Annotated in this window: 57 protein-coding genes (2 of these 57 running past the window's edge); 24 read left to right on the plus strand and 33 right to left on the minus strand. The window is 68.5% G+C overall.

Annotation, left to right across the window (positions count from 1 at the left end; translation table 11 throughout):
- The 7 genes from ACQPYH_RS32690 to ACQPYH_RS32720 form a co-directional block, all read left to right on the plus strand.
- Positions 1–483: the final stretch of a precorrin-3B synthase gene (locus ACQPYH_RS32690; RefSeq protein ID WP_432879280.1), read on the plus strand. It extends 696 nt beyond the left edge of the window; 483 of the gene's 1,179 nt are visible here — the last part of the coding sequence; its start codon lies beyond the left edge, outside the window; it ends in the stop codon at positions 481–483.
- The gene (locus ACQPYH_RS32695) at positions 480–1,109 is read left to right on the plus strand and encodes a precorrin-8X methylmutase (RefSeq protein ID WP_432879283.1); all 630 of its coding nucleotides are present in this window, start codon (positions 480–482) and stop codon (positions 1,107–1,109) included. Before ACQPYH_RS32690 ends, ACQPYH_RS32695 begins: the two co-directional genes overlap by 4 nt.
- Positions 1,109–2,635 (plus strand): precorrin-2 C(20)-methyltransferase, encoded by a 1,527-nt coding sequence (locus tag ACQPYH_RS32700; protein WP_432879285.1) that lies wholly within the window; start codon positions 1,109–1,111, stop codon positions 2,633–2,635. Before ACQPYH_RS32695 ends, ACQPYH_RS32700 begins: the two co-directional genes overlap by 1 nt.
- Positions 2,636–2,714: 79 nt before the next feature.
- On the plus strand, positions 2,715–3,416 hold the full coding sequence (locus ACQPYH_RS32705; protein ID WP_432879287.1) for a hypothetical protein: 702 nt from the start codon (positions 2,715–2,717) through the stop codon (positions 3,414–3,416).
- A gap of 60 nt (positions 3,417–3,476) precedes the next feature.
- The gene (locus tag ACQPYH_RS32710; protein ID WP_432879289.1) at positions 3,477–4,118 is read left to right on the plus strand and encodes a hypothetical protein; all 642 of its coding nucleotides are present in this window, start codon (positions 3,477–3,479) and stop codon (positions 4,116–4,118) included.
- A gap of 88 nt (positions 4,119–4,206) precedes the next feature.
- Positions 4,207–4,881, plus strand: a complete 675-nt coding sequence (locus ACQPYH_RS32715; protein ID WP_432879292.1) for an SDR family NAD(P)-dependent oxidoreductase — start codon at positions 4,207–4,209, stop codon at positions 4,879–4,881.
- 8 nt (positions 4,882–4,889) lie between these two features.
- Positions 4,890–5,372, plus strand: a complete 483-nt coding sequence (locus tag ACQPYH_RS32720) for a 2,4'-dihydroxyacetophenone dioxygenase family protein (protein WP_432879294.1) — start codon at positions 4,890–4,892, stop codon at positions 5,370–5,372.
- Here ACQPYH_RS32720 and ACQPYH_RS32725 read toward each other — a convergent pair.
- Entirely contained in the window at positions 5,362–6,237 is an 876-nt protein-coding gene (locus ACQPYH_RS32725; RefSeq protein WP_432879297.1) for a LysR family transcriptional regulator, read from the minus strand. The two genes, ACQPYH_RS32720 and ACQPYH_RS32725, sit on opposite strands and share 11 nt — an antisense overlap.
- Here ACQPYH_RS32725 and ACQPYH_RS32730 point away from each other — a divergent pair.
- Positions 6,236–7,342 (plus strand): FAD-dependent oxidoreductase, encoded by a 1,107-nt coding sequence (locus ACQPYH_RS32730; protein WP_432879300.1) that lies wholly within the window; start codon positions 6,236–6,238, stop codon positions 7,340–7,342. The two genes, ACQPYH_RS32725 and ACQPYH_RS32730, sit on opposite strands and share 2 nt — an antisense overlap.
- Here the strand turns inward: ACQPYH_RS32730 and ACQPYH_RS32735 are convergent.
- The 5 genes from ACQPYH_RS32735 to ACQPYH_RS32755 all read right to left on the minus strand — a co-directional run bounded on the left by ACQPYH_RS32735 (position 7,339) and on the right by ACQPYH_RS32755 (position 12,173).
- A complete protein-coding gene (locus ACQPYH_RS32735) occupies positions 7,339–7,833 on the minus strand; it encodes a hypothetical protein (RefSeq protein ID WP_432879302.1) in 495 nt (164 codons plus the stop codon). The two genes, ACQPYH_RS32730 and ACQPYH_RS32735, sit on opposite strands and share 4 nt — an antisense overlap.
- Positions 7,834–7,928: 95 nt before the next feature.
- Positions 7,929–9,332: a PLP-dependent aminotransferase family protein gene (locus ACQPYH_RS32740; RefSeq protein ID WP_432879305.1), complete on the minus strand. Its 1,404-nt coding sequence runs from the start codon at positions 9,330–9,332 to the stop codon at positions 7,929–7,931.
- Positions 9,333–9,353: 21 nt separating this feature from the next.
- Positions 9,354–10,517, minus strand: coding sequence for an MFS transporter (locus ACQPYH_RS32745; RefSeq protein ID WP_432879307.1), 1,164 nt, complete (start codon positions 10,515–10,517; stop codon positions 9,354–9,356).
- Between the two features lie 118 nt (positions 10,518–10,635).
- The gene (locus tag ACQPYH_RS32750; protein WP_432879310.1) at positions 10,636–11,691 is read right to left on the minus strand and encodes a DUF5937 family protein; all 1,056 of its coding nucleotides are present in this window, start codon (positions 11,689–11,691) and stop codon (positions 10,636–10,638) included.
- A gap of 8 nt (positions 11,692–11,699) precedes the next feature.
- Positions 11,700–12,173, minus strand: a complete 474-nt coding sequence (locus ACQPYH_RS32755) for a GyrI-like domain-containing protein (RefSeq protein WP_432879313.1) — start codon at positions 12,171–12,173, stop codon at positions 11,700–11,702.
- Positions 12,174–12,256: 83 nt separating this feature from the next.
- Between ACQPYH_RS32755 and ACQPYH_RS32760 the strand changes: the two genes are divergently transcribed.
- Positions 12,257–13,537 carry a glycoside hydrolase domain-containing protein gene (locus ACQPYH_RS32760; RefSeq protein WP_432879316.1) on the plus strand — a complete coding sequence of 427 codons (1,281 nt, stop codon included), beginning with the start codon at positions 12,257–12,259 and terminating at the stop codon, positions 13,535–13,537.
- Between the two features lie 3 nt (positions 13,538–13,540).
- On the opposite strand, the gene ACQPYH_RS32765 is transcribed toward ACQPYH_RS32760, so the two are convergent.
- Positions 13,541–13,918: a cupin domain-containing protein gene (locus ACQPYH_RS32765; RefSeq protein ID WP_432879319.1), complete on the minus strand. Its 378-nt coding sequence runs from the start codon at positions 13,916–13,918 to the stop codon at positions 13,541–13,543.
- A gap of 50 nt (positions 13,919–13,968) precedes the next feature.
- Here ACQPYH_RS32765 and ACQPYH_RS32770 point away from each other — a divergent pair, with 50 nt between their 5' ends.
- Positions 13,969–14,433, plus strand: coding sequence for a MarR family winged helix-turn-helix transcriptional regulator (locus ACQPYH_RS32770; protein ID WP_432879322.1), 465 nt, complete (start codon positions 13,969–13,971; stop codon positions 14,431–14,433).
- Here ACQPYH_RS32770 and ACQPYH_RS32775 read toward each other — a convergent pair.
- The 3 genes from ACQPYH_RS32775 to ACQPYH_RS32785 all read right to left on the minus strand — a co-directional run bounded on the left by ACQPYH_RS32775 (position 14,430) and on the right by ACQPYH_RS32785 (position 19,509).
- Positions 14,430–15,701: a serine hydrolase domain-containing protein gene (locus ACQPYH_RS32775; RefSeq protein WP_432879325.1), complete on the minus strand. Its 1,272-nt coding sequence runs from the start codon at positions 15,699–15,701 to the stop codon at positions 14,430–14,432. The genes ACQPYH_RS32770 and ACQPYH_RS32775 overlap by 4 nt on opposite strands.
- 84 nt (positions 15,702–15,785) lie before the next feature.
- A complete protein-coding gene (locus ACQPYH_RS32780) occupies positions 15,786–18,599 on the minus strand; it encodes a DEAD/DEAH box helicase (protein ID WP_432879327.1) in 2,814 nt (937 codons plus the stop codon).
- Between the two features lie 10 nt (positions 18,600–18,609).
- Positions 18,610–19,509 (minus strand): alpha/beta hydrolase, encoded by a 900-nt coding sequence (locus ACQPYH_RS32785; protein WP_432879330.1) that lies wholly within the window; start codon positions 19,507–19,509, stop codon positions 18,610–18,612.
- A gap of 71 nt (positions 19,510–19,580) precedes the next feature.
- Between ACQPYH_RS32785 and ACQPYH_RS32790 the strand changes: the two genes are divergently transcribed.
- A complete protein-coding gene (locus ACQPYH_RS32790) occupies positions 19,581–20,045 on the plus strand; it encodes a MarR family winged helix-turn-helix transcriptional regulator (RefSeq protein WP_432879333.1) in 465 nt (154 codons plus the stop codon).
- Positions 20,046–20,105: 60 nt separating this feature from the next.
- Here the strand turns inward: ACQPYH_RS32790 and ACQPYH_RS32795 are convergent, their stop codons facing one another.
- From ACQPYH_RS32795 to ACQPYH_RS32815, 5 genes are all read right to left on the minus strand, one after another.
- Complete coding sequence (locus ACQPYH_RS32795; RefSeq protein WP_432879335.1) at positions 20,106–20,930, minus strand: chitosanase; 825 nt, start codon at positions 20,928–20,930, stop codon at positions 20,106–20,108.
- 115 nt (positions 20,931–21,045) lie between these two features.
- The gene (locus ACQPYH_RS32800) at positions 21,046–21,918 is read right to left on the minus strand and encodes a diacylglycerol/lipid kinase family protein (protein WP_432879338.1); all 873 of its coding nucleotides are present in this window, start codon (positions 21,916–21,918) and stop codon (positions 21,046–21,048) included.
- Positions 21,918–22,736 carry a twin-arginine translocase subunit TatC gene (gene tatC, locus ACQPYH_RS32805; protein WP_432894541.1) on the minus strand — a complete coding sequence of 273 codons (819 nt, stop codon included), beginning with the start codon at positions 22,734–22,736 and terminating at the stop codon, positions 21,918–21,920. Before tatC ends, ACQPYH_RS32800 begins: the two co-directional genes overlap by 1 nt.
- Positions 22,737–22,758: 22 nt before the next feature.
- Positions 22,759–23,049, minus strand: coding sequence for a twin-arginine translocase TatA/TatE family subunit (locus ACQPYH_RS32810; RefSeq protein WP_130439214.1), 291 nt, complete (start codon positions 23,047–23,049; stop codon positions 22,759–22,761).
- 57 nt (positions 23,050–23,106) lie between these two features.
- Complete coding sequence (locus ACQPYH_RS32815) at positions 23,107–23,298, minus strand: hypothetical protein (RefSeq protein ID WP_432879341.1); 192 nt, start codon at positions 23,296–23,298, stop codon at positions 23,107–23,109.
- A gap of 164 nt (positions 23,299–23,462) precedes the next feature.
- On the opposite strand from ACQPYH_RS32815, the gene ACQPYH_RS32820 reads away from it, so the two are divergent.
- Entirely contained in the window at positions 23,463–24,653 is a 1,191-nt protein-coding gene (locus ACQPYH_RS32820) for a winged helix DNA-binding domain-containing protein (RefSeq protein ID WP_432879344.1), read from the plus strand.
- On the opposite strand, the gene ACQPYH_RS32825 is transcribed toward ACQPYH_RS32820, so the two are convergent.
- A complete protein-coding gene (locus tag ACQPYH_RS32825; RefSeq protein ID WP_432879346.1) occupies positions 24,650–25,621 on the minus strand; it encodes a helix-turn-helix transcriptional regulator in 972 nt (323 codons plus the stop codon). The two genes, ACQPYH_RS32820 and ACQPYH_RS32825, sit on opposite strands and share 4 nt — an antisense overlap.
- Positions 25,618–26,574, minus strand: coding sequence for a helix-turn-helix transcriptional regulator (locus tag ACQPYH_RS32830; RefSeq protein ID WP_432879349.1), 957 nt, complete (start codon positions 26,572–26,574; stop codon positions 25,618–25,620). Before ACQPYH_RS32830 ends, ACQPYH_RS32825 begins: the two co-directional genes overlap by 4 nt.
- 98 nt (positions 26,575–26,672) lie before the next feature.
- On the opposite strand from ACQPYH_RS32830, the gene ACQPYH_RS32835 reads away from it, so the two are divergent.
- A complete protein-coding gene (locus ACQPYH_RS32835) occupies positions 26,673–27,773 on the plus strand; it encodes a DUF3866 family protein (protein ID WP_350861235.1) in 1,101 nt (366 codons plus the stop codon).
- A gap of 31 nt (positions 27,774–27,804) precedes the next feature.
- The gene (locus ACQPYH_RS32840) at positions 27,805–28,269 is read left to right on the plus strand and encodes a hypothetical protein (protein WP_432879352.1); all 465 of its coding nucleotides are present in this window, start codon (positions 27,805–27,807) and stop codon (positions 28,267–28,269) included.
- Between the two features lie 31 nt (positions 28,270–28,300).
- Here ACQPYH_RS32840 and ACQPYH_RS32845 read toward each other — a convergent pair whose 3' ends face one another.
- The 3 genes from ACQPYH_RS32845 to pafA form a co-directional block, all read right to left on the minus strand.
- On the minus strand, positions 28,301–29,272 hold the full coding sequence (locus ACQPYH_RS32845; RefSeq protein WP_432879355.1) for an FKBP-type peptidyl-prolyl cis-trans isomerase: 972 nt from the start codon (positions 29,270–29,272) through the stop codon (positions 28,301–28,303).
- Between the two features lie 142 nt (positions 29,273–29,414).
- On the minus strand, positions 29,415–30,701 hold the full coding sequence (locus ACQPYH_RS32850; protein ID WP_432879357.1) for a GNAT family N-acetyltransferase: 1,287 nt from the start codon (positions 30,699–30,701) through the stop codon (positions 29,415–29,417).
- A gap of 51 nt (positions 30,702–30,752) precedes the next feature.
- The gene (gene pafA, locus ACQPYH_RS32855; protein ID WP_130439232.1) at positions 30,753–32,114 is read right to left on the minus strand and encodes a Pup--protein ligase; all 1,362 of its coding nucleotides are present in this window, start codon (positions 32,112–32,114) and stop codon (positions 30,753–30,755) included.
- Between the two features lie 143 nt (positions 32,115–32,257).
- Between pafA and ACQPYH_RS32860 the strand changes: the two genes are divergently transcribed.
- Genes ACQPYH_RS32860 through ACQPYH_RS32885 form a run of 6 tightly spaced genes read left to right on the plus strand, consistent with a single transcriptional unit; the run spans position 32,258 to position 37,547 of the window.
- Entirely contained in the window at positions 32,258–33,181 is a 924-nt protein-coding gene (locus tag ACQPYH_RS32860; protein WP_432879360.1) for a hypothetical protein, read from the plus strand.
- Between the two features lie 3 nt (positions 33,182–33,184).
- Positions 33,185–34,129, plus strand: coding sequence for a hypothetical protein (locus ACQPYH_RS32865; protein WP_432879362.1), 945 nt, complete (start codon positions 33,185–33,187; stop codon positions 34,127–34,129).
- 6 nt (positions 34,130–34,135) lie between these two features.
- A complete protein-coding gene (locus tag ACQPYH_RS32870; RefSeq protein WP_432879365.1) occupies positions 34,136–35,050 on the plus strand; it encodes a hypothetical protein in 915 nt (304 codons plus the stop codon).
- 40 nt (positions 35,051–35,090) lie between these two features.
- Positions 35,091–35,759 carry a response regulator transcription factor gene (locus tag ACQPYH_RS32875; RefSeq protein WP_432879368.1) on the plus strand — a complete coding sequence of 223 codons (669 nt, stop codon included), beginning with the start codon at positions 35,091–35,093 and terminating at the stop codon, positions 35,757–35,759.
- Positions 35,756–37,144, plus strand: coding sequence for a CHASE3 domain-containing protein (locus tag ACQPYH_RS32880; protein ID WP_432879370.1), 1,389 nt, complete (start codon positions 35,756–35,758; stop codon positions 37,142–37,144). The genes ACQPYH_RS32875 and ACQPYH_RS32880 overlap by 4 nt, the downstream gene beginning before the upstream one ends.
- A 49-nt stretch (positions 37,145–37,193) precedes the next feature.
- On the plus strand, positions 37,194–37,547 hold the full coding sequence (locus tag ACQPYH_RS32885; RefSeq protein WP_432879372.1) for a response regulator: 354 nt from the start codon (positions 37,194–37,196) through the stop codon (positions 37,545–37,547).
- Here the strand turns inward: ACQPYH_RS32885 and ACQPYH_RS32890 are convergent.
- Genes ACQPYH_RS32890 through ACQPYH_RS32900 form a run of 3 tightly spaced genes read right to left on the minus strand, consistent with a single transcriptional unit; the run spans position 37,544 to position 40,640 of the window.
- Positions 37,544–38,821, minus strand: a complete 1,278-nt coding sequence (locus tag ACQPYH_RS32890) for a sugar ABC transporter permease (RefSeq protein WP_432879375.1) — start codon at positions 38,819–38,821, stop codon at positions 37,544–37,546. The two genes, ACQPYH_RS32885 and ACQPYH_RS32890, sit on opposite strands and share 4 nt — an antisense overlap.
- The gene (locus ACQPYH_RS32895; RefSeq protein WP_432879378.1) at positions 38,818–39,591 is read right to left on the minus strand and encodes an ATP-binding cassette domain-containing protein; all 774 of its coding nucleotides are present in this window, start codon (positions 39,589–39,591) and stop codon (positions 38,818–38,820) included. Before ACQPYH_RS32895 ends, ACQPYH_RS32890 begins: the two co-directional genes overlap by 4 nt.
- On the minus strand, positions 39,588–40,640 hold the full coding sequence (locus ACQPYH_RS32900; protein ID WP_432879380.1) for a sugar ABC transporter substrate-binding protein: 1,053 nt from the start codon (positions 40,638–40,640) through the stop codon (positions 39,588–39,590). The genes ACQPYH_RS32895 and ACQPYH_RS32900 overlap by 4 nt, the downstream gene beginning before the upstream one ends.
- 240 nt (positions 40,641–40,880) lie before the next feature.
- On the opposite strand from ACQPYH_RS32900, the gene ACQPYH_RS32905 reads away from it, so the two are divergent.
- Positions 40,881–42,527, plus strand: a complete 1,647-nt coding sequence (locus ACQPYH_RS32905) for an APC family permease (RefSeq protein ID WP_432879382.1) — start codon at positions 40,881–40,883, stop codon at positions 42,525–42,527.
- Between the two features lie 111 nt (positions 42,528–42,638).
- Here ACQPYH_RS32905 and ACQPYH_RS32910 read toward each other — a convergent pair whose 3' ends face one another.
- The 7 genes from ACQPYH_RS32910 to ald form a co-directional block, all read right to left on the minus strand.
- On the minus strand, positions 42,639–43,373 hold the full coding sequence (locus ACQPYH_RS32910) for a pseudouridine synthase (protein ID WP_130439250.1): 735 nt from the start codon (positions 43,371–43,373) through the stop codon (positions 42,639–42,641).
- The gene (gene scpB, locus ACQPYH_RS32915) at positions 43,363–45,354 is read right to left on the minus strand and encodes an SMC-Scp complex subunit ScpB (RefSeq protein WP_432879384.1); all 1,992 of its coding nucleotides are present in this window, start codon (positions 45,352–45,354) and stop codon (positions 43,363–43,365) included. Before scpB ends, ACQPYH_RS32910 begins: the two co-directional genes overlap by 11 nt.
- Positions 45,351–46,361, minus strand: coding sequence for a segregation and condensation protein A (locus ACQPYH_RS32920; protein ID WP_432879386.1), 1,011 nt, complete (start codon positions 46,359–46,361; stop codon positions 45,351–45,353). Before ACQPYH_RS32920 ends, scpB begins: the two co-directional genes overlap by 4 nt.
- Positions 46,362–46,363: 2 nt before the next feature.
- Positions 46,364–46,756 (minus strand): hypothetical protein, encoded by a 393-nt coding sequence (locus ACQPYH_RS32925; RefSeq protein WP_432879389.1) that lies wholly within the window; start codon positions 46,754–46,756, stop codon positions 46,364–46,366.
- Positions 46,741–47,811 carry a ParA family protein gene (locus ACQPYH_RS32930; protein ID WP_432879391.1) on the minus strand — a complete coding sequence of 357 codons (1,071 nt, stop codon included), beginning with the start codon at positions 47,809–47,811 and terminating at the stop codon, positions 46,741–46,743. The genes ACQPYH_RS32925 and ACQPYH_RS32930 overlap by 16 nt, the downstream gene beginning before the upstream one ends.
- A gap of 201 nt (positions 47,812–48,012) precedes the next feature.
- Positions 48,013–48,900, minus strand: a complete 888-nt coding sequence (locus ACQPYH_RS32935; protein WP_432879393.1) for a site-specific tyrosine recombinase XerD — start codon at positions 48,898–48,900, stop codon at positions 48,013–48,015.
- 41 nt (positions 48,901–48,941) lie between these two features.
- Positions 48,942–50,057, minus strand: coding sequence for an alanine dehydrogenase (gene ald, locus ACQPYH_RS32940; protein WP_432879396.1), 1,116 nt, complete (start codon positions 50,055–50,057; stop codon positions 48,942–48,944).
- Positions 50,058–50,414: 357 nt separating this feature from the next.
- Between ald and ACQPYH_RS32945 the strand changes: the two genes are divergently transcribed.
- Both ACQPYH_RS32945 and ACQPYH_RS32950 read left to right on the plus strand, forming a co-directional pair.
- The gene (locus tag ACQPYH_RS32945; protein ID WP_432879399.1) at positions 50,415–51,245 is read left to right on the plus strand and encodes an LLM class F420-dependent oxidoreductase; all 831 of its coding nucleotides are present in this window, start codon (positions 50,415–50,417) and stop codon (positions 51,243–51,245) included.
- An 80-nt stretch (positions 51,246–51,325) separates the two neighbouring features.
- Positions 51,326–52,021, plus strand: a complete 696-nt coding sequence (locus tag ACQPYH_RS32950) for a DUF4386 family protein (RefSeq protein WP_432879401.1) — start codon at positions 51,326–51,328, stop codon at positions 52,019–52,021.
- Between the two features lie 42 nt (positions 52,022–52,063).
- Here the strand turns inward: ACQPYH_RS32950 and ACQPYH_RS32955 are convergent, their stop codons facing one another.
- Positions 52,064–52,498, minus strand: a complete 435-nt coding sequence (locus ACQPYH_RS32955) for a cupin domain-containing protein (protein ID WP_432879402.1) — start codon at positions 52,496–52,498, stop codon at positions 52,064–52,066.
- Between ACQPYH_RS32955 and ACQPYH_RS32960 the strand changes: the two genes are divergently transcribed.
- Complete coding sequence (locus ACQPYH_RS32960; RefSeq protein WP_432879404.1) at positions 52,497–53,087, plus strand: hypothetical protein; 591 nt, start codon at positions 52,497–52,499, stop codon at positions 53,085–53,087. The two genes, ACQPYH_RS32955 and ACQPYH_RS32960, sit on opposite strands and share 2 nt — an antisense overlap.
- On the opposite strand, the gene ACQPYH_RS32965 is transcribed toward ACQPYH_RS32960, so the two are convergent.
- Both ACQPYH_RS32965 and ACQPYH_RS32970 read right to left on the minus strand, forming a co-directional pair.
- On the minus strand, positions 53,088–53,813 hold the full coding sequence (locus tag ACQPYH_RS32965) for a peptidylprolyl isomerase (protein WP_432879407.1): 726 nt from the start codon (positions 53,811–53,813) through the stop codon (positions 53,088–53,090).
- Positions 53,814–53,826: 13 nt separating this feature from the next.
- A protein-coding gene (locus ACQPYH_RS32970) for a GH92 family glycosyl hydrolase (RefSeq protein ID WP_432879409.1) crosses the window boundary here: on the minus strand, positions 53,827–55,485 show its 3' portion. It continues 1,740 nt past the right edge of the window; only the last 1,659 of its 3,399 coding nucleotides appear in the window; the start codon falls outside the window, past its right edge; its stop codon occupies positions 53,827–53,829.

Here is a 55,485-nt window from a genome sequence, read left to right on the forward strand (position 1 = left end):
GTGCACGGCACGGCGCTGGTCGTGACAGTCCCCCTGGGAAGCCTCACCCAAGCCCAGGCAGCTGCACTGGTCGGCGCGGCGGGTGGGGTGCGGGTTACGCCTTGGCGGTCTGTGGTGGTGTCGGCGACAGCGACCGGGCTGGAAGACGTCGGGCTGATCACCACACCGGACTCGGTCTGGGAGGGTGTGACTGCCTGTGCCGGGAAGCCTGGGTGTGCGAAGGCGCTGGCGGATGTCCGCGCGGACGCAACCCGCACGCTGACCGCGCAGGCGGCAGGCACGGCGCAAGCAGCAGGCACGGCGCAAGCGGTAGGCGCGGTGGGCGGCGGAGGTGCTGGCTTGTTGCCGGGTGTCGCTGGTGGGTGGCGCGGGCGGCGGGTGCATTGGGCTGGGTGTGGGCGGCGGTGCGGGAAGCCGAGCGGTGGGTTTGTGGATGTGGTTGCGGTGGGCGATGGCTACTTGGTGGATGGGGAACGGGTGTGAGTTTCGAGTACGTGCGGGACGGTGCGGAGATCTATCGGCGATCGTTTGCGACGATCCGGGGCGAGGCGGCGCTGGATGGGTTGCCGGCGGACGTGGCGCAGGTCGCCGTGCGGATGATTCATGCGTGTGGGATGACCGACCTGGTTGCCGACCTCGCCTGGTCGCCCAACGTCGTGAAGAACGCGCGGGCTGCGCTGCAGGCTGGTGCACCGATTCTGTGTGACGCGCAGATGGTTGCCGCCGGCATCACCCGGCGGCGGTTGCCCGCGGACAACGAGGTGATCTGCACGTTGCAGGATCCGCGGACGGTCGGGCTCGCGCAGGACCTGGGTACGACGCGGAGCGCGGCGGCGGTCGAGCTGTGGGGCGACCACCTGCAAGGCGCGGTTGTTGCTATCGGCAACGCTCCGACGACGTTGTTCCATCTGCTCAACCGGCTCGCCGCAGGCGGCCCGCGGCCGGCGGCGATCCTCGGCATCCCGGTCGGCTTCATCGGCGCGGCCGAGTCGAAGGACGCCCTGGCGGCGAACGAGCTCGGCCTCGAGTACCTGGTCGTCCGCGGCCGCCGCGGCGGTAGCGCGATCACCGCGGCCGCCGTCAACGCGATCGCCAGCGAGGAGGAGTGATGACCGGCAGACTCTGGGGTGTTGGACTTGGCCCGGGTGATCCCGAACTGGTGACGGTCAAGGCGGCCAGGCTGATCGGCGCTGCCGACGTGATCGCGTTTCACAGCGCCCGCCACGGGCGGAGCATCGCCCGCGGGGTAGCCGCGCCGTACCTGACGGCTAACCAGATCGAGGAGCACCTCGTCTACCCGCTCACCACCGAGACGACGGACCACCCCGGCGGCTACCAGGGTGCGATGGACGACTTCTACGCCGATTGCGCCGCTCGCCTCGCCGCGCATCTCGACGCCGGCCGCGACGTCGTCGTACTCGCGGAAGGCGATCCGCTCTTCTACGGGTCGTACATGCACATGCACAAACGCCTCGCCGACCGCTACCCGTGCGAGGTCGTCCCGGGTGTGACGTCCGTGAGCGCGGCAGCCGCAGTACTCGGGCGACCGCTCTGTGAGCGCGACGAGATCCTCACCGTCCTCCCCGGCACCCTCCCGCCGGACGTGCTGGCCGAACGCCTGAGAGAAACCGACGCAGCGGCCGTGATGAAGCTCGGCCGGACCTTCGCGAACGTCCGCGAGGCCTTCGAGTTGGCCGGACGGGCAGACGAGGCCTGGTACGTCGAACGCGCCACCACCGACGCCCAGCGCATAGCCCCGCTCAACGAGGTCGACCCGGACGACGTCCCGTACTTCTCCCTCGCCCTCCTCCCCAGCCCCATCAACAACACCTTCACTCCCCCGACAACCAAGACCGCGACCGAAGGCTCAGTGACGGTCGTCGGCCTGGGACCAGCCGGACCGGAGTGGATGACCCCAGAGGTCCGCGCGGCGATAGCGAGCGCCGACGACGTCATCGGCTACACCACGTACATCGACCGCCTCCCCGACCGCGCCCGGCAGCGCAAGCACGGGTCCGACAACCGCGTCGAGTCCGAGCGGGCCGCCTTCGCGCTCGACCTCGCCCGCAAGGGCTCCAACGTCGTTGTGGTCTCGTCCGGCGACCCCGGCGTGTTCGCGATGGCCAGTGCGGTCACGGAGGTCGCGTCGGAGCCGGAGTACGCCGATATCGCCGTACGCGTGCTGCCCGGGATGACCGCCGCCCAGGCGGTAGCCAGCCGGGTCGGCGCACCGCTCGGGCACGACTACTGCGTCCTGTCGCTCTCGGACCGGCTCAAGCCGTGGGACGTGATCGCCCAGCGCCTGACCGCGGCGGCCGCGGCGGATCTGGCGATCGCGATCTACAACCCCGCTTCGAAGTCCCGCACCTGGCAGGTGGCGGCGACGCGCGATCTCCTGCTCGAGCACCGCTCCCCCGGTACGCCGGTCGTGGTCGGGCGGGACGTCGGCGGTCCGGAGGAAGCGATCATCGTCACAACACTGGCGGAACTCGACGCGCAGAGTGTTGACATGCGGTGCCTGCTCCTGATCGGCTCGTCACAGACCCGCATGGTGCCCCGCCCCGACGGCCCGCTGGTCTTCACCCCACGTCGCTACCCCGCGACGGTGAGTGAGGACACCCCAGGAGCCGGTTAAATCCGCTCCGCGGCTGTGTCAGGCGGAACTCGGACGGGTAGGACCCGCGCGGAAGCCGACCAGTGAGGAGCCAGCGGACATGAGTCAGCAGTACCCCGGCGACGGCAACGCAGGCAGCACCGCCACAATCGCCACACCCGTCGGCGACGACACCACGACGCAGCGGTACGAAGAGGCTCGGGCCGCGGCCAGCCGGGCGATGAGCACGATCACGATCCCTAAGCCGCCGGGAGCGGGCCCCGCGGAGCCGGACGTCGCGCCGGAGCTGCTGTCGTATCGCGGGTTCAAGTTCGGCGCGGCGTTCTTCGGCTGGCTGATCGCGATCTCGATGTCGGTCCTGCTGCTGGCAGCCGTGTCCGCGGCCGCGCTCGGTACCGCCGAGGTCCTCGACTACACCACCGGCGACGCGAAGGCCCAGCCCGGCGCGGCGTTGATCACGGCGGCAGCGGTGTCGACGTTCATGCTGATGATCGCCTTCTACACCGGCGGGTACGTCGCCGGCCGGCTGGCGCGCTTCGACGGCGGACGGCAGGGCTTCGGGGTGTGGACGATCGCAGTGGTGGTCGCGGTGCTCGCCGGAGGCACCGGCTGGGTGCTCGACAACCAGTACGACCTGATCGGCAAGATCAACTGGCCGGATGTGGCGCTGAGCGACAACACCCTCCTGCTGGGCAGCATCGCCGCCACGGCCGCGCTGCTGATCCTGACGCTGCTGATGGCGATCCTGGGCGGCAAGAACGGCCGGCGCTACCACGACCGGATCGACGAACTGCTGACCTAGAGGGTTTCGCTGCTGGGTACCGGACGGCTGCACGGGGCTGTCTGGTGAGGAGAGACTGCTATGACCCAGCAGCATCAGGAAGACACACGGATCGATCCGTCGGAGACGTACGACGACGATCGAACCACGTCCGAGCGAACCACTACGCCCGATCGAACCACTACACCCGACCGGAGCACGCTGCCGGCAAAGGATCGGGTCGACCCGTCGTACCGCGGATTCAAGGGCGGCGCGGCCTTCTTCGGCTGGATCGTCGCGATCGGGCTGATCGCGCTGCTCACCGGGATCGTCGGCGCACTCGCGGCCGCCGCCGACTACGCCCTCACGATCGACTGGAACAACTCCGCCGGCACGATCGGGATCGCCTCCGCGGCCGTCCTGCTGGCGATCCTGGCGATCGCCTACTACAACGGCGGGTACGTCGCCGGACGGCTGGCGCGCTTCGACGGCGCCCGGCAGGGGTTCGGTGTCTGGATGATCGGCGTCGTGGTGACGGCGGTCGTCGCGGGGCTCGCGGCGCTGGCCGGTTCGCAGTACGACGTACTGGACCGGGTAGACCTGCCGTCGGTGCCGATCGATGACCGCACGCTGACGACCGGCGGAGTGGTCGTGATGATCGCGGCTGTGGTGATCACGCTGCTGGCAGCGCTGATCGGGAGCATGGCCGGACAGCGGTACCACAAGCGGATCGATGTGAGCTGACAAGCGCTGACCCGGACGGCGGATGGACCCGATCCGCCGTCCGGCTCACGCTTGCCCAGCCGAGCTCCGGACGGCCAGGATGCGAGGTATGACACGCACCGCGCTCGTCGTCGGCGGCACCAGCGGCATCGGCGCCGCCACAGCCCGCCGCCTCGCAGCGGACGGCCTGCACGTCATCGCCGCCGGCCTCGGGGCGAGCCCGACGGAGGTAGAGGTCGATCTGCGGCAACCGGGTGAGCTGGAGGCGTTGATCAGCTCGCTCGGGTCGCTCCACGTGCTGGTCAATGCGGCCGGCATCATCCGCCGCGGCGACGAGCACCAGCCTGACGTGTTCCGCGAGGTCGTGGAGATCAACCTGACCGGCGCGATGCGAGCCTGCGAGGCCGCGCACAGCCTGCTCGCCGCGAGCAGCGGGTGCATCGTCAACGTCGCCTCGATGCTCAGCTACTTCGGCGGCCCGCTCGTCCCCGCGTACAGCGCCTCCAAGGGCGGGATCGTCCAGCTGACCAAGTCCCTCGCCGTCGCCTGGGCTGCCGACGGCATCCGGGTGAACGCAGTCGCCCCCGGCTGGATCGCCACCGACCTGACCGCCGCGCTGCAGGCTGACCCGGTCGCCTCCGAACGGATCCTGTCCCGTACGCCGATGGCCCGCTGGGGCACCCCCGATGAGGTCGCCGGCGTGATCGCCTTCCTGTCCGGCCCCGACGCGGGCTTCGTCACCGGCACCGTCGTACCCGTCGACGGCGGCTACCTGAGCATGTAGGAGACCCGATGATCCCCGTATCCGCAGGAGTGCCGGCCGAGATCGCAGTACAGGCGGTCCCCGACGACGACCGGCTCTGGGTGCAGCAGGCGCCGGGCGTGTGGTTCCGGCCGTTGATGCTGAACACGGTCACCGGCCAGTGGTGCAATCTGCTCAAGGTCACCCGGGCCGGCATCGTCTCCCGGCACCGCCACCCCAGCGCCGTCTTCGGCTACGTGATCAAGGGCAAGTGGCAGTACGACGAACACGGCTGGGTCGCCGACACGGGCTCGTTCGTCTACGAGCCGCCCGGCGAGATCCACACCCTGCGCGTACCCGAGGACTGCACCGAGATGATCACGTTCTTCAACATCTCCGGCGCGATGATCTACGTCGACGAAGCCGGGAACCAGATCGGCTACGAGGACACCTTCACCAAGATCCAGCTCTGCCGCGACCACTACGGCGCCAACGGCCTCGGCGCGGACTACGTGGACCAGTTCATCCGCTGACCGCTCGGACCGCCTCGATCACCTTGGCCAGCGAGGGCGAGTGCCCGCGATCGCCGCGGGTGAACAGGCCGACCTGACGGTCCACCCCGGCGTCGTGAATCGGGACCAGCTTCACGCCGTCGAGGTTCGCGGTGGTGACCGCCAACTGATTGGTCACGCCAACGCCGAGCCCGTGGCGGACAAGGGACAGCAGCGTCTGCGGCTGGTTGGTGCGGAACGCGGACTCGGGGTTGAGCCCCGCCGACGCGAACGCCAGGTGAGACTCGAACTGCCGTGGCCCATCCGCCTCACCGATCGAGATGAGCGGGAGCTCGGCCAGCTGTGCGAGGCTCACTGACTCGGCGTCGGCGAGCGCGTGCTTGGCCGGGAAGACGGCGGTGAGCGGTTCGCGCCAGAGCACCTCGTGGACGAGGGACTCATCGGTCACCAACGGGTGCACCGGCCGGATCGCGAGATCGATGTCGCCGCGGAGCAGCGCACTCTCGAGGTCGATGCTGGGTCCCTCGACGAGCAGGAGCCGGATGCTGTCCGGCAAGCGGCGTACGACGCGGGGGAAGAGCCAGGCGGCTGCGCTCGGGTAGGCGCCGAAGCGGACCTCTCCCCCGCCGTTCAGGCTCTGGAGGTTGCGCAGGATCTCCTCGGCGCGCGGCAGCAGCGCGCGGCCCTCCGGGGTCAGGCTGGTCGGATGAGTGCGGTCGAAGAGTTGTACGCCGAGTGCACGCTCGAGCTCGGCGACGTGCTCGCTGATCCGCGACTGACCGCGGTACACCGCCTTGCCGGCCGCGGAGAACCCGCCGTACCGCGCGACCGCGACGAAGCTCACGATCCAGTCCATCCGGAAGCTGTACGCCGCGTTCAGGTCCATGCGCGTCACGGTAGCCGGGAAGACGCGGGCCAGGGGCAGCGTTGACCACAGTGTGCTCGAGGTAGCGGTGATCGGTGCGGGACAGGCGGGGCTGTCGGCGGCGTACCACTTGGTGCGGCTCGGATTCACGCCATACGACGAGGTTGTCGTACTCGACCGGAATCCGGCGCCCGGCGGCGCCTGGCAGCACCGGTGGGACTCGCTGACGATGCACGACGTGCACGGGATCGCGAATCTGCCTGGCGTACCGGTGCCGCCCAGCTCTGACTCTGAGCGGGCGAATGCCTTCGTCCCGGAGTACTTCGCGGACTACGAGAAGCGTTTCGACCTGCCGGTGGTGCGGCCGGTGGCGGTCGAGAGCGTCCGGGAGATCGGCGACGGGTTCGAGCTGCAGACTTCGGCGGGGTTGTACTCCGCGGCCGCGTTGGTGAATGCGACCGGAACGTGGGACCGGCCGTTCATCCCGTGGTATCCGGGGATCGAGACGTTCAAGGGCCGGCAGCTGCACACCGCGGACTATGCGGGCGCTGCTGAGCTGGCTGGGCAGCATGTCCTGGTGGTTGGCGGTGGCGCGTCGGCGGTGCAATTGCTGGCGGAGATCTCTGCTGTTGCGACCACGACGTGGGTGACGCGGCGGCCGCCGGAGTGGCGGACGGGTGACGACTTCACGCCGGAGTACGGGCGACAGGTGGTCGCTCGGGTCGAGGAGCGGGTACGCGCGGGGCTGCCGCCGCGGAGCGTGGTGAGCGTGACCGGCCTGCACTTGCGTTCGCAAGAACAGGCCGCTTGGGACCGTGGCGTCTACACCCGCCACCCGATGTTCACGCGCATCACGCCCGACGGCGTGGAGTGGGCAGATGGTCGTAGCGAACACGTCGACACCATCCTCTGGGCGACCGGCTTCCGCGCCGACCTCGCCCACCTGGCCCCACTCCACCTCCGCGAGTCCTCCGGCGGGATCCGCATGAACGGCACAGCCACCGCTGCAGACCCGCGGATCCACCTGGTCGGCTATGGCCCCTCCGCCAGCACCATCGGCGCCAACCGAGCCGGCTTCACCGCCGCCCGCGCCCTGCGGGACCTGCTCAAATCGCAGGCCGCTTAGCCACGTGGGCGACAGACCTCGCCCTGGATCGTGGTGACGAAGTGGTCGGTCTCCCAGTGCTGGTTGAGGTAGCTGTAGCCGGTGGCGTTCTCGTAGCGGCCGGTGCCGCCGGTGAACTCCTGGGTGCCGCCGGCGTGGCCTGTGCCGGTGGTCGTGTTGACGTTGCCGATGCTGGTTTCCAGCGCCGTCAAGGTCGAGCCGTCGCCGAAGGTGTAGGTGATCGTCCCGCTCACCGGCCGGTAGCCGGGCGCGGTCGGCGGTGCCTCGCCCCGCGAGCCGAGGATGAAGACGCTGGTGCCGTCGAAGCCGTGCCGGCCGCGGAACGTACCGGCCACGCAGACCTGGGTCGGCGGCGGGCAGCCCACGTCGACGACCTTGTCGGAGATGGTCGCGTCGAGCTGGTCGCAGCGCGGGTGCGCGTTGGCGACGGACGAGCCGGCGACCACGCCGACACTGGCGAGGGCAACCGCGGCGATGCGCAGGGTTCTCATCGGTCCTCCTGTGGTGAGTGTCCGCGGCAGCCTAGGAACGGACGCGGTCTAGTGGAGGTGCCGGTTCGCGACGTACTGCGCCAGTCCAATCTCGATCAGATAACGCGGCGCAGCGCAGCCAGCGCGGCCGGGATGCGGTCGGTCGCGATCGCGCCGTACCCGAAGACGAAGCCGTTCGGGCCGGGGCCATCGATCCCCCAGCGTGAGACGGTCCCGAGGTTCACGCCCTCCGCGAGAGCGCGCGCGGCGAGCGTCGTGTCGGATGGCTGCCCGGGCGTGAGCAGGGCGGCCATGTGCGTGCCGCCGCTGGACTCGATCGGCTCGAGCAGCCCGTCGAACTGATCGCGCAGGGTGCTGATCAGCAGGTGGTGCCGGCGCTCGTAGGCGCCGCGCATCCTGCGGATGTGGCGCGCCAGGTCCCCGTTCTCGACGAAGTCGGCGAGCGCGGCCTGCACGTGCCCGGCGGTGCCGTAGTCGGCGACGAACTTCGCCCGCCGCGCGGCCTCGGCCAGGACCGCCGGGATGCCGAGGAACCCGACCCGCAGCGCCGGCAGCAAGGTCTTGGAGAACGACCCGACGTACAGCACGCGTCCCTCCGTGTCGATCGCGTGCAACGGCGTCAGCGGACGCCCGCTGAACCGGAACTCCGAGTCGTAGTCGTCCTCGACGACCGCCGCGTCGTGGCGCGCAGCCCACGCGAGCAACGCCGTACGGCGTGAGTCGGACATCGGCATACCGAGCGGGAACTGATGCGACGGCGTCACGTACACCAACCGCGTCCCGGCCGGGATCCGGTCGACCACCAGCCCCTCACCGTCGACCGGCACCCCGACGACATGCGCGCCGTGGGCAACGAATCCGCGATAGGCAGGCAGATAACCGGGGTCCTCGACGGCCACGGTGTCGCCCGGCTCGAGCAGGACGCGTGCGGCGATATCGAACGCCTGCTGCGCTCCGGTCGTGATCACGAGCTGCTCGGGCGCGAGCGTCACGCCGCGACTCACGACCAGATGCCGGGCGAGCGCAGTACGCAACTGGGCCGAGCCTGCCGGATCGGTGTAGCTGACATCGGTCCGGGTCCGCAGTTGATCGTTGAGCAACGCCCGCCACCGCGCGAACGGGAACTCCGCCCGCGTGGGAACCCCGGGCGCGAAGTCGAACTCGGCATCCGGCCTGGTGAGATCGGGTACTGCGAGCTGCGCGGAACTCCAGATCTCGCGAGGCTGCAGCCGCGACGCGGGCGGGGCGGTCGACGCCTGGCCGCGCTGACCGGTGACGACCGTCCCAACTCCGGCGCGAGCACGGATCAACCCGTGCGCGGCAAGCCGTTCGTACGCCGCAACCACCGTCGCGCGCGACACCGACAACCGGTCAGCCAGCTCCCGCGAGGAAGGCAGCACGGTTCCGGCCGGCAGTACGTCGGCGCCGATCCGCTCGGACAGCTGCGCGTAGATCTGCTCGGCGAGCCCGCCCTTCCCCAACTGCAGATGCAGATCCATGCGGGCATTCTCGCCAACAGATCAGCTCACCACGAGGGCCTGTTCCTGAGTGTTGGCGCTGTGGCCGGCGACCACGCCAGGGATCAGGAGGCCCGCGATCAGGAAGAGGGCACCGACGAGGAGCCAGCCCGGCCAGCCCCACGAGATCGCGACTGTGGTGAGGAGCAGAGGCGCGACGAGGTCGCCGAGTTGGCGGCCCATGGCGTACGCGCCCTGGTACTGCCCCTGCGCACCGGCTGGCGCGAGCTCGAAGCTGATCCCCCAACCGCCTGCCGACTGGAGCATCTCGCCGAGGACGTGGATCAGCGCGGCGACGATCAGCAGGCCGACGGTCACCACGCCGGACGTCGCATCGGTGACTGCCAGCACCACGCAGGCGCCGGCCAGCAGCAGTCCGGCGCGGCGGCCGGCCCGGGCTGCGCCGGAGAGAGTTTCGGTGCCGCGGGCGACCCGGACCTGCAGCAGGATCACCGCGACCGAGTTGATCACCAGTAGGACCGAGATCATCCACCGCGGCGCGTCTGTCGCCGTTGCCACCCAGAGCGGGATACCGACCTGCGCCAGCGCGGCATGCATCGTCAGTACGCCGTCCAGCGCCACGAACACCAGGAACCGCCGGTCTGCCAGCGCAGTCAACCCCGACGGCCCACTGGCCCGCGGCACCTTGTCCACCTTGGGCATGCCGAAGCGGACCAGTCCGGCGGTGACCAGGTACGTCGCTGCGTTCGCGAGCAGCGCGATCACGTAGACCTCCCGCCGGTCGACCGCGAGGACGATCCCGGCCAGCCCCATGCCGACGCCCATGCCGACGTTCGTCGCGACCCGCAGGATCGCCCGGGTCCGCACCCGCTGGTCGGCCGGCGAGAGTCCCGCGATCAGCGCACCCTTGGCGCCGCGCTGGCCGGAGTCCGCGATCGCAGTCACCGCGGCGACCACGACGTACGGGACGAACGAACGGACCTGGGTGAGCGCGGTCATCGTGAGGGCCTGGAGCAGCAGGAATCCGACGTACGCACGGTTCGGGCCGAGGCGATCGGCGACCACACCGAGCGGGGTGCTGGTCACCAGGCCGACCAGTGCGGCCACGGTCAGCCCGACGCCGACGTGCCCGAGGGACAGGCCGGCTGCCCTGGTGAGGTAGAGGGCGCCGACGGCCGCGTAGACGCCGTTCCCGAGCGTGTTCACCAACGTAGCCAGGACCAGCCGACGCACTGCAGGCGGAAGAGAAGTCACATGCTCAGCCAAAGCCCACGGGCCGGGTCGGGGCGGTGAATTGACGGATCCCGTCAGTCCAACCGCGGTCTCAGCGCATGATCAGGGTCAGCAGGTCGGTGCCGAGGGTGGTCAGGGCGTGGTTGTCGAGGCGGTAGGCGACGAAACGGCCTTGGCGTTCGGCGGTGACCAGACCGGCTCTCGTCAGAGCTCTGAGGTGGCGGGTGACCTGCGTGGGATGCAGACCCCACAGAGCGGCGATCTCACCGGCTGTGCGGGGTTCGCTGGCGACTGCTCGGCAGACCTGTAGGCGGTCCGGTGACGCGAGGGCGTCCAGCCGGGCGCGGATGAGCTGAGCGGTCGGTACGGCGGCACTCCGGCCGGCCACGGGATAGATGATCGTGATCGGCTCGCCGGGGATCTCGCCCACGAACAGATGCGGCGCGATGTAGTTGCTCGGGACAAGCAACAGACTGCGGGTGCTGATGTCGATCCGCTTGCTCTGCACCTTCTGTACGACGAGGCTGTCCGCGTCGCGGAGGTCGATCGAGCCGTCCAGCGAGCACAGCATCGCTCCGGCTCCGTCGCGGATCGCCAGGTCGCGGTCGTGCCGGCCGCGGGCAGCCAGCTCGTCGCGTGACGCCGCCCAGACGTCAGCGAACCACTCCTGCCAGCAGGCATCCAGTAGGTCCACAAAGCGCCGTACCGGATCTGCAGGAGACGTGACGAGTGACTCGACCAGTGCGGCCACCGCACGGCCCCGGCTGCGAGCCCAGTGCAGTACGGCGTCTGTGTCGACGGACCGGCTGCTCAACGGGCGACCACGCAACGGCCGGACCAGCTCGGCGGCCACCTCCTCCGGCGGACGCGACCGCAGCGCAGCCAGCTCATCCGACCACGACGGCATGCCAGTAGCAGCTGTCGTCGCGAAGAAGCGTGCGCGGACCGCCCGCACCGTCCAGGCCCACTGCTCCAGCTCAGAACGCAGCTCAGCCGACAACGGCACGGACGCCGCCCACTCGACCCGGTTGTGGTGAGTGGGCTCAGCCAGCACGTGCAGTGCGCAGCCCAACTCGATCAACGGCGACGCCACATGCCGAATCCGCTCCGGCTCAAGCCTGCTGACGCCTGCCAGGACAGTCGGCACTCAGTCCTTCAGTCCTTCAGCTTGAACTGGAGGTCGGTGTCCCAGTCGTTCATGTCGGGGACCTCGCGGGGGTCGGAGCGGTAGATCTCCAGGCGGGCGGTCCAGTGGTTGCCGTTGGCGTCCCACTCCAGGCCCTGCTCCTCGCCCCACGCCAGCAGTTGGCGCGTGGCCTCCATCAGGCCGTCCGGGTGGCCGTGGTGGCTGACGGTCGCGTACCGGCCGGCCGGGAGTACGCCGGTGACGATCTCGCCCTCGCCGGAGCGCAGGTCGTCGACCGGGAACCCGATCTCCATCACCAGCCCGGCGTCCATGTCGACCACGTCGTACTTGAAGAACGGCGCGTCGTTCGGAGCGACCTCCTTGGCCGCCAGCCAGTCGATCACCTCCCGCATCCGGTCCGCGAACGCCCCGATCCCGTCCATCGCAACCTTCCCCCGCAACGCGACGTACGGCCGCTCCCCAACCTCGACGATCTCCGGCATGGTGACTACCCTCCGACACTCGATGTTGGCCTCAACCTACCGCCCGGCGATTCCTGAGCGTCTACTGAGACCAGGGGGTCATCATGCTGAAGCTCAAGGTGCTGGTCGCTGCAGTGGCACTCTCGGTCGCCGGACTACCGGCGTACGCCGAGCCGACGACGCCTATTACCTACAACGCGGGTACTACGGCGACGCGGTTCACCGGGCTGGCGTTTGATACGTGTACGGCGCCGACGCTGGCGCAGATGACTGCCTGGAAGGCCTCGCCGTACAAGGCGGTCGGTATCTACTTCGGGGGCGCCAACCGGAGTTGTGCGCAGCCGCAGTTGACCCCGGCGTGGGTCACGGCGGTCACTGCGATGGGCTGGCGGCTTGTGCCGATCTATCTGGGGCTGCAGGCACCCTGTGGCAACAGGACGTACAAGATGTCGACGACTGCGTCCAACCGTGAGGCGGTGCGGGACGCGGACGATGCGGTCGCGAAGGCGAAGGCACTGGGGCTCCTGCCGGGTAGTGCGCTCTACAACGACATGGAGAACTACGACAACACCAACGCGGTCTGCCGGTCCGCAGTGCTGCACTACCTGTCCTCCTGGACGAAAGAGCTGCACCTGCAGCGCTACCTCTCCGGCATCTACGTCAACCAGGCCTCTGGCGCACCTGACCTCGCGGCGGCGTACAACTCCTCGTCGTACGCGCGGCCGGATGCAGTCTGGATCGCCCGCTGGGACGGCAACAGCTCACTCACCGGCTGGCCTCCCGTGCCCAACACGTTCTGGGCGGTCGGACAGCGCGGCAAGCAGTACATGGGCGACCACACCGAGACGTACGGCGGAGTGACACTCAACATCGACAACGACCGCTTCGACGCACCGGTCGCGTCCGTCGCCTACAACTACACCGTCCGTACGACGATCCACTCGTACTCCGGTCCGTCGACGGCATACCCGGTCCGCTCGACGATCGCAGCCAACGCGGGCGTCCGCGTTGTCTGCCAGACGTTCGGACCGAAGATCGGCACCAGCTCCGTCTGGGACAAGCTCATCGACGGCACGTACGTCACCGACTACTACGTCCGCACGCCGAGCAAGCCCGGCTACAGCGCACCGCTGCCCGGCTGCGCTTTCCCCTTCCAGACAACGATCAGCGGTCTGAGCCGGCGGCACGGCCCGGGTACGGCGTACGCGACGTACCCGAGCACTCTGCCTGCGGGGTCGCTGGCGTGGATCACCTGCCAGCAAGCCGGATCCAAGGTCGGCACTACCTCTGTCTGGGATCGGCTGAGTGACGGTAGCTGGGTCACCGACTACTACGTCGCAACGGCGAGCCAGACGACGTACACAGCACCGATCCGCCGCTGCTGACTGCTACTGGGCCCAGGGCGGCTGGACCGCGGTGCCGTCGGCCATGTAGCCCGTGAAGCCGGCGGTGATGGCGACGTACAGCTCTGCAGGGCCTTCGCCGAGGTTGGTCAGCGAGATCGGCTCACCGGCGGGCACGACGACCGCGTCGCCCGGACCGAGCTTGTCGGCACCCAGTGACACCGAGCCGCTGATCACCATGAAGATCTCGTCCCGGTCGAGCGTGTGCGGCGCGTCGCCGCCATGCCCGGGCTCGACCGTGAGTTTCCACGTGCACAGCCCGGCCGACCCGCGGCTCGGCGCGGCCAGCCCGGTGAACTCGACCCCCGGCAACTGGAACCGCTGCGCCTCGGCCTCGCGAATGACGTGCATCTCGTCCCCCATTCAATTAGACAAGCTGACTTGACCAAGCCAGCTTGTCTATACTGACGGACATGACGCGATCGGGCAAGCCGGATATCGGGATCTTGTTGCTGCTGGCGGACCAGGAGTTCGTCCGCGAACTGCGCGAGCACGTGGCCGCGCAGGGATTCGACGACCAGGGCCGGTCGGACGGATTCGTCTTCCGGACGCTCAGCGCCGGGCCGACCACGATCAGCGGACTGGCCGAGCGGCTGGAGATCACCAAGCAGGGCGCCGGCCAGATCGTCGACGACATGGAACGCCGCGGCTACATCGAACGCCGCCCCGACCCGTCAGACGCGCGCGCGAAGCTGCTCCACCTCACCGAGCACGGCCAGGCCGCACTGTCCACGGCCCGCAAGTTCCACCAGTCGTACGAACGCCGCCTCCGCAAACAATTCGGCGACGAGGCGATCGACACCCTGCGCGACGTACTGACCGACATGGCCGGCGAGGCCCAGATCAGCACGCCGCACTTCAGGGCGTTGATGTTCTAAGCGAAGTACGTCGGGAACAGGTCGTTCGTCGGCCAGGACTTGACGCCGTTGGCGGCTGTCCAGAGGGCGGCGTCGATGTCGCCGTAGGACTTGCCGCTGGCGTCGTCGCGGCGGTTGAAGAGGGCGGCCCAGCTCATCCCGTTGTAGGTGCGAACGACGATCGTGAACGTGCCGGGCATGCTGCCGGTGTGCCACGTGTTGCGGCCGGTGCCGCCGGTCGTCACGGGGCGGACCTGCCAGCCGAGACCGTAGTACCAGCCGTCGGAGTTGACGCCGATCGACGGCTTCGCCCAGACGTGGCCGAGCGAGGTGCTGTTCAGCACGCTCGACGGCGCGTCGAACATCTTCGCCCAGCGGACCAGGTCCGGCGCGCTCGCGATCCAGCCGCCGTTCGCGTCCTGGATCCGCATGCTGAACGAGCCGTACGGCGCGGGCACCGTCGTGCCGGACATGTCGAGCACGGTCGGACCGGAGTACTGCGACTCGTACGACGTCTCGCCGCTGTGCTTGGCGATCGAGTAGCCGAGCGACATCCGCTTGATCTTCAGCGGCGCGAGCAGCTTCTGCTTGACGTACTCCTCGTAGCTCAGGCCGCTGACCTTCTCGATCACCCGGCCGGCGAGCGTGTACCCGAAGTTGGAGTACGCGTACTTCGTACCCGGGTTGAAGTCGAGCTTCTGCCCGGCGACGTACTTGATCACGTCGGCCTGGTGCAGCTCCATCGGCACGCCGAGCGTCCGGGAGATCGTGGCGTCCTTCCACTCCGGGTCGCCGGACACGTCGCGGTCCCAGCCGCCGAGGTGCTGGAGCACCTTCCACAGCGTGATCTGCGACCAGCGCGGGTCCCGGGTCAGCCCGGTCGCCGGCGTGATGTCGATGATGTTCGCGACCGGCGTGGACAGGCTCAGCTTCCCGTCCTGCACGAGCTTCACGATCGCGGCGGCGGTGAACGACTTCGTCAGGCTCGCGATCCGGAACAGCGACGTCGGCTGCACGGTCAGCGCGGTCGACGTACTGTAGCCGCGGGCAAGCACCAGGCGGCCCTTGTACGTCACCGCGACCTGTCCGCCGGTGATGCCGCGGGCCTGCATGAACGCCTTCATCTGGTTGTCGAACCCGGCCAGCGCCGGCACCGCGGTCCCGGTCGTCTTCCAGGTCGCAGCAGCATCAGCAGGCCGCCCGATCAGGTACCCGGCTCCGGTGCCGACCGCAGCGGTCGCACCAGTGGCAACCGCTAGCTTCCCGAGATTCCGGCGCGTCAACTCCACGAACGTGCTCTCCTTCAGACCAGTTGATAGGCAGGGGTTTACAACTGCTTACTGCACTGAAGGAAGTCTTTCACCCGAAGAGGTCTACTCGACCATCGATGCGTAGGCGATCACGCCGCGACGGATCTGGTCGACGACGCTACGGGCTGTTTTGCGGAGGGCGGTGTCGCCTGCCGCGTCGGCGATCTGTTCGGTGAGGTCGATGAGTTGCTTGACCCAGCGGACGAAGTCGCCGGCCGCGAGATCCGACTCGTACAGCACCTCGGCCAGCGAAGCACCCGACGCCCACCGAAACGCGGGCCAGCAGAAGTTCAGGTCCATCGACCGCAGGAAGTCCACTCGCATGTCCCGCTCGAGCGCAGACAGGTCCCGCCAGATCGACCCCATCCGCTCCAGCGCTTCCCGTACGTCGCCACGCGGCAACCGCGGTGACGTCGGCTCGTCCTTCGACCGCGACTCGTAGACCAATGCGGCCAGACACGCAGCCAACTCAGGCACAGTCAGATCGTCGAAGACACCTTGCCGCAGGCACTCGGCCGCGACCAGGTCGAGCTCGGTGTAGATCCGCGCAAGCCGATCACCGGCCTCGGTCGTCTTGTCGCCGTCGAGGTAATGCAACGCGTCCAGCACCTGGCAGACCCGGTCGAACTGGCGGGCGATCGTGTTCGTCCGCTGCTCGATCTTCCGCTGGACATCACGGTTCTCCCGGTCGAGGCGGAAGTACCGCTCGGCCCACCGCGCATGGTCCTCCCGGTCCGAGCAGCCATGGCACGGGTGTGCCCGCAACTGCGCCCGCATCTCCTGCAGCTCCGGATCGTCCGCGTGGCTGACGACGTCGCGACCGCGGGAAGAAGGCGGTCCGTCCTCGCCGAGCAGATCGGTCCGTGTCCGCAGCACCTGCGCCAACTCGCGACGCTGCTGCGGGTTGCGCGGGTTGAACTTGCGCGGGATCCGCAGTACGCCGATCGCCTCGACCGGGGTCGGGAAGTCGATCATCGACAGCTTCCGCACCTGCCGGTCCAGCGTCAGCACCGTCGGCCGCGGACCTTCGCGCTCCGACCGCATCCCCGGGTCGAGCACGAGCGCCCAACCGGCGCTGCGGCCGGCCGGGATCCGGATGATGTCGCCGGTCTTCAGCTTCTCGATCGACTCCTGCGCCTCGACCCGGCGGTCGAGCTTGCGCCGCTTCGAGCCGGACGCCTCGCGATCACCGATCCGCCGGCGCAGGGCGGCGTACTCGAGGAAGTCGCCGAGGTGGCACTCGATCGACTCCTTGTACCCCTCGAGCGCCTCCGTGTTGCGCTGCACCTGCCGCGCCAGCCCGACCACGGCCTGGTCGGACTGGAACTGCGCGAACGACAACTCGAGCATGTCCCGCGCCCGCGTCCGCCCGACCTGGCGAACCAGGTTGACGGCCATGTTGTACGACGGTGAGAACGACGAGCGCAGCGGATACGTACGAGTCGACGCGAGACCCGCGACCTCCCGCGGATCGAACCCGGGCTGCCAGAGCACGACCGCATGACCCTCGACGTCGATCCCGCGACGCCCGGCCCGGCCGGTCAACTGCGTGTACTCCCCCGGCGTGATGTCGACGTGCGCCTCGCCGTTCCACTTCGACAGCTTCTCGAGCACGACGGTGCGGGCCGGCATGTTGATGCCCAGGGCAAGCGTCTCGGTGGCGAACACGACCTTGATCAGGCCACGCGCGAACAGCTCCTCGACAACTTCCTTGAACGCCGCCAGCATGCCCGCGTGGTGCGCCGCGATCCCGCGGCTGAGCGCCTCGGCGAAGTCGTGGTACCCGAGGACGCCGAGGTCCTCGTCCGGCAGGTCCGCCGTCCGCTCGGCCACCACGCGCTTGATCTCGTCGCGCTCCGACGGCTTGGTCAGCCGCAGACCGGACCGCAGGCACTGCACGACCGCATCCTCACAACCCTTGCGGGAGAAGATGAAGAAGATTGCCGGCAGCAACGCTCCGGCGTCCAGCTCCTCGACCACATCCGAGCGGTACGGCGTGAAGTGCGACCGGGCCGGCCTGCTCTTCGGCAAGTCACGGCGCCGGCGGGGTTTGCGCGAATCGTCGCGGAAGATCCGGTTGTCGTCGCGGGCGATCCGGACGAGCTGCGGATTCACTAGGTCCTTCACATCGGTCTTGACCGGTGCATTCGCCTTCGCCGGGTTGCCCGACTTGCTGGGCGCACCGACACGCGCGGTCGGCGCCTCGCCGGCGAACAGATCGTGCAGCCGCTTGCCCACCATCACGTGCTGGAACAGCGGCACCGGCCGCCTCTCCTCCAGCACGACGACGGTGTTGCCGCGGACTGTCTCCAGCCAGTCGCCGAACTCCTCGGCGTTGCTGACGGTCGCCGAGAGGGACACCACCGAGACCGAGACGGGCAGGTGGATCAGCACCTCTTCCCAGACCGCGCCACGGGACCGGTCGGCCAGGTAGTGCACCTCGTCCATCACGACGTACGAAAGACCGAGCAGTGTCCGCGATCCGGCGTACAGCATGTTGCGGAGGACCTCGGTGGTCATCACGACGATCGGGGCCTCGGAGTTGACCGAGTTGTCGCCGGTGAGCAGGCCGACCTTGTCCGCGCCGTACCGGCTGACGAGGTCGGCGTACTTCTGGTTGCTCAGAGCCTTGATCGGGGTGGTGTAGAAGCACTTCTGGCCGCGCTCGAGCGCCAGGTGGACGGCGAACTCGCCGACCAGCGTCTTCCCGGAGCCGGTGGGCGCTGCGACCAGCACCTGGTGACCGTCCTCGAGGGCGGCGCAGGCACGCAACTGGAACTCGTCCAGCGCGAAGTCGTAGAGCCCCCGGAACTCCTTCACGGCCGGATGCTCCTGGTCCGAGCGAAACGAGGCGTATTTCTCGGACGGGGTGCTCATGGGACCCAATCTATGCGACGGCACCTACAGATTTGTCCCGGAGCCGGTTCTTGATGAACGTTGCGGCGTGATCGAGTGACTCGTCGGCCTCGGACATGAAGCCGGCGAAGTACTGGAACACGTGCGGGGCGCCGGCGACCACGTCGAGGCTGACGTCCACGTCCTGCTCGGCGGCGCGGGCGACCAGGCGGAGCGAGTCGTCGAGCAGGATCTCCGCCGTACCGACCTGGACGAGCAGGGGCGGCAGGCCCTTCAGATCGGCGAAGACCGGGCTCGCCAGCTCGTTCTTCGGGTCCGCGCCGCCCAGGTAGAGCTCGGCGGACTCGGCCATGTTGGCACGGCTGAACAGCGGGTCGTCCTCGCCCCGGCTGTCCATACTCGGACTCTTCAGCGAGACATCGGTCCACGGCGACAACAGCACCGCCCCGACCGGCAGCGGCAGGCCCTCGGCACGCGCCGCGATCATCGTCGCCAGCCCCAGCCCGCCACCGGCCGAATCGCCGACGATGACGACGTTCTGACCACTCTCGACCAGCTCCCGGTACGCCGCCAGCGCGTCGTGGAGCCCGGCCGGGAAGGCATGCTCGGGGGCGAGCCGGTAGTCGAGCGACAGCGCCGGTACGCCGCTGCGGCGGGACAACGGCGCCGCGAGGTTGGCGCCGGTCCGCGCGGAACCGACGACGTACGAACCGCCGTGCAGGTAGAGGATGACGCCGTTCGCATCGGCGCCGTCGACGTGCACCTCCAGCGCCGGAACTCCGCCCAGCGTCCGCTCGACCAACTTGACGTCGTCACCGAGCGGGCGGCTCGCGAACAACTCGTCGAACTCGGCCCGCTGCGTCTCCGCGGCCCGCCCGAGCTCGGCCTTCTGCATCATGCCGCGTGCTGCTTCGCGTTCTTCAGCGCTCATCTGTCCGTCTCCTGGTGATAGATTCCGAGGAATATAGTTCTCTGCAACTACATTCCGAGGAATCTAATTCCGTGACTGATCTCACAGCATTGTTCACGGACCTGGTCCGGTTGGAAACGCGGCTGTACAACGTGCTCGACACGCGACTGAAGGCGGAACACGACCTCCCGCTCGGTCAGTTCGAGTTCCTGCGGTTCATCTCCGCGAACGGCACCTCCCGGGTCTTCGACCTGGCCCGCGCGATGGCGATCACCGTCGGCGCCACCAGCAAGGCCGTCGACCGCCTCGAGTCCGCCGGCCGCGTTCGCCGTACCGCGAACCCCACCGACCGCCGCTCTTCACTGGTCGAGCTCACCCCGCTCGGCGAACAGGCCCTCGCCGCAGCAGCCCCCACGGTGGAGGCGGAGCTCAACACCTGGGTCGGCTCGGTCCTACCGGCCGGCGTCCTCGATCAACTCGCCACCAGCCTGTCCATGCTCAGGCAGCGCGCCGAGGCCGACTCCCGCACGGACCGCCGCGAGGTGTTCAAGACATGACGCAGCCGGGCTCCCTTCCCTGGTGGTCCGATGAGAGCCCGGCTGCGCGCCTGGGGGTGACTAGTTGATGTGGTACGGGTCGCCGTACACCTTCCAGCTGAGCGGTGTGTCCAGGTTGAAGTTGCCGTTCTTGAGGAAGACCCGCTGGGCGGTGTCGACCCGGCTGGTGTCGCTGTGGGCCTCCTCCTGCTTCATCGCCCACACGCGCGCGTCGAGGAACGCGTTCAGCCAGGTGGTCTCGTTGCCGCCCTGCGACGGCGGCTTGGCCTTGCCGAGCGCACGCTTGCGGATGCCGCCGAAGCTGGTCGAGTCGTTCCCCGGACCGTGCATGACGATCGCGTCGTAGTAGCAGAACTGACCGAGGGTGCGGACCCCGTCGGACTTGCCCTGCGCCACCGCCGGGTTGAAGTACACCCGGTCGCGCTCGTCGTTCTGGCAGCCCTGGAAGGCGGTGTCCTTGGCGGCGGTCTTCCAGTCCTTGGTGTAGTTCGGGTCGAGGCCCTGGTGCGAGTCGCCGCCGTTCACCTTGCGCAGCGCCGGCAGGTACTTCGCCAGCACGTTGCCGGGCTTGCGGTCGGTGTACAGCTCGACCAGTTCGAGCATGTCGCCGGTGCCCGAGCAGAACCCGATGATGCCGGCCGTGTAGCCGCGGCCGTCGTCGATGTCCTCGATGTACTTGTACTGCGCCTTCCAGTCCAGCGACGAGTTCTCCGCGCTGCAGACGATCTCCATCGCGATCTCCTTCTTCGCGGGATCGTCGAGACCGGTCGCCTGCGTCGCAGCGTCGGCGTGCGGCGCGTAGCGGGAGATGGCCAGGCCGGCGGGGACGGCCGCGAGCGACAGTCCGAGCATCAGTGCGGTCCTGCGGGTGGGGCGGTTCTCCATGACTCCTCCGAGGGGCGTCCGAGGGCACTAACTGTTAGGAAGCTTTCCTATCAGACGGAGGACAGAAATGAGAATACCTCGGACGTTAATGTTTTTCAGCGGTTCTAACGAAGGGTCAGGCGAAGACGGTGAGCGCGCCCGGCGCGATGCCGATGTCGACCGGCAGTTCGCCCAGCGGCTCGCCATCGGCGTACGCCGTGATGCCGGGCGACTCGATCCGGACCGACCGGCCCTGGAGCGTACGCACCGCCGGATGGCCGACGTGGGTGCCCTTGGAGAGCTTCGGGAACAGCTGCAAAAGGGTCAGCCGGGACACCGGCTGGATGATCGTGACGTCCAGCAGGCCGTCGTCGATCGTGGCGCCGGCGCAGATCTGCAGTCCCCCGCCGTACGTCGGCCCGGTGCCGACCGCGACGAGCATCGCGCTCGTTTCGATCGGGTCGCCGTCGACGGTCACGACGTACTCGAGTGGGGTGAACGTGCGCAGCTCGGCCAGGGTCGCGACGGTGTAGCGGGAGCTGCCCTTGGGCCACGACATCGCGTTGGCCCGCTTGTTCACCAGCGAGTCGAAGCCGCCGGCGACGACCGTGGTGATGAAGACGTCCTTCGCCGTGGCGAGGTCGATGGTCCGGGTCTTGCCGGCCACCACCAGATCCGCCGCCGCGAGCGGATCCTTGAGCGGTACGCCGATGCCGCGGGCGAAGTCGTTACCGGTGCCGGCCGGGATGACGCCGAACGGCATCCCGGAATTCGCGAGCACCTGCGCGCCGAGGTGGACCGTCCCGTCGCCGCCGATCAGCGTGACCGCATCCGCCCCGGACGCGACCACCTCGCCGGCGATCCGGCCGACGTCCTCGGCGCAGGTCGTGGCATGAACGTCGACCGTCAGCCCGGCCGCAGCCAGCCGATCCCGAACCACTGGAGCAATCCGCGCACCCAAGCCGCGACCGCTGGTGGGGTTGACCACCAGCGCGATCCGTCGACTCATCAGTCGGCCAGCAGCTCTTCTTGACGCTGCCCGCGGCGCTTGTCGTTGATCCGCGCGATCACCTCGGCCGCGAAGAACAGCAGACACATGGGGATCGCCAGCAAGCACATCGTGAACGGGTCACCGGACGGCGTCGCTACGGCCGCGAACACGAAGATCACCAGGATGATGTACGGCCGGAACTTGCCCAGCGCGCGGGCCGGCACCACGCCGACCATGTTCAGCAGCACGACGACCAGCGGTATCAGGAACGCGACGCCGAAGACCAGCATCGTCCGGATCACGAAGTCCAGGTACGTCGGCAGCTCGATCAGGTTCTGGATGTCGAGCGGGGTGAAGCTGATCAGGATCGCGATGCCCTTCGGCAGCGTCCAGTACGCGACCGCCATACCGCCGGCGAACAGCGGCGCCGCGATCGCGGAGAAGATGTACGCCCACTTCCGCTCGTTGCGGTGCAGACCCGGCGCCACGAACGCCCAGAGCTGATACAGCCAGACCGGGCTGGCCAGCACGAGACCGAACAGCGCCGAGATCTTGATCCGGAAGGTGAGCGCGTCGCCGACACCCGGGAACGTCAGGATCGGCTCCTTGCCCTGCTCCCGGGCCAGGTCTCCGACGCTGGTGTGGAACGGCTGGGTCAGGAACTTGAACGCGTCGTTGTACAAGATCCAGCCCAGCACAGTGCACACCACGATCGCGAGCACACAGATGAGCAGCCGGTTTCGGAGCTCGACGATGTGCTCGCGCAGGGTCATGCGACCCTCGGGGTCTTTCGGGTGGCGGTCCTGTTTGTCCTTCCGCCGCCCGAACTTCACCATCGACACAGGTGCGTCGTTCGGCTCAGTTGGCGGTGTGGGTCGGCGGCAGGCCGTCGCCCGGCGCCTGGCCGTTCACCTGGTTCGGCTGCGCGGCCTGGGCCTGCGGGGCCGGCTGCTGCGCCGGGGGCTGCGAGGCCTCCTGGGTCAGTTCCCCGTCCTTCTTCTTGGGGCCGACCTCCTCCTCCCAGATCTTCTTCGACTTGCCGAGCTGCTTCACCAGGGCCGGCAGCTTTGCCGATCCGAACAGCAGCACGACGATCGCGAGGATGACGAGCCACTCTGCGCCTTGGGGCATACCGAGGAGCGGTGCCATGTCGATCTCCCTTTCCAACATCAACTCGAAGCTCGAGCCTGAGTTCGTGGCCGAATACTACGCCGGAGCGTGCGCTTCCTCGCGGGTCTGTCCAGACCCGGCCGTGGACTGCGCAGCATCCAGCTTGGACTGGGCGGCGACCAACTCACGCGTCAGTGCCTTGGCCTGGCCCCACAACTTCTTCGCGAGCAGGGCGAGGACCAGGGTCCACACCGCCACCACCGCGAGGAAGAGCAGGAACCAGTACATACCCAGGAGCCTAGCCGGTTCTCGGCCACCGCCCACGCCCGCCGGGGCGTCCGCGCGGACAACGGTGTCGGAACGTGATGGTAAAACCGAGTGTCCCCGCCGCGTGACAGCGCGGGACAGCTGGTACGACAACGGCTTGGGAACGGGCCGAAAAGGGAGCAAGTATGGCGCGGATCGGCGTCGATGAGCGGCGGGCGCGGCTTGGGCGGAGGCATCGGCTCGGGGCCGGCTGCCAGGCGGCCGACCCGGTCGAGGCGGCCGCGTCGATGGTCGCGCTGCACGCCACCGATCCAGCCACTGTGCACCTGAGCGTCGCCGCACGTGTGCCAGGGAGTGATGTCGCGGGCACGGAACGTGCGCTGTACGACGAACGCTCGCTGATCCGGATGCTCGGCATGCGCCGTACGGTGTTCGTCGTGCCGACACCGTTCGCGCCTGTTGTTCAGGCGGCGTGCACGGACGACATCGCGGTCAAGCAGCGGAAGCTGCTGGTCAAGCATCTCAACGAGGCAGGCGTAGCAGAGGACGCCGAGGCGTGCGGGCGCTGGCTTGCCGCCGTCGAGGAGTCGACCGCGACCGCATTGGCCCTGCGTGGGTCTGCGACGGCGCAGGAGTTGTCCGCGGACGAGCCGCGGCTGCGGACCAGGCTCAGCATGGCGACCGGGAAGACGTACGCCGCCCAGCCGTACGTGACGAGCCGCGTGTTGTTCCAGCTGTCCGCCGAGGGGCGGATCGTGCGTGGACGGCCGCTGGGGACGTGGCTGAGCGGACAGCACCAGTGGTCGCCTTCTGCCGACTGGCTGCCCGGTGGGCTCGGTGACCGGCCTGTAGCGGACGAGGCGCGGATCATGCTCGCGCGGGCGTGGCTGTCGTCGTTCGGCCCGGGGACGGCGGCTGACCTGCAGTGGTGGGCCGGCTGGACGGGCGGACAGACGAAGAAGGCACTGGCGGCGGTCGAGGCGGTCGCCGTGGATCTGGATGGCCAGGTGGGCTACGTGCTGCCGGGCGACGAGGCACCCGAAGTGCCGGTCGAGCCGTGGGTCGCGTTCCTCCCTGGTCTGGACCCGACGCCGATGGGCTGGAAGGAACGGGACTGGTTCCTCGGTCCGCACAAGTCCAGGCTCTTCGACAACACCGGCAACATCGGCCCGACGATCTGGGCCGACGGCCGGATCATCGGCGGCTGGGGCCAGCCCGAGTCCGGCGAGGTCCGCTACGAACTCCTCGAGGACGTCGGCGCCGACACCACCGCCCTGGTTGCCTCCGAAGCCGCCCGCTGGACCACCTGGCTAGCCGGCGTCCGCGTCACCCCCCGCTTCCGCTCCCCCTTGGAAAAGCAGCTCAGCCAGAGCTAGTCGTCGTACGCCGACAACGCCTCGCGGGCTGTGGCTGCGATCTGGGTGGTGAGGTTGGGGGGATCCAGGACGGTTGCGGCACCGCCCAGCCGCAGAACCAGGCGTTGGAGCCAGGCGGTGTCGGCGACGCGGAGTTTGACGATCAGGGAGTCGTCGGGGCCCTCCTCGACGGACTCGTTCGGGTAGTACTCGGCGACCCAGCGGGCCGGGGGTGCGAGCTTCACCGTGGCCAGCAGGTCCTGTTCGGAGGGCTGGAACATGCCGTTGGAGAGGTCACGTGGCGTGGCCTCGGGCGGTGGCTCGCTGGGCAGGTCGAGGAGTTTGACCGCGGCGATGCGGTCCAGACGGAAGAGGCGAACGTCCTCGGCAAGGCGGCACCAGGCCTCGAGGTACGTGCGGCCTTCGGACACGACCAGTCGCATCGGGTCCACGTCGCGCTCGGTCGTCTCGTCGCGCGACGGTACGTCGTACGTCAGGTGGAGCCGCCGCTTCCCGGCCAGCCCGCGGTTGACGGTCTCGGCGATCTCCGGCGCGGCCGGCTCGACGTGAACGTGGGCGGCGGCACCCTCGCTGGCCGCCGCAGCCTCCCCCGCTGCCCGCTCCAGCTTGGCGATGGCCCGGTCGACGGCGTCCCGGTCCGGGCCGGCTGTCACCTCGCGCAGCGTGCGCAGCGCGGTCAGCAGCGCCAGTGCCTCGGCCGCGGCCAGCCGCAGCGGCCGGGCCAGGTAGTCCGCGTTGTTGATGTGGATGACGCCGTCGCCCTCGGCCGCCTCGATGTCGATCTCGATCAGATCGCCCATCTGCGCACCGGGCAGCCCGCAGAACCACAGCACCTTCAGGTCCGCGATGATCTGCTTCGGCCGTACGCCGAACTCCTTGGCGACGTCGTCGACGCGCGCGCCGTCGTTCTCCCGCAGGTACGGCACCAAAGCCAACAGCCGCTGCACCTGGTCACGCGCATTGCTCATGCCCCAGCCACCGTCCGCAGCCGCCAGAGCACGCCGTCCAGCACGTCCCCAGGTCCTTCAACGACCGCATCCGGGCCGTACGACGCGATCTCCTCGGCCAGGACGGACGAGTCGGCGTACGGGACGTGCAGCAGGTCCCAGCCCTCTTCGTACTCCTCGATCGCGTTCGCGCGGCGACGCAGGCTCACACACGAACCGGTCCGCGCCCGCACCTTCGCCTCGGACGTCGGACGCGGCGGCGCGAGCTCAGTCACCAGCGAGCGCAGGTCAGTCCCCTCAGGCACGGTGAACGCACCCGGCTCCCCCACCGTCTTCACATTGCCGCCGATGCGCGACATCCGGAACATACGGGTGGCCTGACGGTCGCGGTCGCGGCCGACGACGTACCAGCGGCCGTGCCAGGAGACGATGCCCCAGGGCTCCAGCGTCCTCGTGGTCGGCTCTGACGCACCACTCCGCACGTGCTGGAACCGGACTACCTGCCGCGCCACGACAGCGGACCAGAGTGGGTCGAAGGCCGGCTCTGACGCGCCGACGTGCGGCTCGATCGCGCTCAGCGCGGACTGGTCGGTCTGGATACCGGCTGCCTTCAGCTTCAGCACCGCCGACGTGGTCGCCTCGGACAGACCGGCGTGCTGCCACACCCGCGCGGCCACGCCGAGCACGGCGGCCTCGTCCGGCTCCAGGTGTACTTCGGGGAGCTCGAAGACGTCGCGCCGGATCCGGTAGCCGACCTCGTCGGAGAAGAACTTGTCGATCGTGCCCATCTCGATCGGGATGCCGAGGTCGCGCAGCTCGTCCTTGTCCCGCTCGAACATCTTCTCGAACGCGTCGTCGGTCTGGCCGGCGTACCCCTCGACGACCTCGCGGATGCGCTCCTTCGTCACGTAGGTGCGCGCGACCAGCAGGCAGATGACCACATTGAGCAGTCGCTCACTCTTCCGCGCCGACACCCGACCACCTTACGGCCTCCGGGCGTCCAAAACCCGCCTTTCCGCACCGAAACTTCGAACACACCTTCGACGCGCTGAGGACACGCTATGGTCGCTGCGTGATTCGCTGGCGGGACGGTGTGGTGGCGCAGGTCGGCCGGAGCTGGGCCGGTGCAGTTGAGCTGACTGTGACGGTCGGTGCGCAGACTGTGCGCGCCCTGGCGTACCCGGACCTGGTCGGTACGCCGGTGGCGGGCGACCGCGTGCTGCTCAACGTGAGCGCGCTGGACCGCGGCCTGGGCACAGGTGGATACGCGCTGGTCGTCGCCGTGCCGGACCGGCTGCCGGAGGACCCGCCGGAGCGCGGCCACCTGGTGAAGGCCCGCTACACGCCGATGCAGGCGATGGTGCTGGGCGCCGACGAACAGGACTCCCCCGACCACGACGTACTGCGGGACGCGGACGACCTCTTCGGTACGCCGGTTGTCGTCGCCGACCTGCACTCTGCGCTGCCTGCCGTGCTGGCGGGCGTCTACGAGGCCAGGCCGACCACTCGGGTCGTTTACGTCATGACGGACGGCGGCGCGCTCCCGCTGGCGTTCTCGCGGAACGTGGCGACGCTGCGGGACGCCGGCTGGCTCAGCGGGACGGTGACCGTCGGCCAGGCGTACGGCGGCGACCGGGAGGCTGTCACCGTCCACACCGGCCTGTTGACCGCCGTACAGGTCCTGGCTGCAGAGGTGGTCGTCATCACCCAAGGACCGGGCAATCTGGGCACCGGCACGCGCTGGGGCTTCTCTGGTGTGCAGTCAGGTGAGGCGGTCAACGCAGTCGGCACACTGGGCGGCCGGGCCGTCGCATCGCTCCGGATCTCCGAAGCTGACCCGCGTCCACGCCACCGTGGCATCTCGCACCACAGCCTCACCGCGTACGGCCGCGTGGCGCTCCAGCCGGCGGATGTCGTCGTACCGGATCTGGCGGGTGACTTCGGGGACGCCGTACGGGATGCGGCCGAGCCGTTGAAGGCGCGGCATCGGGTCGTGCGGGTCGGTGTGGACGGGCTGTATGAGGCGATGGAGGCAGCGCCGGTCAAGCTGTCCACGATGGGTCGTGGGCTCGACGAGGACCGCGCGTACTTCGAGGCCGCAGCCGCGGCGGGCCGGCACGCAGCGGGTCTGGTGGACGTACCTCCACCCGGAGTGGGGACGCAGTACTCCTGATCCTGCGGGCCTTCCCGGCCACGCTGGAAGCATGAGAACGATTAGTCGGGTTGAACCGCCGCTGACCGCCCGGTCGGCGACGATGTCGTGGTTGCTGGCGGTCGCCGCCGGGGTCGTGGAGACCGTAGTCCAGGTGGGGCTCGCGCTGGCAGACGACGTCTCGACGTCCTCGATCGTCGGTCAGATCGCAGTTCGCGCGGTCATCTACGGCGCACTGTTCGTGATCATCGACCGGTACTTCCGGCGTGGGGTGCGCTGGTCGCGCTACCTGCTGGCCGGCGTACTCGGGACGGTCGGCGTGGTCTCGCTGGTCACCGAACCGATCGGCTGGCTGATCGACAACGGCGACTTCGCCACGATCGACTGGTCCGTCAGCTTCGTCACGATCGCCGCGCTCCGCGCCGTACACCTGACAGCGGTGATCAGCGCGCTGTACTTCACCTTCCACCGCGACACCGCCCGCTGGTTCAACGCGAAAGGCCGGTCTCCCAGGTGAGGAGACCGGCCTTCGGGTGAAGAGTTCTGAACTACTGACCCGTTTCCTTCGGAGCCGGGAACGCGTTCAGGATGTCGATGACCGCGAAGGCGTTGACCACCTTGCCGGCCTGGTCCTTCGAGGCCGGGAGCTCGACCAGAACGCGGCTGCCGACCGGGATGCCGGCGAGGCCGTCGAGGGCACCGGTCTGGCCGGACGCACTCGGGCCGACCTGGAGCTGGTCGGTCGGGGCACCCGGCTGGGCCGGGCTCTGCGCGGTGGCGGGCTGGCCGTCCCAGGTGCTGGCCTGCTTCTTGCCGGTGTAGTCGTACACGACGTAGCGGCCGATCAGCTGGCTGGCCTTCTCGACCGGCTTGCCCTTGCCGAGCGCGAACACGACCGGCTTGCCCGGCTTCGCCGGCGGCTTGGTGCCGGCCGCGACCGTCACCTTCGGCTCGGCGTTCAGCGGGCCGCTGACCGTGATCTTCGTGGGCGTCGACGGGGTGACCGGGTTCGCGTCGAGCGGGGTGTCGTTGGCGGCCTCGCCGACCAGGTCTACGACGAAGATCAGCGTGTCGTCACCCTTGATACCGGCCTGCTCGTTACCGGTGGACTTGTAGCCCTTGTCGGCCGGGATCGACAGCATCACGCGGCTGCCGATCTTCTTGCCGACCAGACCCTCGTCCCAGCCGGCGATGACGCCGCCGACCCCGATCGGGAACGACGACGGAGCGCCGCGGTCGTAGGAGTTGTCGAAGACCTTGCCGTCGCGCCAGATCTGGCCGAGGTAGTTGGCGGTGAGCAGCTCGCCCTTCTTCACCTCGGGACCGTCGCCCTCCTTGAGGACCTCGGTCACCAGGGTCTTGTCCGGGTCGCCTTCGCGATGGGTGACGGTCGGCTTCTGCCCGAAGTCCGACGTCACCTTGACACCGGCCGCCCCGAACTCGTCCTTCTTGTCCGATCCGCACGCCACCAGGGACGACCCCAGCGCCGCAACTACGACCAGACTCAACAACTTGCGCACGAAACCAGCACCTCGAACATCCCGGCGCAGGTCAGCGCCGATCGACTCCGGTCAACAACGCCGCCCACCCTAGCTTGCGGCTTCAACTGGGTGGACGGCTGGCTGCGTCACCGTTGAGTCACACCACGTACAGTCACAACGCTCAGAAACCGACCGCATTGTGCGGTGCGCGCTCCGTTCGCAGTACTGCGTCCAGCCGGGACACTGCGCCTGGTGTGTGCTCGTCGATGCGGCCGGCGTGGGACAGCTCACTTGCGCGGACACCGCCGAGGTAGAGCGATCCCAACTCGGCAATGCCGAGGGACAGGTCTGCAGTCTCGTCAGTGGCGGTGCAGGTGGCTCCATCCGGCGCTGCGTCCAGACGCCAACGGCCGGAGCCGAACAGGTCGTCCGACACGTCCAGTACGAGCGAATCGGCCGCGGCGTACGTCCGTGCCTCCAGAGCCCCTTGTACGTCGAGGATGCGTAGCCACAGGTTGTCCCGCGTCCGCGTGAGCTTCAGCGCGCGCGGATTGGTCAGCATCCAGCGCAGTGGCTCGTCGACGGGTCGCCGTGCAGCAACGACCCGTTTGGTCAGGTCGAAGTCGAGCAGCAAACCCCACAGCGCCCGGTACGCATCGGATGTCAGCGCTTCGAACGCCTCAACCTGCAGTACGCCGACCTGTGCCGGATCCGGCGACCACGGCAACCGGAAGATCGCAGCCCCGTCCACTGCACCCGCAGCATCGCGATGAACAAGGTGGTGCGCCCGCCCGGACCCGTCCGCCGGCAACGCACCGGCTGGGAGGCCGTCCCACTTACCCGGCAGCGGACTGATCTCCCCAACGCGCAGGGCACGCACCTGTTCATGCAGCACCGGCCACACCTCGCCCGCGACCACGCCGTCCACCAGCTCGAGCGCACCCGAGTCAGAGAACTCAGACCGGAAGGCAACGTCGGTACGCCGTACTTCCCAGCGGTGCTGGAACGTCGCGGGCGAGAACCCGTACCGGCCGTAGATCGTCCCCTCGCTGGCGCTGAGCCCGGCCAGGAACTCACCACGCTCACGGCAGTCCGCCAGCATCGCGGACATGATCTTCCGCAGCAGCCCCCGCCTGCGGTACGTCGGCAGCACAGCGGTCGACGTCACGCCGCCGAGGGCCAGTTGCCGGCCGCCCGGGACGGTGACCTGCACGGACACGATCGCGGATCCGCCGGCGATCTTGCCGTCCACGAACGCAGCCTGCGGGCGCATCCAGTCCGCCTGGAGCTCGTCGGCGTACCGCCCGAGGTCGGCCGCGGTCGGCGGGACCTGCGGTGGCCAGGCGGCTGTTCCGGCGTACCAGGCCGACGGCTCGGGCTCCTCCTGCGGAAAGCCGTTCACGTATGGCAGGACGCGCAGATACTCCTGGGTCTCGGCCGCGGTGATCGGCCGGATATCAATCGCCATGCGCCCTTTCTAAGCAGCGCATGGCGACGGAGCACTCTATTTAGCGACGACCTACATGCTCGCGATGAGCTTCTCGACGCGCTCGTCGTGGGACTTGAAGGGGTCCTTGCACAACACAGTCCGCTGGGCCTGGTCGTTGAGCTTGAGGTGCACCCAGTCGACGGTGAAGTCGCGGCGGCGCTCCTGCGCGCGCTTGATGAACTCACCGCGCAGCCGGGCCCGCGTGGTCTGCGGCGGCACCGACTTGGCCTCGAACACCCGCAGGTCGTCGACGACCCGGGTGACCGCGCCCTTGCGCTCGAGCAGGTAGTACAGCCCGCGCGGCCGGTGGATGTCGTGGTACGCCAGGTCGAGCTGCGCCACCCGCGGGCTGGCCAGACCGAGGTTGTTCTGCGCGCGGTACCGCTCGATCAGCCGGTACTTGATCACCCAGTCGATCTCGCGCTCGATCCCGGACATGTCGCCGGACTCGATCGCCTTCAGCGTCCGCTCCCACAGCGACAGCGCCCGCTCGACCGCCGGCGTCCCGAGCTCGCGGCGGTCGACGAAGTCGCGCGCCTTGGTCAGGTACTCCGTCTGGATGTCCAGCGCCGACGCCTCGCGGCCGTTCGCCAGCCGGACCTCGCGGCGACCGGTCATGTCGTGGCTGATCTCGCGGATCGCCCGGATCGGGTTGTCCAGGGTCAGGTCGCGCATCACGATGCCGGCCTCGATCATCCGCAGCACCAGGTCGGTGCTGGCCACCTTGAGCAGCATGGTGGTCTCGGACATGTTCGAGTCGCCGACGATCACGTGCAGCCGGCGGAAGCGCTCGGCGTCCGCGTGCGGCTCGTCACGGGTGTTGATGATGGGCCGGGACCTGGTGGTCGCGCTGGAGACGCCTTCCCAGATGTGCTCGGCCCGCTGCGACACGGAGTACACCGCGCCGCGGGGGGTCTGCAGCACCTTGCCGGCGCCGCAGATCAGCTGCCGGGTGACCAGGAACGGGATCAGCACGTCGGCCAGCTTGGCGAAGTCGCCGTGCCGGGAGACCAGGTAGTTCTCGTGGCAGCCGTAGCTGTTGCCGGCCGAGTCGGTGTTGTTCTTGAACAGGTAGACGTCGCCGAAGATGCCTTCGTCGTGCAGCCGCTTCTGCGCGTCGACCAGCAGTCCCTCCAGGATCCGCTCACCGGCCTTGTCGTGCGCGATCAGGTCGGTGACCGAGTCGCACTCACCGGTCGCGTACTCCGGGTGGGAGCCCACGTCGAGGTAGAGCCGGGCCCCGTTGCGGAGGAAGACGTTGCTGCTCCGCCCCCAGGACACGACCCGCCGAAAGAGGTACCGCGCGACCTCGTCCGGGGTCAGTCGCCGCTGCCCGCGGAACGTACAGGTCACGCCGTACTCGTTCTCCAGACCGAAGATTCGCCGGTTCACATCACCCACACTACGGCGCGGTTCCGACAAGCGGGCCAGATCTCAGGCGCGCCGTCGTCGGGCGTTATCCCTTTGATGCACCTGCAGGTCGCAACAATCGGGTGTCCGCCCGCATCGAGCTTGTCGCGAGGAAGGACTCCTACATGACCAAGAACAGGCGGGCGCTAGGCGCGATCGCCACTGCAGCGCTGGCCACAAGCACGCTGGTCCCGGCACCGGCCACAGCGAGTACGGCCGGCCAATCCGCGGTCTGCTCGATGCAGCTGGGTTCCATCACGCCCGGCGGCGACCACACCCTGCAAACCATCACTGCCACTCCATCGGCCGGTGCCCGCAAGGTCGGCCCGAAAGACCTGTATCCGGACGGTCAGGCACACCTGCCCACCGCAGTCCGCACCGAACTGGTCGTACCAGCCGGTGAGCAGCGCACCGGTCTGGCAGTCGTAGGCGTGCGGATGTACGGCACCAGCTACATCACCGACGGCACCGGTACGGCGATCGTGCCCGGGACTCTCAAGCAGACGCTGATAGGTGGCGGCTGGGACGACCTGCACAAGTACGTCGAGCTCAGCCATGCATCGCCCGGGGGGATCGAGCGGTCGAACGTCTACTCGTTGATCAACCAGTTCACCGACGGCCTCATCGCGCGCTGGACGGTCACTCCGACGGGGTGGAAGTACTACACGACGTACGGCGGCTTCTCTGCGGTCAAGACGATGGTGCTGATCGGTCAGGGCAGCACGTACGACACGTTCCTGGCCACCACGAACGGCGGTGCGCTCTACACCGTCCGGATACCGACTGGCGCCGGGAAGCCGGTGGTGACCAAGGTGCGTACGTCGACCTGGCAGAGCTTCGAGACCCTGATCGCCGAGAAGTGCGGCAACTCCGGCACCCTGCTCCTCGGCATCGACAAGGACACCGGCGCCGGCTACCTGTACGCCGTCGGCCACGCCAACGGCGCCGCCACCGTCATCAAGGGCCTCGGCAAGGTCCCGACGACCTTCCCGGCCACCGACTCGTACTTCCGCTACTTCAGCGGCGGCATTGTCCTCACAGGAGCGTGAGTTGTGACAAGACTTCGGATCGCGGCCGGCATGGTCGGCCTGGTCGGCGTGGTCGGCGCGGCGATGACGGCGGCCGCACTTGTGCCCGGACCGGCTCAAGCTGAGAGCGCTCGGGCGAGTGCGGCCTGCAGCCTCACGCTGGGGGCGGTGACGGTGCAGGGGGATCACAAGTTCCAGACGATCACGGCGACGTCGCCGGTGACCGCCAGTACGCCGGTCGTCCGCCCGAAGGGGCTGTTCCCGGTGGATCAGGTGCGGCTGGCGACATCGCTGGGGTGGGAGCCGGATCCGCCGTCGGCCATGGTCAGCCGCGGGTACGTGACGATCGGGACCGACCTCTACCGCTTCAGCTACGCCATCGACAACAGCACGGGCCAGCTCGACCCGGCGTCGTACGTGAAGTCCAAGGTGGGTGGCGGCTGGATCCACCAGACGTACCTGGACCAGTCCACCTTCTTCACGGCCAACGGCCCCCGCACCAACACCTACGCCCTGCAGGACGACGTGATCACGCGCTGGACCGTGGAGGGATCGGCCTGGCGCAACAAAGCGACGTACAGCGGGTTCTCGGCGGTGAAGACGATGACGCTGATCAGCCAGACCGCGACGTACGACAGCTTCCTGGCCAACACCCGGGGCGGAGCGCTCTACACGATCCGGATCCCGCTGAGCGGCGCTCCGGTCGTCAAGAAGGTCCGTACGTCGACCTGGCAGACCTTCGACACGCTCATCGCCGAGAGGTGCGGCAAGCAGAGCACTCTGCTGCTGGGCATCGACAAGGACACGCGCACCGCCTACCTGTATGCGGTCAGCCACGCCAACGGTGCCGCTACGGTCATCAACGGCCTGGGCAAGGTGGGCAACCAGCTCGTCGCGCCCGAGGACAAGACGTACTTCCGATACTTCGCCGGCAGCTCTGAGGCCGACGACCTTCTCTACGGGGAGTGAGCAAGGATGAAGAAACGAGCAGCTGGGCTGCTGGGGGTAGTGATGGCTGCCGGGGCGCTGGTCCAGGCCGCACCGGCGAGTGCTGGTACGACGGCGCCGCCGCCGTTCTGCCAGTTGGCGCTGGGCTCGACGACGAGCGGTGGGGACCTCATCCTCCGCGTGCTGTCGGGGACCGTCCCGCCGAGCGCCAGTGCGAGCACCTGGGGCGGCAAGGACCTCCTGCCGGACGACACCATCAAGGTGGCCAGTGGGCTCGGTCTGCAGGTCAACGCAGACCAGACCGGAGTCAGCCGGCGTCAGTACGTCGTGCTGGACTCCACGCTCAACCTGCTGACGTACGACGTGAAGGGCTTCGGCGGCGAGGTCGATCCGGGCTCGGTGACGCGGACCCCGGTCGGCGGCGGCTGGAGCGCCGCCCGGTACATCGAGAACTCCCGCTACAACGTCGGCAGCAAGCTCGTCCGGAACAGCGCGTACGCCCTCATCGGTGACACCATCCTGCGCTGGAGTGTCGACGGCACGTCGTTCACCCACAAGGCGACGTACGGCGGGTTCAGCGCGGTCAAGACGATGACGCTGATCAGCCAGACCGCCACCTACGACACGTTCCTCGCCAACACGTTCGCCGGAGCGCTCTACACGATCCGGATCCCCGTGTCGGGCAAGCCGGTCGTGAAGGTCGTACGGCGGACCACGTGGCAAGGCTTCGAGGCACTCGTCGCCTCCAAGTGCGGCACCGGGACACTGCTGCTCGGCGTCGACAAGGAGACCGGGGCGCCGTACCTCTACACGATCGGGCACGCCAACGGGACGGCGACCGTGATCAAGGGCCTCGGCAAGGTGCCGCGCACGTTCGGTGAGGTCGCCTACTCGCGGTACTACGACGACACCCAGGACTACGACCAGCTGTCCGGCGAGTAAGGCCGATTGTCTGGTGAGTTTCCGGTGCCACACTGGAGGCGTGAGCCGGACCCGAGTGGCTATCGCAGACGACGATGTGCTGCTGCGCGAGGGTCTGGCCAGTCTGCTCGAGCGCTCCGGCTTCGCCGTCCTCGGTACTGCGGGCAACGCCGAGCAGCTCCTCGACCTGGTACGACGTGAGGGCCCGGAGCTCGTCATCGTCGACATCCGGATGCCACCCGGGCTCTCGACGGAGGGGCTCGACGCGGCCGACGTCATCCGCCGGGAGCACCCGGAGACCGCCGTACTGCTGCTGTCGGCGCATGTGGAGGTCGAGCACGCGCTTCAGCTGATGGCTGCCGGGCAGGGCGTCGGCTACCTGCTCAAGAGCCGGGTGACGGACGTCGACGAGTTTCTCGAGAGTCTGCGCCGGGTCGCGCGCGGCGGCTCGGTGGTCGACCCCGCACTGGTCCGGGAGCTGGTCGACGCTCGACGCCGCCATGACCCGCTGGCCGCGCTCAGTCAACGCGAGCGGGAGGTCCTGTCGCTGGTGGCGGAGGGCCGCTCGAACGCCGGTGTCGCGCGGCGGCTGTGGGTTGCCGAGGGGACCGTCGAGAAGCACGTCCGCAGCATTCTGACCAAGCTCGACCTGCCCGAGACCGACGACGACCACCGCCGGGTCCTGGCCGTCCTGACCTACCTCGACGGCGTGCGGCGCCCAGCGACGTGATCGGCGGCGTGATCGGCGGGGTCGCCCGCCGGGTGCTGGTCGCGAGTGGGCTGTTGATGGTGCTGGTCGGCTCCGGGTTCGTGGTGCTGCTGATCTCGGTGCAGGGACTGCGTGCGTCGGAACACCAGGCCCGTCACACCGCGGCCGTCCTGACCAGTGCGCATCAGGTGGAGCGGCTGGTCAATGACCTGGCAAGCGGTCAGCGCGACTTCGTCATCACCGGTCAGGAGAAGTTCCTGCAGCCGTGGCAGGCAGCTCAGGCGCAGTTGCCGGCGCAGACCGCCGCGTTGCAGCAGTTGGTTGCCAGCAGCCCCGATGAGCTCACGCGGGCGCAACAGGTCAGCCGGAGCGTCACGTCGTACCTGCGGGACTACTCGATGCCGGAGATCGCGGCCGCGCGTCTCGACCCGGACGCTGCCCGCACCGAGGCCGCTACGGCAGAAGGCGCGCAGCGGGTCGCTCAGATCCGTTCGGTCCTCGACCAGCTGATCGGCTCCGAGCAGCAGTTGTCGGTGACCGAGCAGCGGCACTCGGACTCGGTTGCCAATCAGGCGGTCGTTGCCGCGACGATCGGCCTGGCCGGTTCCGTCGTACTCATCCTGGGCTTCACGATCTACCTGACGCGGGCGATCGTCCGGCCGGTGCGGGTCACGGCGGAGATGGCGAACCAGCTGGCCGCGGGCGATCTCGGCGTACGCGTGCCGGAGACGGGCGTCGGCGAGATCCGCACGCTGGAGCGTACGTTCAACACGATGGCGACCTCGCTCGGTGCGGCCAGTGCCGACGTCGCCGCGTCCCGGGCGCGCATCGTGCGGTCGGCCGACGAGACCCGGCGGCAGATCGAGCGCGACCTGCACGACGGGATCCAGCAACGGCTCGTCTCGCTGGCCCTCGACGTCCGGGCGATCCAGGCCGACGCCCCGATGGCCGAGCTCGACAAGGTCGCGGACGGGCTGTCGTCGACGCTGGACGAACTGCGAGAGATTGCCCGAGGCATCCATCCCGCGATCCTGTCCGAAGGCGGTATCGGCCCGGCGCTCCGGATGCTGGCCCGCCGGTCCAAGGTCCCGGCCGAAGTCACGGTCGGCTTCACCACCCGGCTCCCGGCGCCGATCGAAGCAGCCACGTACTACGTGGTGTCCGAAGCACTCACCAATGCCGCGAAGCACGCCGACGCGTCCGTCGTACTGATCGATGCCGGCCTCACGAACGACCGGCTGGAACTGACCGTCCGCGACGACGGTCGCGGTGGCGCGGACCCGGCAACCGGCTCCGGGCTGATCGGGCTCGACGACCGCGTCCAGGCTCTCGGCGGCACGTTCGTGGTCGAAAGCCCAACAGGAGCAGGGACTACGCTCTCGGTCGCGCTGCCCATCACCTTGTAGTACAGGCAGCAGGAATGCCACCGGGTTGCGTGCCTGCAATGCTTGATCCATGCGGTGCCTGATCGTCGACGACAGCCGGCACTTCCTCGAAGCGGCGCGCGGCCTGCTGCGGCGCGAAGGCGTCACAGTCGTCGGTACGGCGATGTCGGCCGCCGAGGCAGGCGCACTGGTCGAGGACCTGCATCCGGACGTCGTTCTGGTCGACATCGACCTCGGCGACGAGAGCGGCTTCGACCTGGTCATGCAACTGCGGTCCGCGGGCTCGCCGCCGCCGATGATCCTGATCTCCACGCACGCCGAGCAGGACTACGCGGACCTGATTGCCGCGAGCCCTGCGATCGGCTTCGTGCCCAAGACGAACCTGTCGGCCGCCGCGATCCAGCGGTTGCTGGACAGGGTCTAGCTGGACCGCCCGCGGCGTACGACGGCGTCGAATCCGGCAGCCAGCAAGAGGACTGCGCCCGTGACGACCCATTCGTAACCCGACGAGTTCGAGCCCTGGATCAGGTCGCTCATGCCGTTGATGATGACGGCAACGACCAGCCCGCCGAGGACGGCGTCGATCATCCGGCCGCGGCCGCCGAACAACGACGTACCGCCGATCACCGCTGCGCCAACTGCCAGCAGCAGGGTGTTTCCGGCGCCCGCGTTCGACTGCACCGACTGCAGGAGCGACGCCGCGACCACGCCGGACACGGCCGCCATGCCGGAGCAGATCACGAACACGGAGATCCGGATCCGCGAGACCACGACACCGGCGCGACGAGCAGCCTCCTCGTTACCGCCGACCGCGTACACGTGCCGGCCGTAGCGAGTACGGCTGAGGGTGAAGTGCCAGACCACGAACAGCAGAACCAGCAGTACGACGGCCCATGGCTCGCCCTGCGCCTTGTTGCTGAAGAACGCATTGGTGATGAGGTTGCGGTTGATCCCCATCTCGTAGGTGAACGCGCTGCCGAGCAACGCGACCGCAACCACCTTCGCCACGATCACGACGACCGGTGTCGCGGGCAGCCCGCTCTGCCGGCGTCCGCGCGCGTCGATCAGCTTGATCGCGGCGTACCCGAGGACGAAGATCCCCAGCAAGGTCCAGCCCAGCCAGATCGGCACGAAGCTGTTCTCCAACGAGATCAACGGTGAACCGGTCGGCAGGATCACCGAGCCCTGACCGCCGATCAGGATCAGCGTCAGCCCCTGGAAGGCCAGGAACGTCGCCAGCGTGATCACGAACGACGGAATGCCGGCCCGCGCCCGCAACCACCCCATCACGAACCCGATCACCAGCCCGACGACGAGTCCCGCGAGTACGCCGATCCACCACGGCTGTCCGTGCCGCAGCAACAGCACAGCCATGATCGCGGAGCACAGACCACCGGTCGTGCCGGCGGACAAATCGATCTCCCCGAGCAGCAGAACGAAGACCAGCCCCATCGCCATCACGATGATCGGAGCGGCCTGGATCACCAGCGCCTCGAGGTTGTACGCGCTCAGGAACCCTTGGTGCACGATGGCGAAGAACGCGGTGATCACGACCAGGCCGACGATCGCCGGAGCGGATCCGAGCTCGCCTCCACGCAGTCTCGCCAGGTAGTCGCGCAGGTAGTTCATGAGCGGCGCCTGCACGGGCTCGTGGTGCGGCTTCTGGTCGGCGACCACCTGTTCGGCGTGCACATTCACTGGGTCGCTCCCCTCGACTCGGCCGGCAGTCCGAGCTCCCCGGACCGGCCGCTGGCGATCAGCTCGACGACCTGGGTCTGACTGACGTCCTTACGCCGTACCTGGGTGGCCATCCGGCCCAGGAACAGGACAGCGATCGAGTCGGCGACCTGCATCACGTCGTTCATGTTGTGCGAGACCAGTACGACGGCGACGCCGCGATCGGCCAACCGGCGTACCAGGTCCAGCACCTGCTCGGTCTGCGCGACGCCGAGGGCCGCGGTCGGCTCGTCGAGGATGACGATCTTCGAACTCCAGAGCACGGACTTCGCGATCGCGACCGTCTGCCGCTGGCCGCCGGACAAGCTCGCGACCCGTTGGCGGACCGAGCGAACCGTCCGGACACCCAACGAGGCAAGGGTTTGCGAGGCCAGCTGCTCCATCGTGTTCTCGTCGAGCGTGTGCAGCCGGCCGACCCGTTCGCGGCCGAGGAACATGTTGCCGACGACATCGAGATTGTCGGCGAGGGCCAGATCCTGGTGGACGATCTCGATACCCAGCCGGGCCGCGTCCCGCGGTTCGTGCAGCTGCTGCGGCGTACCGTCCACGAGGATCTCGCCGGCGTCGATGCGGTGGATGCCGCCGATGCACTTGACCAGCGTCGACTTGCCCGCCCCGTTGTCCCCGACCAGGGCGGTCACGTCGCCGGCCTCGGCGCTGAAGTCGACTCCCGACAGCGCCACGACCGGACCGAACGACTTGCCGACGCCTCGCAGTTCGAGTGTCTTCACGGGGTGTGGATACCGTTCTCGCCGCAGAGCTTCACCAGGGCCGGAGTCGGGCACACCGACACGGCGGTCTCGTAGCCGTCCGTCACCGGCACCGCCACGTTCTTCTTGGTGATGACCGTCGGATCGGCCAGGTACGACGGGACCTCGCGACCGGTGGTCGGGTCCTTGATCGTTGCCGGGGCGGTCGGCTTCTGGCCGGACAGGATCTGGCCTGCCAGCTTGATCGCGACATCGGCCTCACCGGCGACCGGCTTGTAGATCGTGAAGCACTGGGTGCCGGCCATCACGTTGTCCAGACCGCCCGCGGTGGCGTCCTGTCCGGACACCGCGACCTTGCCGGCCAGACCCTGCGACTTCAGCACGTTGATCACCGATTGCGCCATGGTGTCGTTGGCAACCATCACCGCGTTGAGGTTCGGGTGCCGGCCGAGCATCGTGGTGAACACGGTCTGCGCGGTGGCCGGATCCCAGTTGCCGGTCTGCTCGCCGAGCTTCGTCCAGCCGGTCTGCTTCGCCAGCACCGAGTTGTAGCCCTGGGCAAACAACGTCGCGTTGTTGTCGGTCGGTGCGCCGTCGATGTCGACGTACCCGACGGCGCTCTTGCCGGCGACCTGCGGGCAGGCGGCCAGCGCCGTACCCTGGTCCTCGCCGACCTTCACGTTGTCGTAGGACACGTAGTACTCCGCCGTACCGCCCGTGGTCAGGCGGTCGTAGTCGATCGTCACCACGTTGTGCTGCTTGGCCAGCGACTCGATCGCCTTGCCGGACCCCGAGTCGAGGTTCGTCACCAGCAGGACGCCGACGCCCTGGTTGATCAGCGCCTGGGCCTGGGATTCCATCGTCGTCGCGCTGTTGTTCGCGTTGTCGATGTAGCAGGTGAGCTTGTTGGCCGTGCATTGCTTACGCAGCTCGTTCGGGTCGGCCGAGACCCAGCGCGGCGAGGACGCGGTGTCGGGAAGCAGGACGCCGACCTTCGTGTTCGGCGGCGGCGTTGTGCTGCTCCCGGATGAGTTGTTGTTGTTATTGCCGCAGGCAACCAGACCCGCCATCAGTGTTAGCGTGAGTCCGGCCAGTGCGACAGCTCTCGGTGGTGTTCGCATCTTGCGTCCTTCGTGATCGCCGCAGGGTTCTCTCCTGCCCAGCATGCGATCGGCGCCGCGTCCCGTCGTCGCAGCAGGCACCCAACCCCGTTGCCCGCCAGCGGGTACGGCCGATACCGGCTGGCAGGGTGCGGGGACGGCGGACAGCCTCACTGCACCGGCCGACCTGACCGGGCCATGGTTGCGGGTATGGCCACATCTGCAGCAATACCTTCCGCTCGGCAGAGCCGGCCGGGCCTGAAGCGTGACATCGGCTTCGTCGGTCTGATCTGGGCATCCGAGGGATCGATCATCGGCTCCGGCTGGTTGTTCGGCGCACAAGGCGCCCTGTCCACCGCCGGCCCCGCGGCGATCATCTCCTGGGTCATCGGCGGTACGGCGATCCTGATCCTGGCGCTCGTCCACGCGGAGCTCGGCGGCATGTACCCGGTCTCCGGCGGTACGGCGCGCTTCCCGCACTACGCCTTCGGCGGCGCGGCCGGTGCGTCGTTCGGCTGGTTCTCCTGGTTGCAGGCGGCCACCGTGGCGCCGATCGAGGTGCTGGCGATGATCACCTACGGCCAGCACTACTCGTTCGCGAGCGGCTGGCTGAAGACTGTCAATGGTCAGCACATCCTGACCGGGTCCGGGATCGTCGTCGCGGTGCTGCTGATGGCCGCGGTCACCGCGATCAACTTCCTCAGCATCCGGCTGCTCGCGCGGACCAACAGCGCAGCGACCTGGTGGAAGGTCGGCATCCCGCTGCTGACGATCTTCGCGCTCGCCGTGGTCCAGTTCCACGGCAGCAACTTCACCGCCGCCGACGGCTTCAACCCGCACGGCGCCAAGGGCATCCTGTCCGCGGTGTCGACCAGCGGCATCATCTTCGCGCTGCTCGGCTTCGAGCAGGCCGACCAGCTGGCCGGCGAGAGCAGCAACCCGCGGCGCGACATCCCGCGTGCGGTGATCGGGTCGATCGTGATCGGCGCGGTCATCTACATCCTGCTGCAGATCGTGTTCATCGCGGCCCTGCCCAAGGACCAGATCCAGGGCACGTGGGCGCATGCGGCGTACACGACGATGACGGGACCGTTCGCCCAGGTCGCGACGTTGCTGAGTATGGGGTGGCTGGCAACGATCCTGTACATCGACGCGGTGGTTTCGCCTGGTGGTACAGGGCTGATCTACATCACCGGGAGCTCGCGAGTGTCCTATGGGCTGAGCCGGAACGGGTACGTGCCGTCGGTGTTCGAGCGGACCAACAAGCGCGGCGTACCGTGGGTCGGGCTGATCACGGCGTTCATCATCGGCTGCATCTGCTTCCTGCCGTTCCCGAGCTGGCGTTCGCTGGTCGGGTTGATCACGAGCGCGAGTGTGCTGATGTACGCCGGTGCGCCGTTGTCGCTCGGCGTGTTCCGTCGGCGGCTGCCTGGGGCGCATCGCCCGTACCGGCTGCCGGGCGCGAACTGGCTGTCGCCGCTGGCGTTCGCGGTCGCGAACCTGCTGATCCTGTGGTCCGGGTGGATGACGGACTGGAAGCTCGGCGTGGCGATCCTGCTCGGGTACGTGATCCTGATCGGCAACCGGGTGTTCAAGCTGAACCCGATCATGCCGCAGCTCGATCTGCGCGCGGCGCAGTGGCTGCCGGTGTATCTGGTCGGGATGGGACTGATCGTCTACCTGAGCGACTTCGGGCCGCTGAAGCACCCGTGGTTCCCGCTGTGGTGGGACATGCTCGTGACCGCAGTCTTCAGCCTGGTCATCTACTTCTGGGCCCTCGCCGTCGCACTGCCTGCCGAACAGATCCAGGCGATGGTCGACCAGGTCGTCGTACCCGAAGAAGCCAACCTGGGCTGAAGGTTTGCGTACCTAAGGACAGGTAGTAGTGCCCATCTGCGTCTCCGGGCAGGCCGCCCTGAGCGTGGCTTCACTCGGCCGACTGGACTACTACCTGTCGTTAGGTACGCATCACAGGTCGACGAGGTCGAGAAGCTGGCCTAGTTCCTTCTGGTTGAGGTCTCGGAGTTCGCCGGTGTGGAGGTTGCCGCGGCGGACCGGGCCGATGGCGGTGCGGGTGAGGCGCTTGACCGGGTGGCCGACCGCGTCGAACATGCGGCGGACGATGCGGTTGCGGCCCTCGTGCAGGCTCATCTCGACGAGAGTGCGGCCGGGGACGGTGGAGACGATCTTCACCGTGTCCGCGCGGGCCGGGCCGTCGTCGAGCTCGACGCCGTCGAGGAGGGTCCGCAGTACTCCGGGCTTGACGTTCCCGTCGACCTCGGCGACGTACGTCTTGGAGACCTCGTACGACGGGTGCGCGAGGCGGTGCGCGAACTCACCGTGGTTGGTGAGCAGCAGGAGTCCCTCGGTGTCGGTGTCCAGGCGGCCGATGTGGAAGAGGCGCTCCGGGCGATCCTGCACGTAGTCGGTGATGCACGGGCGCCCTTGCGGGTCGGACATCGTGCTGACGACACCGCGCGGCTTGTTGAGGACGAGGTAGACGTTCGCACTTACCGGCGGAATCCGCTCGCCGTCCACCCGGATGACCGCAGACTCCGGATCCACCCGAACCCCGAACTCCGTCACCACCCGCCCGTCAACCTCAACCCGCCCCTCCTCGATCAGCAGCTCCGCATTCCGCCGAGAAGCAACCCCCGCCCGAGCCAAAACCTTCTGCAACCGAACCCCACCGTCATCCGCCATCCCGACCGCCCTCCCCCAAAACCCCAACCACCCGAAACCCCTCGGCAGCTTCCACAACCTCGGCTTCTACATCGTCGTCGGCTGCGTCTACGTCCTCGCCGTCTCCGGTGTCCTCCGCGCCCTCGCGGTCGTCCACGTCCTCGCGGTCGTCCGCGGCCGCCTCGCCGTCTCCAGCATCCCCGGCGGCCTCCGAGTCCTCCACGAACACAGCGGTTTCGGCCTCTTCGGCGTCCGTCGACTCATCAGCATCCGCGTCCTCGTACGACGCCACCTCCGCCGCAGGCGACGCGTCCTCGTACTCACTGTCCACGCCGCCGACCTGCTCGACGGAAGCGCCGTATTCCACGCCCGCCTCCCCGGCGTACTCCGCGTCCTGCGCGAGCTCGCCGTACTCCGCGCCCCGCACGGGCTCGGCGGACTCCGCGCCCGCCTCCTCGGCGTACTCCGCGTCCTGTGCCGGCTCGGCGTACTCCGCGTCTGCGTCCTCCGCGTCCTGTGCCGGCTCGGCGTGCTCCGCCTCGTCGGACTCGGTGGATGGTGCGGACTGGGCGTCCTGCGCCGTCCCGGCGGACTCCGCGTCGTCCGTGGACGTGGTGTCGTCGGAGGACGGTGAGGGTGGGAGGGTTTGGGCGGCCAACTCCTCCTCTATGTCGTCCATGTCGGGGAGGTATGGAGCGAGCTCCGGGAGGTCGTCCAGGGACTGCATGCCCATGCGTTCCAGGAAGTATGTCGTGGTGCGGTAGAGGGTGGCTTGGGATTCTGTGTCGGAGCCGGCTTCCTCGACCAGACCGCGGGCTACCAGCGTGCGCATGACGCCGTCCACGTTCACCCCGCGGATGGCCGAGACGCGCGCCCGGCTGACCGGCTGCTTGTACGCGACCACCGACAGCGTCTCCAGCGCGGCCTGCGTCAGCCGCGCCTGTTGGCCGTCCAATACGAAGCGTTCGACGTACGGCGCCGCCTCGGCGCGGGTGTAGTACCGCCAGCCCCCGCCCACCTCACGCAGGTCGAACCCACGCCCCTGCTCGGTGTACTCCTCCGCCAGCGCCGCCAGCGCGTCCGCCACATCCCCCGTCGGCCGCCCGACCGCACGCGCCAACGTGAGCACCGGCAACGGCTCATCCGTCACCATCAGGATCGCCTCAATAGCCCGCCGCATGGTGTCGTCATCAACAACAACCTCATCCCCCACCGGCACCTCAGTCTGCCCCGGCGGCAGGTGCTCCTCATCCCCCAGTACGCCGTCGGCGCCAACCTGCTCCTGCGCGGCACGCTCGGCCCCAGCCGGCTCGTCCGAGGAGCCCTCCGTGCTCGCCTGTTCGTCCACCGCAGTGTCCGCGCCGACCTGCTCCTGCTCGGAGCCGTCCGCAGCAGCCAACTCACCCGCGGAAGCGTCCGCAGCAGCCAGCTCGTCGGCGTCAGCCGCCGAGGCACCCTGCTCTCCCGCAGCACCATCGGCGCCGGCGAACTCTTCGGCGTCGGCTCCCGCTACAACCTGCTCGTCCGAGGCAACCTGCTCCTGCGCGGCACCCTCGGCCCCAGCCACCTCGTCCGAGGCCGCCTCCGTGCCCGCCTGCTCGTCCACCGCGGTGTCCGCGCCGACCTGCTCCTGCTCGGAGCCGTCCGCAGCAGCCACCTCACCCGCGGAAGCGTCCGCAGCAGCCAGCTCGCCGGCGTCAGCCGCCGAGGCAGCCTGCTCGTCCGAGGCAACCTGCTCCTGCGCGGCACCCTCGGCAGCAGCCAGCTCGTCCGAGGCCGCCTCTGTGCCCGCCTGCTCCTCCACCCAACCGTCCGCAGCAACCTGCTCGTCCCCCGCAGCTTGCTCCTGCTCGGAGTCCTCCGCAGCAACCTGCTCCTCCGCGGCGCCATCGGCGGCGTCGTCTACTACCGACGGCTGCTCCAGCGCGGTTTCTTCCTGCGCGTCAGGCGCGTGCACCGCGTCCTGCTCGGCGCCGGTGGGGGTGTTGGTTTGGTCGGTCACTGGTTTGCCGTCTCGTTGGGTTCTGGGGCGATGTCGGATTCGTCGGTGGCGCTTGTGCCTGGCTCGAGGAAGTCATTGTCCTCGGCAACTACCGGCGCTTCACCTTCCTCGTCGGACGGTTGTTGTTCCTCGTCGAACTCGTCGCTGACGTCGATCTCGCCCTCGTCCGTACCCGTCCACCGGATCGTGAGCTCACCCAACGGCGTCACCTGATCAAAAGTCACCGCTGCCTCACGGAACAACTCCAGCAACGCCAAGAACCGGCACACCGTCGTCACCGTGTCCGGCGAGTCCGACACCAGCGCGCGGAACGTCGTACTGCGCTGCCGTCGCAACCGATCCACGATCACCAGAGCCTGCTCGCGTACCGTGACGGCCGGCGCGTGCAGGTGGGCGAGCGAAACCCCTTCAGGTACGTCGTTCTTGGGCGCCATCGCGCGCGCCGCGAGCGCAGCCAACCCGGCCGGATCAAGCCCGAGCAACACCTCAGGCAGCAACTCCGCGAACCGCGGCTCGACACCCACCGCACGCGGGAACCGCCGCGACTCGATCGCCATCCGCTCCTGCACCAGCGCCGCGATCTGCTTGAACGCCCGGTACTGCAACAGCCGCGCGAACAACAGATCCCGCGCCTCGAGCAGCGCGAGATCCTCGTCGTCCTCGACCTCGCCCTTCGGCAGCAACCGCGCCGCCTTCAGGTCGAGCAGCGTCGCCGCGATCAGCAGGAACTCCGACGTCTGATCGAGGTCCCACTCCGACCCCAGCGCCTTGATATGCGCGATGAAGTCGTCCGTGATCACCGAGAGCGCGATCTCGGTGATGTCCAGCTTGTGCTTCGAGATCAGCTGCAGCAGCAGGTCGAACGGGCCCTCGAAGTTCACCAGGTGAACACTGAACCCCTTGCCCTCCGCAACAGCCGGCTCGCCGCCCGAGCCGCCCGAGCCGCCCGAGCCGCCCGAGCCGCCCGAGCCGCCCGAGGGGTCCAGCGGTAACGAGTCCGAGGACACGGTCACTCCGTGCCCTTGAGCTCCGCGGCCCGGTCCTCGGACGCGCGCAGCCGCCGTACCAGCACCGAGTCCGGCCCGTGGTCGACGAAGTCGGCCAGCAGGACGTCGATCGCCTCGCGGACGATCCGGCCCCGGTCGGCCGTCAGGCCGTGCTCCGCGCGCAGCGCAAGTCTGGTCTGTTCCAATCCGAGCAGCTCATCCTCCGTCACGTACACGGTGATCTTCGTGTCGTGACGGATCCGACCACTCGACTTCCGGTCGTCGACGACCGTCGTACGGGACCGTACAGACGACGACGGTCCGTCAGTGGTGGTGCGCTTCTCGGGTCTGGTCTGCTTCGGTGCCGCACCCCCGAAGAGTTCACTGGCACCTGGCAGGCTCACCCGGCGGGACAACGCGCCAGCACCTCCTTGGCAAGGTCGCGGTACTGCGTAGCCGCTTGGGACGAGGGGGCGTACGTCGTGATCGGTTCGCCGACGACCGTGGTCTCGGGGAACTTGACGGTACGCCGGATGACGGTGTGGAAGACGCGTTCGTCGAAGGCCTGGACCACCCGGTCGAGGACCTCCCGGGCGTGCGTCGTACGCCCGTCGAACATGGTGCCGAGGATCCCGACGATCTCGAGCTTCGGGTTCAGCCGGTCCTGCACCTTGGCGATGGTGTCGGTCAGCATGGCCAGGCCGCGGAGCGCGAAGAACTCACACTCCAGCGGTACGACGATGCCGTTCGACGCGGTCAGCGCGTTCACCGTGAGCAGACCGAGCGACGGGGCGCAGTCGATCAGGATCACGTCGTAGTTCGGGATGATCGGGTCCAGCACCCGCTGCAGTGTGTACTCGCGGGCGACCTCCTGGACCAGCTGCACCTCGGCCGCGGACAGGTCGATGTTGGCCGGCAGCAGGTCGAGGTTCTCCACCCGGGTCGGCTGGATCACCTCGTCGGGCGTGATGTCGCGCTGCATCAGCAGGTTGTAGACCGACAGCTCGAGGTCGTGCGGCTGGACGCCGAGGCCGATCGAGGCGGACCCCTGCGGGTCGAAGTCGATCAGCAGCACCTTGCGGCCGGTCTCGGCGATCGCCGCGCCGAGGTTGATCGTGGTCGTCGTCTTACCGACGCCGCCCTTCTGGTTGCACATCGCGATCACCTGCGCCGGGCCGGTCTTGGCGGGTGGCTGCGGCACCGGCAGGTCCGGCAGCGGCCGGCCGGTCGGCCCGATCTTGTGACGCGGGCCGTTCGGGTCGTTCACGGGTGCAAGGTCCTCCGCGGTGAGCTTGGCCGTCGGCTTCGGCATCTCCGCATAGTTGTCGGGCAGGGCCCGGGGCGTCGTCACCGGGCGGGGTGGCGTGCTGAACGGCTGGACCGGCTCCGGGCTCGGCTGATGGTGCCCCGGGATGCGGCCCGAAAGGTGGTCGGTCACGTGCTCGGTGCCCGGGAATGTCGACTCGTTCATGACTCGTCAAACCTTTCAACCGATACGGGCGATCCCAGCGACTGTAAGCGTGCATTCAAGCACTCTCAACCAGCCACTCCGCACCGGGGTGGGGCTGTTTGTCGACAAAGCTCCGAACCTGGCCGATCACCCACTCCGAGTTACCGGCCGTGAGCAGATGATCGCACACCGTCCCGAATGTCCAAGCACCGGGGTCTAACCTTAAGAGGAGAGTGCGCGGGGGTGTGAGGTTGCGTAGACCTCGCGGAGCTTGTCGACCGTCACCAGGGTGTAGACCTGGGTCGTCGTGACGGATGCGTGTCCGAGGAGCTCCTGGACGACGCGTACGTCGGCCCCGCCGTCCAGCAGGTGCGTTGCGTACGAGTGACGCAGCGTATGCGGGGAGATCTCCTTCGAGATGCCAGCCCGCTGCGCAGCCCGACGCAGTACCGTCCAGGCGCTCTGGCGGGACAGGCGGCCGCCGCGGGCGTTCAGGAACAGCGCATGGTTCCCACGTCCGCGCGACACCAGCTCAGGGCGACCACGGACCTGGTACGCCGACAGTGCGTCGCGAGCGAACGACCCGACCGGTACCACCCGCTCCTTGCTGCCCTTACCTCGCAGAAGCACCGCACCGGCCTCCAGGTCGATGTCGTCGACGTCCAGGCCGACTGCCTCGGAGATGCGGGCTCCGGTGCCGTACAGGAACTCCAGAAGTGCAGCGTCCCGAGTGGCCAGCACGGCGGGCTCAGCCTCGGCGCCAGCGGCCGCTGTGAGGATCCGGGTGACCTCGTCGACAGACAGTGCCTTCGGCAGCCGCTGCGGCGGTGCAGGCGGCTTCACGGCCGCCGCAGGGTCCACAGCGGTCAGCCCCTCGCGTACGCAGAACTTGTGGAACCCGCGGACCGCCACAACCGTCCGCCCGGCGCTGGAGGCCGTCAGCGGCGGATGGTCCGCATCGCCTTCGCGCAGCCGCATCAGGAAGTCGCCGATCACGGCCTCCGTGATCCGGCCGAGGTCGTCGATCCCGACCGAGGCGAGGTAACCGCCGTACCGGCGCAGGTCACGCCGGTACGACGCCAGGGTGTTGGCGGCCAGGCCGCGCTCCACCGTGAGGTGGTCCAGGTAGGTGCCAACTGCCCGGGTGATGCTCAGACCAGCACCTCGTCGAGCTTCAGCTGGGACAGGTCGTGCGCCTCCGCAACCGGTCCGTACGTGACGTGACCGTCGAAGGTGTTCAGGCCGAGAGCCAGGCTGTGGTCGGACTTCAGCGCCTCCCGCCAGCCCAGGTTCGCCAGCTCGATCGCGTACGGCAGCGTCACGTTGGTGAGCGCGTACGTCGACGTGTTCGGCACCGCACCGGGCATGTTGGCGACGCAGTAGAACAGAGAGTTGTGGACCCGGTACACCGGGTCGGCGTGCGTGGTCGGACGCGAGTCCTCGAAGCAGCCGCCCTGGTCGATCGCGATGTCGACGAGCACGCTGCCCGGCTTCATCCGGCTGACCATGTCGTTGGTGACCAGCTTCGGCGCCTTCGCACCGACGACCAGCACCGCGCCGATGACCAGGTCGGCCTCGAGCACGGCGCGCTCGATCTCGTACGCGTTCGAGGCGATCGTCAGCAGGTGGCCCTGGTAGATCTGGTCGGCCTGACGCAGCCGGGCGATGTTGCGGTCGAACAGCTGGACCTGCGCCTGCATACCGAGCGCGATCGCAGCCGCGTTCATCCCCGAGACACCCGCACCGAGGACGACCACGCGGGCCGGGTGCACGCCGGACACGCCGCCGAGCAGCACGCCGCGGCCGCCGCCCTGCGCCATCAGGTGGTACGCACCGGACTGTGGCGCGAGCCGGCCGGCTACCTCGCTCATCGGCGCCAGCAGCGGCAGAGTGCCGTCCGGAAGCTGCACGGTCTCGTAGGCGATGCTGGTGATGCCGGACTCGAGCAGCGCGTCGGTCGTCTCCTGGCTGGCAGCAAGGTGCAGGTACGTGAACAGCACCTGGTCCTTGCGCATCCGGTGGTACTCCTCCTCCACCGGCTCCTTCACCTTGAGCACCAGCTCCGCGTCCGCCCAGACCTCGTCCGCCGTCGGCACGATCCGCGCCCCGGCCGCGACGAACTCCTCGTCCGGGATCAGCGAACCGTTGCCCGCCCCCTGCTCGATCAGCACCTCGTGCCCGCTGCGCACGAACTCGTGCACACCGGACGGGGTGATCGCCACCCGGTACTCGTGGTTCTTGAGTTCCTTCGGTACTCCGACCTTCACAACTTGCCCTTCTTTCACGTTCCAGGTGTGCGGCTCACGTCGTTGTGTCCGCGGGCCCGGCGGTTGAGGGGTGTGCTGCCAGGTCGTTGCCGAGTGTAAGCCTCTGCGGTTCATACCACCCGACCGGATGGTCTGATCTTGACACGACCTTTCACAGAAGATGACGCCACGGAGAACGAAGTGATACCTGGCTACGGTCGGTGAGCTTTCCCACACGCAGCGATCGCCGGCCACCGCTGGGTCCCGACTGACACGGCAACGATCATTGACGGCCATTCGTCGGCGTCAGAGATGCTTGGAACGGAGCCCGTCCGCCCCGGGTTGCACGCTGAGGTTGATCTACGAGAGGAGTACGGCGTGGCAGTCGAACTGGGACGGTACGGGGTCTGGCACGGACCTCAGCATTTCGGCCCGGAACTGGCGGCGGGTCTGGAGCAGGCGGGGTACGGCACGCTGTGGCTGGGCAGCTCGCCGGAGGCCGGTCTGCGCGACGCCGAGGTGTTGCTGGCCGCAACGGCTTCGGTTGCCGTCGGCACCAGCATCGTGAACATGTGGAAGTCGCCGGCGGCCGACGTCGCGGCGTCGTACCACCGGCTGGAGGACGAGCACCCGGGACGGTTCCTGCTCGGCGTGGGGATCGGTCACCGGGAGGCGACCGGAGAGTACAAGTCGCCGTACCAGACGATCGTCGGCTACCTGGACGAGCTCGACGACGCGAAGGTGCCGGCCGACCGGCGGGCGCTGGCCGCGCTCGGGCCGAAGGTGCTGCAACTCGCGGGCGCACGGACCGCCGGCGCGCTGCCGTACCTGACGACCCCGGAGCACACGAAGGAAGCGCGCCGGATCCTCGGCGGCGGGGTGTTGCTCGCGCCGGAGCAGATGATCGTGCTGGAGACCGATCCGGAGGTCGCCCGGGCAACGGCGCGCGACCGGCTGGCGTCGTACCTGCAGCTGTCGAACTACACCTCGAGCTTCAAGCGGCTCGGTTTCACCGACGACGACATCGCCGACGGAGGCAGCGACCGGCTCGTCGACGCGATGGTCCTGCACGGGTCGGCAGTCGAGGTCGCCGAGGGCCTGAAGGCACATCTGGACGCAGGCGCGGACCACGTCGCAATCCAGCAGCTGGGCCGCGAAGGCATCGATCTACTGCCCGGATACGAGGCGCTGGCAACTGTGCTCGCGTAGAGCTTGATTCCGCCCGGGATCGAGGGAACATCAGCAGTAGGTGCACCACATGGCGCGGTGCACGTTGGAGGTGTTTCCCCGTGACTGAGCGACACGAGTTGCGATGGGGCGGCTTCGCCGGACTGGCCTTTGTCGTCCTGGCAATGCTGGGCAGATTCCTGTCCGGTAATCCTCCGACGGTCGGTGATTCTGACAGCACGGTTTCGAGCTGGCTCACCGACCACCGGACCACGATCCTGTTCAGCTCGCTGATGTGGGCCGCCGCGGCCGGACTGGTCATCTGGTTCGCGGCCGCCTTCGCCGAGGCGATCCGCGAGCGGGCCGAGCGCAGCGACGTACACCTTGCGTTGCTGGCCGGATCGGTGCTCGTCGGCGGCGCGATCTTCGTGAATGCCGGCCTCACGGCCTCGACCGCGTTCGGGATCGCCGGGCGGGACGCGGCGATCACGATGATGCTGTACAACCTGAGCGCGGTGATGACGACGATGATCGGCTTCGCCGCCGCGCTGCCGTTGGCCGCGGCCGGGATCGGCGTGATGCGCACCCACCTGATGCCGAACTGGCTCGGGTACCTCGCGCTGCTTGCTGCTGTGGTCTCGTTCGCGGGCGCGTTCGGTGTGTTCGCGACCAGCGGCAGGTGGGTTGCGGGCGGGTTCCTGATGACCACGGTCCCGTTGCTGCTGACCGCGATCTGGATCGTCTGCGCGAGCGGGTTCATGGTCCGCGAGCACCTGCCCGAGTTGAGCACCGGGGAGGCCGCCGTACCGCAGATGTAGACCTGATTGGTGCCCCTGGCAACAGTTGCCGGGGGCGCCGGCCTACCGCATCGTGAAGTCGGCGAAGTCGAAGCCCGGCGAGACGATGCAGGACACGAGCACGGCCTCGTCGCCCGCGGGCCGCGCGGCCTGCCATGCGCCTGGCGGGATCACCACCTGCGGTTGTTGCCCGGCCCGTACGTCGGGTCCGAGTACGACGGACTCGTCGTCGTACTCCAGCGTCAACGGTCCACCCGAGTGCCACAGCCAGATCTCCGCTGATCGCACCCGATGCAACCGCGACTCCTCCCCCGGCGCCAACAGGAAGTAGATCGCGGTGGCGCTGGCCCGCACGCCGCCGTACCCCTCCGGCTCGAACTCGACCCCGGACCGCCAGGTCTCCCGGTACCACCCGCCCTCCGGATGCCGCTCCATCCCCAGCAACCCCGCCAACTCCGGCTTCTCCATGAACCGATTCTCCGGCAGAGTGCGGTGCATGCTGCCTTCCGAATACCACCGCAGGCTTCCGTACGGCGAACGCATGTCATCCGAGCCGTTGGTCGGGCAACCGTTCTTTCCGTTCGAGGGTGAGGTGCAGGTGGTGGAACTGGCCGAGCCTGTGCTGCCTGAACCGCCACGGGGTGGTGAGGACGGTGGGAAGCCGTGTGCGAAGTGTGCGGATCCGGGTGGGTTCGTGGTCTGGCGGGACGAGCAGTGGGCGTTGAAGTCGTTCGGGCCCACGGGGCTGCCGTTCGTGGCGTTGCTCGAGCCGCATGAGCACTACCGGCTCGACAACCTGCCGGCGGAGTTGACCGTGACGCTCGGGCCGATGATCCAGCGGGTGGCCAAGGCGATCCAAGGGATCGACAGCGTCGCGCGGACGCACTTCAACCGGTGGGGTGACGGCAGCGAGCACTTTCATCTGTGGTTCATGGCGCGGCCGCTCGGGATGATGCAGCTCCGCGGCGCGATGATCGCTGCCTGGGACGACATGCTGCCGAAGATTCCCGAGGACGAGTTCGCGGCCAACGCCCGGCAGGTCGCCGCCGCCCTCGCGGAGGACGGCGGCGAAGCTGTCAGTCGCTGACTACCAGGCGCCCAGCGAGCGGGCCACGAGGATGTCGGTCTTCCGGGCCGGCGCTCCGTCAACCCCGGTCGGGTCGTCGGGCGTCGGCGTGATCCCGCCTGCGGCCACGCGGTCGAGGGTGGCCAGGCCCAGACGTTCCACCGAGCCGAAGATCGTGTAGTCCGGGCGCAGCCGCGAGTCCCCGAAGACGAGGAAGAACTGCGAGCCGTTGGTGTTGGGTCCGGCGTTCGCCATCGCGACCGTGCCCCGCGCGTACACCTTGCTGACACCTGTCGGATCGGTCGGCCAGTTCGGCAGGCCGGTCGGCAGTTCGTCCTTGTACAAGTAGCCCGGCCCGCCTTCGCCCGTACCGCTCGGGTCGCCGCACTGCAGCACCTTCAGCGTCGGGTAGAGCGTGAGCCGGTGACACGTGGTGAAGTCGTAGAACCGGCTCTTCGCCAGGTGCAGGAAGCTCTGCACCGTGCACGGCGCCTTCGCCCGGTCGAGCGAGAGCAGCATCGGCCCCTGGTTGGTCGCGACGAGGACCTTGACGATCCCCTTGTCCGGCGTGTGCTGCGGATCCGGCGGCAACGACACCGGACGCGCGGGCGGATCGTCCGGAGTCGCCATGTAGCCGCATGGGCCGTTGGTGGTCCCCGGCGTACCGGCTGCCTCGGCCGGTGCGGTCGCGACCAGCAAGCTGGCCACCGCCAGCACCGCGCACGCGATCACGCTTGTCTTCCTCATGAACAGTCCCTCCCTAGCCTGCTGCCACGGTGAAGAGCCGCAAGTCACGGTCCTCCGGCAGAGTGATGCTCACGGGCGTCTGGGTCAAGGTCACAGGCGCCGTGGCGAAGATGTGCGTGGTGACGTTGTCCTTCCCACCTCCGGATTCGTTGCGGTACGGCGTGGTCGCGACGATGACGTTGCCGTAGTGCAGGGTGTCGCCGCCACCGCCCAGGGTCCAGTCGCTGAAGGACAGGTCGATCGGCGACGTACTGCCGTCGGCGTAGTTCAGCGTCGCGGTCGTCTGCTGGTTTCCGTTCACAGCGCTACCGATGAACGACAGCTTCGTCGTACCGGCCGGCAGGTTCAGATTGAGCAGCTGACCGTCAGCAGGCACGTTGTCGGGGTCACCGGCCGGTACGTCGGGCCATGTGAACGTCAGGCCTTGCACAGTTCCAGTACCACCTGGTGTGAGACCGGCGGCCGCTAGCGCCTGGCGGGAGTAGCTGACGCCACCGCCGTCGTAGTCCGCCTCGGTGTGGTCGCCGTTGTCGTCGGAGATGCCCGCACCTTCCCGCAGTACGAAGAACGAGTTCGGCAGACCGACGACCACAGTAAAACCGACCTGTGGCAACGCAGTACCGTCAGCGGCCTTCATCGACACCGTGACCGGGTAGCGGCCGTCCGGCGTACTAGCTGCTGCAGTGATCGTCACCGACGCACTGCCGACCTTGTCCACGTGGAACGTGCCAGTAGCAGGTGTCGCTGTGAGACCAGCAGGTGCGTTGATCGTGTAGGTGACGTCCTGCGCGGTCCCACTCAGTCGGTGAGCTTGCACAGCGATCGGCGCGCTGCTGGTGCCTGGTGCAACGACGACCCGGCTCGTGTCAGTGGACGTCTGGAACGGGATCTCTCCGGTCCGCCACGACGGCGGTGCGTCCTTGGCTGCGGAGCCCCATGAGGTGTTGGCCGTAGTACCCAGCTTGAAGTCCAGCGTCCCGCCATGCTGCACGAACGACTCCGGCAGCCATGGCTTGGTCGACGACTTCCCATTGACCTTCAACGACTGCACGTACTGCGCATCTGCGCCCGGAGCGTTGATGCGGATTGTCCGGCTGCCCCGGTGGATCACTGCCCTCGAGAACAGCGGTGCGGCGACCTGCAGCTCCGCACGGCTCGGCACGTCCGGGTACAAACCCAGCGCGGTCCATACGAACCAGGACGACATCGCACCGAGGTCGTCGTTGCCCGGGATCCCGCCGGTGCCGGTGTTCCATAGCTGGTTCATTGCCTGCCGCAACGTCTCCTGCGTCTGGTACGGCCGGCCGGTGTAGTTGTAGATCCACGGCGTGTTGATCGACGGCTCGTTGTCCATCTCGGCGTGCAGCTCGCCCGCACCGGTCAGCGCCCACGTCCCGTCCGGGTTCTTGAAGAACGCGTCCAGCCGCTGGTTCGTCGCATCCACACCACCGATCGCGTCGACCAGTCCGGCCCGGTTGTGCGGGATCATCCACGTGTACTGCGCACTGCTGCCCTCGGCGAACCCGTCGTACGTCGAGGGCGTGAACGCCGGCCAGGCGCCGTTGTCGTCGCGGTTCTGCACGTAGCCGCCGTTGTCCGGGTTGAACACGTTCTGCCAGTACTGCGACCGCGTCAGGAACTGCTTGTACGTCGGCTTGTCGCCGGTGCGCTG

It is taken from the genome of Kribbella sp. CA-245084, assembly GCF_050942355.1.
In the GTDB taxonomy this organism is placed as follows: Bacteria; Actinomycetota; Actinomycetes; order Propionibacteriales; family Kribbellaceae; genus Kribbella.

What these genes read in the sequence shown, in the direction of transcription:
- ACQPYH_RS32700 (WP_432879285.1), top strand. Translation starts at nt 1,109, where the DNA reads ATGACCGGCAGACTCTGGGGTGTTGGACTTGGCCCGGGTGATCCCGAA.
- ACQPYH_RS32705 (WP_432879287.1), top strand. Translation starts at nt 2,715, where the DNA reads ATGAGTCAGCAGTACCCCGGCGACGGCAACGCAGGCAGCACCGCCACA.
- ACQPYH_RS32710 (WP_432879289.1), top strand. Translation starts at nt 3,477, where the DNA reads ATGACCCAGCAGCATCAGGAAGACACACGGATCGATCCGTCGGAGACG.
- ACQPYH_RS32715 (WP_432879292.1), top strand. Translation starts at nt 4,207, where the DNA reads ATGACACGCACCGCGCTCGTCGTCGGCGGCACCAGCGGCATCGGCGCC.
- ACQPYH_RS32720 (WP_432879294.1), top strand. Translation starts at nt 4,890, where the DNA reads ATGATCCCCGTATCCGCAGGAGTGCCGGCCGAGATCGCAGTACAGGCG.
- ACQPYH_RS32730 (WP_432879300.1), top strand. Translation starts at nt 6,236, where the DNA reads ATGCGCGTCACGGTAGCCGGGAAGACGCGGGCCAGGGGCAGCGTTGAC.
- ACQPYH_RS32725 (WP_432879297.1), bottom strand. Translation starts at nt 6,237, where the DNA reads ATGGACCTGAACGCGGCGTACAGCTTCCGGATGGACTGGATCGTGAGC.
- ACQPYH_RS32735 (WP_432879302.1), bottom strand. Translation starts at nt 7,833, where the DNA reads ATGAGAACCCTGCGCATCGCCGCGGTTGCCCTCGCCAGTGTCGGCGTG.
- ACQPYH_RS32740 (WP_432879305.1), bottom strand. Translation starts at nt 9,332, where the DNA reads ATGGATCTGCATCTGCAGTTGGGGAAGGGCGGGCTCGCCGAGCAGATC.
- ACQPYH_RS32755 (WP_432879313.1), bottom strand. Translation starts at nt 12,173, where the DNA reads ATGCCGGAGATCGTCGAGGTTGGGGAGCGGCCGTACGTCGCGTTGCGG.
- ACQPYH_RS32760 (WP_432879316.1), top strand. Translation starts at nt 12,257, where the DNA reads ATGCTGAAGCTCAAGGTGCTGGTCGCTGCAGTGGCACTCTCGGTCGCC.
- ACQPYH_RS32765 (WP_432879319.1), bottom strand. Translation starts at nt 13,918, where the DNA reads ATGGGGGACGAGATGCACGTCATTCGCGAGGCCGAGGCGCAGCGGTTC.
- ACQPYH_RS32770 (WP_432879322.1), top strand. Translation starts at nt 13,969, where the DNA reads ATGACGCGATCGGGCAAGCCGGATATCGGGATCTTGTTGCTGCTGGCG.
- ACQPYH_RS32780 (WP_432879327.1), bottom strand. Translation starts at nt 18,599, where the DNA reads ATGAGCACCCCGTCCGAGAAATACGCCTCGTTTCGCTCGGACCAGGAG.
- ACQPYH_RS32785 (WP_432879330.1), bottom strand. Translation starts at nt 19,509, where the DNA reads ATGAGCGCTGAAGAACGCGAAGCAGCACGCGGCATGATGCAGAAGGCC.
- ACQPYH_RS32795 (WP_432879335.1), bottom strand. Translation starts at nt 20,930, where the DNA reads ATGGAGAACCGCCCCACCCGCAGGACCGCACTGATGCTCGGACTGTCG.
- ACQPYH_RS32800 (WP_432879338.1), bottom strand. Translation starts at nt 21,918, where the DNA reads ATGAGTCGACGGATCGCGCTGGTGGTCAACCCCACCAGCGGTCGCGGC.
- tatC (WP_432894541.1), bottom strand. Translation starts at nt 22,736, where the DNA reads ATGGTGAAGTTCGGGCGGCGGAAGGACAAACAGGACCGCCACCCGAAA.
- ACQPYH_RS32810 (WP_130439214.1), bottom strand. Translation starts at nt 23,049, where the DNA reads ATGGCACCGCTCCTCGGTATGCCCCAAGGCGCAGAGTGGCTCGTCATC.
- ACQPYH_RS32815 (WP_432879341.1), bottom strand. Translation starts at nt 23,298, where the DNA reads ATGTACTGGTTCCTGCTCTTCCTCGCGGTGGTGGCGGTGTGGACCCTG.
- ACQPYH_RS32820 (WP_432879344.1), top strand. Translation starts at nt 23,463, where the DNA reads ATGGCGCGGATCGGCGTCGATGAGCGGCGGGCGCGGCTTGGGCGGAGG.
- ACQPYH_RS32825 (WP_432879346.1), bottom strand. Translation starts at nt 25,621, where the DNA reads ATGAGCAATGCGCGTGACCAGGTGCAGCGGCTGTTGGCTTTGGTGCCG.
- ACQPYH_RS32840 (WP_432879352.1), top strand. Translation starts at nt 27,805, where the DNA reads ATGAGAACGATTAGTCGGGTTGAACCGCCGCTGACCGCCCGGTCGGCG.
- ACQPYH_RS32850 (WP_432879357.1), bottom strand. Translation starts at nt 30,701, where the DNA reads ATGGCGATTGATATCCGGCCGATCACCGCGGCCGAGACCCAGGAGTAT.
- ACQPYH_RS32860 (WP_432879360.1), top strand. Translation starts at nt 32,258, where the DNA reads ATGACCAAGAACAGGCGGGCGCTAGGCGCGATCGCCACTGCAGCGCTG.
- ACQPYH_RS32870 (WP_432879365.1), top strand. Translation starts at nt 34,136, where the DNA reads ATGAAGAAACGAGCAGCTGGGCTGCTGGGGGTAGTGATGGCTGCCGGG.
- ACQPYH_RS32885 (WP_432879372.1), top strand. Translation starts at nt 37,194, where the DNA reads ATGCGGTGCCTGATCGTCGACGACAGCCGGCACTTCCTCGAAGCGGCG.
- ACQPYH_RS32900 (WP_432879380.1), bottom strand. Translation starts at nt 40,640, where the DNA reads ATGGCGGGTCTGGTTGCCTGCGGCAATAACAACAACAACTCATCCGGG.
- ACQPYH_RS32905 (WP_432879382.1), top strand. Translation starts at nt 40,881, where the DNA reads ATGGCCACATCTGCAGCAATACCTTCCGCTCGGCAGAGCCGGCCGGGC.
- ACQPYH_RS32910 (WP_130439250.1), bottom strand. Translation starts at nt 43,373, where the DNA reads ATGGCGGATGACGGTGGGGTTCGGTTGCAGAAGGTTTTGGCTCGGGCG.
- ACQPYH_RS32930 (WP_432879391.1), bottom strand. Translation starts at nt 47,811, where the DNA reads ATGAACGAGTCGACATTCCCGGGCACCGAGCACGTGACCGACCACCTT.
- ACQPYH_RS32960 (WP_432879404.1), top strand. Translation starts at nt 52,497, where the DNA reads ATGCTGCCTTCCGAATACCACCGCAGGCTTCCGTACGGCGAACGCATG.
- ACQPYH_RS32955 (WP_432879402.1), bottom strand. Translation starts at nt 52,498, where the DNA reads ATGCACCGCACTCTGCCGGAGAATCGGTTCATGGAGAAGCCGGAGTTG.
- ACQPYH_RS32965 (WP_432879407.1), bottom strand. Translation starts at nt 53,813, where the DNA reads ATGAGGAAGACAAGCGTGATCGCGTGCGCGGTGCTGGCGGTGGCCAGC.